The 40,988-nt window shown below is 58.7% G+C and carries 39 protein-coding genes and 4 tRNA genes (1 of these 43 cut by a window edge); 29 read left to right on the top strand and 14 right to left on the bottom strand.

Features of this window, described 5'->3' with window-relative positions; genetic code table 11:
- The 6 genes from SPH27_RS18075 to hycI form a co-directional block, all read left to right on the top strand.
- The coding region (locus SPH27_RS18075; RefSeq protein WP_322435755.1) for an NADH-quinone oxidoreductase subunit H at nucleotides 1-464 on the top strand (464 nt) is incomplete at its 5' end.
- Between the two features lie 15 nt (nucleotides 465-479).
- Complete coding sequence (locus SPH27_RS18070; RefSeq protein WP_322435754.1) at nucleotides 480-2,270, top strand: hydrogenase large subunit; 1,791 nt, start codon at nucleotides 480-482, stop codon at nucleotides 2,268-2,270.
- A 9-nt stretch (nucleotides 2,271-2,279) separates the two neighbouring features.
- Nucleotides 2,280-2,822, top strand: coding sequence for a formate hydrogenlyase complex iron-sulfur subunit (locus SPH27_RS18065; protein WP_182071570.1), 543 nt, complete (start codon nucleotides 2,280-2,282; stop codon nucleotides 2,820-2,822).
- Nucleotides 2,822-3,589 carry an NADH-quinone oxidoreductase subunit B family protein gene (locus SPH27_RS18060; protein ID WP_033146382.1) on the top strand — a complete coding sequence of 256 codons (768 nt, stop codon included), beginning with the start codon at nucleotides 2,822-2,824 and terminating at the stop codon, nucleotides 3,587-3,589. The genes SPH27_RS18065 and SPH27_RS18060 overlap by 1 nt, the downstream gene beginning before the upstream one ends.
- The gene (locus tag SPH27_RS18055; protein ID WP_039263385.1) at nucleotides 3,586-3,996 is read left to right on the top strand and encodes a formate hydrogenlyase maturation HycH family protein; all 411 of its coding nucleotides are present in this window, start codon (nucleotides 3,586-3,588) and stop codon (nucleotides 3,994-3,996) included. The genes SPH27_RS18060 and SPH27_RS18055 overlap by 4 nt, the downstream gene beginning before the upstream one ends.
- Nucleotides 3,989-4,474 carry a hydrogenase maturation peptidase HycI gene (hycI, locus tag SPH27_RS18050; protein ID WP_182071571.1) on the top strand — a complete coding sequence of 162 codons (486 nt, stop codon included), beginning with the start codon at nucleotides 3,989-3,991 and terminating at the stop codon, nucleotides 4,472-4,474. The genes SPH27_RS18055 and hycI overlap by 8 nt, the downstream gene beginning before the upstream one ends.
- Before the next feature lie 108 nt (nucleotides 4,475-4,582).
- On the opposite strand, the gene SPH27_RS18045 is transcribed toward hycI, so the two are convergent.
- Both SPH27_RS18045 and ascF read right to left on the bottom strand, forming a co-directional pair.
- On the bottom strand, nucleotides 4,583-6,007 hold the full coding sequence (locus tag SPH27_RS18045; protein ID WP_182071572.1) for a 6-phospho-beta-glucosidase: 1,425 nt from the start codon (nucleotides 6,005-6,007) through the stop codon (nucleotides 4,583-4,585).
- An 18-nt stretch (nucleotides 6,008-6,025) separates the two neighbouring features.
- The gene (ascF, locus tag SPH27_RS18040; RefSeq protein ID WP_032660344.1) at nucleotides 6,026-7,477 is read right to left on the bottom strand and encodes a PTS cellobiose/arbutin/salicin transporter subunit IIBC; all 1,452 of its coding nucleotides are present in this window, start codon (nucleotides 7,475-7,477) and stop codon (nucleotides 6,026-6,028) included.
- Between the two features lie 214 nt (nucleotides 7,478-7,691).
- Here ascF and SPH27_RS18035 point away from each other — a divergent pair, with 214 nt between their 5' ends.
- The 4 genes from SPH27_RS18035 to SPH27_RS18020 all read left to right on the top strand — a co-directional run bounded on the left by SPH27_RS18035 (nucleotide 7,692) and on the right by SPH27_RS18020 (nucleotide 12,631).
- On the top strand, nucleotides 7,692-8,705 hold the full coding sequence (locus SPH27_RS18035; RefSeq protein WP_182071573.1) for a LacI family DNA-binding transcriptional regulator: 1,014 nt from the start codon (nucleotides 7,692-7,694) through the stop codon (nucleotides 8,703-8,705).
- Between the two features lie 134 nt (nucleotides 8,706-8,839).
- Nucleotides 8,840-9,385, top strand: a complete 546-nt coding sequence (hydN, locus tag SPH27_RS18030) for an electron transport protein HydN (protein WP_039263391.1) — start codon at nucleotides 8,840-8,842, stop codon at nucleotides 9,383-9,385.
- Between the two features lie 5 nt (nucleotides 9,386-9,390).
- Nucleotides 9,391-11,607, top strand: coding sequence for a carbamoyltransferase HypF (gene hypF, locus SPH27_RS18025; protein ID WP_182071574.1), 2,217 nt, complete (start codon nucleotides 9,391-9,393; stop codon nucleotides 11,605-11,607).
- A gap of 1 nt (nucleotide 11,608) precedes the next feature.
- A complete protein-coding gene (locus tag SPH27_RS18020) occupies nucleotides 11,609-12,631 on the top strand; it encodes a HoxN/HupN/NixA family nickel/cobalt transporter (RefSeq protein ID WP_182071575.1) in 1,023 nt (340 codons plus the stop codon).
- A 450-nt stretch (nucleotides 12,632-13,081) separates the two neighbouring features.
- On the opposite strand, the gene norW is transcribed toward SPH27_RS18020, so the two are convergent.
- Entirely contained in the window at nucleotides 13,082-14,215 is a 1,134-nt protein-coding gene (norW, locus tag SPH27_RS18015) for an NADH:flavorubredoxin reductase NorW (RefSeq protein ID WP_182071576.1), read from the bottom strand.
- Nucleotides 14,212-15,657, bottom strand: coding sequence for an anaerobic nitric oxide reductase flavorubredoxin (norV, locus tag SPH27_RS18010; RefSeq protein ID WP_182071577.1), 1,446 nt, complete (start codon nucleotides 15,655-15,657; stop codon nucleotides 14,212-14,214). Before norV ends, norW begins: the two co-directional genes overlap by 4 nt.
- A 186-nt stretch (nucleotides 15,658-15,843) precedes the next feature.
- On the opposite strand from norV, the gene norR reads away from it, so the two are divergent.
- The gene (gene norR / locus SPH27_RS18005; RefSeq protein WP_087823288.1) at nucleotides 15,844-17,358 is read left to right on the top strand and encodes a nitric oxide reductase transcriptional regulator NorR; all 1,515 of its coding nucleotides are present in this window, start codon (nucleotides 15,844-15,846) and stop codon (nucleotides 17,356-17,358) included.
- Here norR and gutQ read toward each other — a convergent pair.
- The 7 genes from gutQ to srlA form a co-directional block, all read right to left on the bottom strand.
- Complete coding sequence (gutQ, locus tag SPH27_RS18000; protein ID WP_033146372.1) at nucleotides 17,355-18,320, bottom strand: arabinose-5-phosphate isomerase GutQ; 966 nt, start codon at nucleotides 18,318-18,320, stop codon at nucleotides 17,355-17,357. The two genes, norR and gutQ, sit on opposite strands and share 4 nt — an antisense overlap.
- Nucleotides 18,313-19,086 (bottom strand): glucitol operon DNA-binding transcriptional repressor SrlR, encoded by a 774-nt coding sequence (srlR, locus tag SPH27_RS17995; RefSeq protein ID WP_021241949.1) that lies wholly within the window; start codon nucleotides 19,084-19,086, stop codon nucleotides 18,313-18,315. The genes gutQ and srlR overlap by 8 nt, the downstream gene beginning before the upstream one ends.
- Nucleotides 19,087-19,149: 63 nt before the next feature.
- Nucleotides 19,150-19,509 (bottom strand): transcriptional regulator GutM, encoded by a 360-nt coding sequence (gene gutM / locus SPH27_RS17990; RefSeq protein ID WP_096151472.1) that lies wholly within the window; start codon nucleotides 19,507-19,509, stop codon nucleotides 19,150-19,152.
- 67 nt (nucleotides 19,510-19,576) lie between these two features.
- Nucleotides 19,577-20,356 carry a sorbitol-6-phosphate dehydrogenase gene (gene srlD / locus SPH27_RS17985; RefSeq protein ID WP_023294411.1) on the bottom strand — a complete coding sequence of 260 codons (780 nt, stop codon included), beginning with the start codon at nucleotides 20,354-20,356 and terminating at the stop codon, nucleotides 19,577-19,579.
- A gap of 15 nt (nucleotides 20,357-20,371) precedes the next feature.
- The gene (srlB, locus tag SPH27_RS17980) at nucleotides 20,372-20,734 is read right to left on the bottom strand and encodes a PTS glucitol/sorbitol transporter subunit IIA (protein WP_322435753.1); all 363 of its coding nucleotides are present in this window, start codon (nucleotides 20,732-20,734) and stop codon (nucleotides 20,372-20,374) included.
- A 12-nt stretch (nucleotides 20,735-20,746) separates the two neighbouring features.
- Entirely contained in the window at nucleotides 20,747-21,706 is a 960-nt protein-coding gene (locus tag SPH27_RS17975; RefSeq protein WP_023308950.1) for a PTS glucitol/sorbitol transporter subunit IIB, read from the bottom strand.
- Nucleotides 21,703-22,266 (bottom strand): PTS glucitol/sorbitol transporter subunit IIC, encoded by a 564-nt coding sequence (gene srlA / locus SPH27_RS17970; protein WP_023333189.1) that lies wholly within the window; start codon nucleotides 22,264-22,266, stop codon nucleotides 21,703-21,705. Before srlA ends, SPH27_RS17975 begins: the two co-directional genes overlap by 4 nt.
- Nucleotides 22,267-22,518: 252 nt before the next feature.
- Between srlA and mltB the strand changes: the two genes are divergently transcribed.
- From mltB to SPH27_RS17880, 18 genes are all read left to right on the top strand, one after another.
- Nucleotides 22,519-23,619: a lytic murein transglycosylase B gene (gene mltB, locus SPH27_RS17965; protein WP_170864504.1), complete on the top strand. Its 1,101-nt coding sequence runs from the start codon at nucleotides 22,519-22,521 to the stop codon at nucleotides 23,617-23,619.
- A 269-nt stretch (nucleotides 23,620-23,888) separates the two neighbouring features.
- Nucleotides 23,889-24,542 (top strand): metal ABC transporter ATP-binding protein, encoded by a 654-nt coding sequence (locus tag SPH27_RS17960; RefSeq protein ID WP_182071580.1) that lies wholly within the window; start codon nucleotides 23,889-23,891, stop codon nucleotides 24,540-24,542.
- Nucleotides 24,539-25,399, top strand: a complete 861-nt coding sequence (locus SPH27_RS17955; protein WP_039263400.1) for a metal ABC transporter permease — start codon at nucleotides 24,539-24,541, stop codon at nucleotides 25,397-25,399. The genes SPH27_RS17960 and SPH27_RS17955 overlap by 4 nt, the downstream gene beginning before the upstream one ends.
- A 14-nt stretch (nucleotides 25,400-25,413) precedes the next feature.
- Nucleotides 25,414-26,292 carry a metal ABC transporter substrate-binding protein gene (locus SPH27_RS17950; RefSeq protein WP_182071581.1) on the top strand — a complete coding sequence of 293 codons (879 nt, stop codon included), beginning with the start codon at nucleotides 25,414-25,416 and terminating at the stop codon, nucleotides 26,290-26,292.
- A gap of 129 nt (nucleotides 26,293-26,421) precedes the next feature.
- Entirely contained in the window at nucleotides 26,422-26,919 is a 498-nt protein-coding gene (gene pncC / locus SPH27_RS17945; protein ID WP_023308944.1) for a nicotinamide-nucleotide amidase, read from the top strand.
- 89 nt (nucleotides 26,920-27,008) lie between these two features.
- Nucleotides 27,009-28,067, top strand: coding sequence for a recombinase RecA (gene recA / locus SPH27_RS17940; RefSeq protein WP_023308943.1), 1,059 nt, complete (start codon nucleotides 27,009-27,011; stop codon nucleotides 28,065-28,067).
- 68 nt (nucleotides 28,068-28,135) lie between these two features.
- Nucleotides 28,136-28,636, top strand: a complete 501-nt coding sequence (recX, locus tag SPH27_RS17935; RefSeq protein WP_033146366.1) for a recombination regulator RecX — start codon at nucleotides 28,136-28,138, stop codon at nucleotides 28,634-28,636.
- 131 nt (nucleotides 28,637-28,767) lie between these two features.
- Entirely contained in the window at nucleotides 28,768-31,395 is a 2,628-nt protein-coding gene (gene alaS, locus SPH27_RS17930) for an alanine--tRNA ligase (protein WP_045888112.1), read from the top strand.
- A 241-nt stretch (nucleotides 31,396-31,636) separates the two neighbouring features.
- Entirely contained in the window at nucleotides 31,637-31,822 is a 186-nt protein-coding gene (csrA, locus tag SPH27_RS17925) for a carbon storage regulator CsrA (protein ID WP_000906486.1), read from the top strand.
- A 342-nt stretch (nucleotides 31,823-32,164) separates the two neighbouring features.
- Nucleotides 32,165-32,257, top strand: a tRNA-Ser gene (locus SPH27_RS17920).
- Nucleotides 32,258-32,261: 4 nt separating this feature from the next.
- Nucleotides 32,262-32,338 (top strand) — tRNA-Arg (locus tag SPH27_RS17915).
- A 64-nt stretch (nucleotides 32,339-32,402) separates the two neighbouring features.
- Nucleotides 32,403-32,479: transfer RNA gene (locus SPH27_RS17910), tRNA-Arg, on the top strand.
- 160 nt (nucleotides 32,480-32,639) lie between these two features.
- A tRNA-Arg gene (locus tag SPH27_RS17905) sits at nucleotides 32,640-32,716 on the top strand.
- Nucleotides 32,717-32,973: 257 nt separating this feature from the next.
- On the top strand, nucleotides 32,974-33,540 hold the full coding sequence (yqaB, locus tag SPH27_RS17900) for a fructose-1-phosphate/6-phosphogluconate phosphatase (RefSeq protein ID WP_032648006.1): 567 nt from the start codon (nucleotides 32,974-32,976) through the stop codon (nucleotides 33,538-33,540).
- A complete protein-coding gene (locus tag SPH27_RS17895; RefSeq protein WP_008499541.1) occupies nucleotides 33,537-33,965 on the top strand; it encodes a YqaA family protein in 429 nt (142 codons plus the stop codon). The genes yqaB and SPH27_RS17895 overlap by 4 nt, the downstream gene beginning before the upstream one ends.
- Before the next feature lie 83 nt (nucleotides 33,966-34,048).
- Nucleotides 34,049-35,593 carry a glutamate--cysteine ligase gene (gene gshA / locus SPH27_RS17890; RefSeq protein WP_182072791.1) on the top strand — a complete coding sequence of 515 codons (1,545 nt, stop codon included), beginning with the start codon at nucleotides 34,049-34,051 and terminating at the stop codon, nucleotides 35,591-35,593.
- Nucleotides 35,594-35,747: 154 nt separating this feature from the next.
- Nucleotides 35,748-36,263: an S-ribosylhomocysteine lyase gene (gene luxS, locus SPH27_RS17885; RefSeq protein WP_014884972.1), complete on the top strand. Its 516-nt coding sequence runs from the start codon at nucleotides 35,748-35,750 to the stop codon at nucleotides 36,261-36,263.
- Between the two features lie 54 nt (nucleotides 36,264-36,317).
- On the top strand, nucleotides 36,318-37,082 hold the full coding sequence (locus SPH27_RS17880) for an AraC family transcriptional regulator (RefSeq protein WP_207167829.1): 765 nt from the start codon (nucleotides 36,318-36,320) through the stop codon (nucleotides 37,080-37,082).
- Here SPH27_RS17880 and leuA read toward each other — a convergent pair.
- From leuA to emrA, 3 genes are all read right to left on the bottom strand, one after another.
- Nucleotides 37,069-38,724, bottom strand: coding sequence for a 2-isopropylmalate synthase (gene leuA, locus SPH27_RS17875; RefSeq protein ID WP_182072787.1), 1,656 nt, complete (start codon nucleotides 38,722-38,724; stop codon nucleotides 37,069-37,071). The genes SPH27_RS17880 and leuA overlap by 14 nt on opposite strands.
- 183 nt (nucleotides 38,725-38,907) lie before the next feature.
- Nucleotides 38,908-40,455: a multidrug efflux MFS transporter permease subunit EmrB gene (gene emrB / locus SPH27_RS17870; protein ID WP_032660391.1), complete on the bottom strand. Its 1,548-nt coding sequence runs from the start codon at nucleotides 40,453-40,455 to the stop codon at nucleotides 38,908-38,910.
- A gap of 16 nt (nucleotides 40,456-40,471) precedes the next feature.
- On the bottom strand, nucleotides 40,472-40,988 hold the 3' end of the coding sequence (emrA, locus tag SPH27_RS17865; RefSeq protein ID WP_182072785.1) for a multidrug efflux MFS transporter periplasmic adaptor subunit EmrA. The gene runs 656 nt beyond the window's last position; 517 of the gene's 1,173 nt are visible here — the last part of the coding sequence; the start codon falls outside the window, past its right edge; its stop codon occupies nucleotides 40,472-40,474.

Raw genomic sequence — 40,988 nt, 5'->3', positions numbered from 1 at the left:
CCACCCACATCAGCTTTATCACCCACACCGTTTACCACTGGCCGGTGGCGCGCTCGATCCCGCTGGTGCTGGCGTTGTGCGCCTGCGCGTTCGCCACGTTTATTGAGATGGGCAAACTGCCGTTTGACCTCGCGGAAGCCGAGCAGGAGCTGCAGGAGGGGCCGCTTACCGAATACAGCGGCTATGGATTCGCGGTGCTGAAGTGGGGCATCAGCCTCAAACAGCTGGTGGTGCTGCAGATGTTTGTCGGCGTCTTCTTCCCGTGGGGGCAGATGACGCACTTCTCCGCAGGCGGTCTGGTGCTGGCCGTCGTGGTTGCCGCCCTCAAGCTGCTGGTCGGCGTGCTGGTGATTGCCCTGTTTGAAAACAGCATGGCGCGCCTGCGTTTTGTGGAAACGTCGCGCATCACCTGGGCCGGTTTTGGTTTTGCATTTTTAGCGTTCGTCTCCTTGCTGGTGGCGTGATTAAAGAGAGTATTTATGTCTGAAGAAAAGAAAGGTCAGCAGTATCTCGCCGCGTTGCATCAGGCTTTCCCCGGCGTGGTGCTGGAGGAGTCCTGGCAAACCAAAGACCAGGTAACCGTCACCATTAAGGTGAACTATCTGCCGGAAGTGGTGGAGTTTCTGTACTACCAGCAGGGCGGCTGGCTGTCGGTGCTGTTCGGCAACGACGAGCGCCAGCTGTGCGGCAACTATGCGGTGTACTACGTGATGTCGATGGAGCAGGGCGAGAAGTGCTGGCTCACCGTGCGCGTCGAAGTCGACCCGGCTAAGCCGGAATACCCGTCCGTCACGCCGCGCGTGCCCGCCGCCGTCTGGGGCGAGCGCGAAGTGCGCGACATGTACGGCCTGGTGCCGGTCGGCCTGCCGGACGAGCGCCGCCTGGTTCTGCCGGACGACTGGCCGGACGAACTCTATCCGCTGCGCAAAGACAGCATGGACTACCGCCAGCGCCCGGCGCCGACCACCGACAGCGAAACCTACGAGTTTATCAACGAGCTGGGCAGCAAGAAAAACAACGTGGTGCCGATCGGCCCGCTGCACGTCACCTCCGACGAACCGGGCCACTTCCGCCTGTTTGTCGACGGCGAAAACATCATCGACGCCGACTACCGCCTGTTCTACGTCCACCGCGGCATGGAAAAGCTGGCGGAAACCCGCATGGGCTACAACGAAGTGACATTCCTCTCTGACCGCGTGTGCGGTATCTGCGGCTTCGCCCACAGCACCGCCTACACCACCTCGGTGGAGAACGGCATGGGGATCGTGGTGCCGGAGCGCGCGCAGATGATCCGCGCCATTCTGCTGGAGGTGGAGCGTCTGCACTCGCACCTGCTGAACCTCGGCCTGGCCTGCCACTTCGTCGGCTTTGACTCCGGGTTTATGCAGTTCTTCCGCGTGCGTGAAGCGTCAATGAAGATGGCGGAGATCCTCACCGGGGCGCGTAAAACCTATGGCCTGAACCTGATCGGCGGGATCCGCCGCGACCTGCTGAAAGACGACATGATCCAGACCCGCCAGCTGGCGCAGCAGATGCGCCGCGACGTGCAGGAGCTGGTGGACATGCTGCTCAGCACGCCAAACATCGAGCAGCGCACCGTCGGCATCGGCCGCCTTGACCCGGAAATCGCCCGCGACTTCAGCAACGTCGGTCCGATGGTGCGCGCCAGCGGCCACGCCCGCGACACGCGTGCCGATCACCCGTTCGTCGGCTACGGCCTGCTGCCGATGACCGTGCACAGCGAGCAGGGCTGCGACGTCATTTCGCGCCTCAAGGTGCGCATCAACGAGGTGTTTACCGCCCTGAACATGATCGACTTCGGCCTCGATAACCTGCCGGGCGGCCCGCTGATGGTGGAGGGCTTCACCTACATCCCGAACCGCTTTGCCCTCGGCTTTGCCGAAGCGCCGCGCGGGGACGACATCCACTGGAGCATGACCGGCGACAACCAGAAGCTCTACCGCTGGCGCTGCCGCGCGGCCACCTACGCCAACTGGCCAACCCTGCGCTATATGCTGCGCGGTAANAACCAGAAGCTCTACCGCTGGCGCTGCCGCGCGGCCACCTACGCCAACTGGCCAACCCTGCGCTATATGCTGCGCGGTAACACCGTATCCGACGCGCCGCTGATCATCGGCAGCCTCGACCCGTGCTACTCGTGCACCGACCGCATGACCGTGGTGGACGTGCGCAAGAAGAAAAGCCAGGTGGTGCCGTACAAAGAGCTTGAGCGCTACAGCATCGAGCGTAAAAACTCGCCGCTGAAATAAGGACTCGCCATGTTTACCTTTATCAAAAAAGTAATCAAAACGGGCACGCAGACCAGCCGCTATCCGCTGGAGCCGATGCCGGTGGATAAAAATTTTCGCGGCAAGCCGGAGCACAACCCGCAGCAGTGCATCGGCTGCGCGGCCTGCGTCAACGCCTGCCCGTCGAACGCCTTAACGGTAGAAACGGATCTCAAAACCGGCGAGCTGGCCTGGCAGTTTAACCTCGGGCGCTGCATCTTCTGCGGCCGCTGCGAGGAGGTCTGCCCGACGGTCGCCATTCGCCTGTCGCAGGAATTCGAGCTGGCGGTGTGGAAGAAGGAGGACTTCCTCCAGCAGTCGCGCTTTGACCTGTGCCGCTGCCGCGTCTGCCAGCGCCCGTTCGCCGTGCAAAAAGAGATCGACTACGCCATCGCGCTGCTGCAGCACAACGGTGACGCCCGCGCGGAGCATCACCGCGAAAGCTTTGAAACCTGCCCGGAGTGCAAGCGTCAGAAGTGCCTGCTGCCGTCCGACCGCATTGATATCACCCGCCATATGAGAGAGGCCAGCTGATGGAAAATTTACTCGGCCCGCGCGACGCTAACGGCATTCCGGTGCCGATGACGGTGGAGGAGTCCATCGCCAGCATGAAGGCGTCGCTGCTGAAAAAAATCAAACGCTCGGCCTACGTCTACCGCGTGGACTGCGGCGGCTGCAACGGCTGCGAGATTGAGATCTTCGCTACGCTGTCGCCGCTGTTTGACGCCGAGCGCTTCGGCATCAAAGTGGTGCCGTCCCCGCGTCATGCGGACATCCTGCTGTTTACCGGAGCCGTCACCCGCGCCATGCGCTCACCGGCGCTGCGCGCCTGGCAGTCCGCGCCGGACCCGAAAATCTGCATCTCGTACGGGGCCTGCGGCAACAGCGGCGGCATTTTCCACGATCTTTACTGCGTCTGGGGCGGTACCGACAAAATCGTGCCGGTGGACGTCTACATTCCGGGCTGCCCGCCAACGCCTGCCGCGACGCTGTACGGCTTCGCGATGGCGCTTGGCCTGCTGGAGCAGAAAATCCACGCCCGCGAGCCGGGCGAGCTGGACAACCGGCCTGCGGCCATTCTTCACCCGGACATGGTCCAGCCGCTGCGGGTGAAGATCGACCGCACGGCGCGCAGGCTGGCGGGCTATCGCTACGGACGTCAGATTGCCGATGATTATCTGCGCCTGCTGAGCCAGGGCGACCATCAGGTGGCGCGCTGGCTGGAGGCGGAAAACGATCCGCGTCTCAATGAGATCGTGGCAAACCTGAACAGCATCGTGGATGAGGCGCGTATTCGATGAGTGAAACGGTGGTGTTCAGCCAGCTGAGCCGTAAGTTTATTGATGAGAACGATGCCACGCCGGATGCGGCGCAGCAGGTGGTCTATTACAGCCTGGCGATTGGGCATCACCTCGGGGTGATTGACTGCCTGGAGGCAGCGCTGAGCTGCCCGTGGCCCGAATACCTGGCGTGGATCGCCACGCTGGAGGAGGGCAGCACGGCGCGGCGCAAGATGGAGGGCGTGCCAAAGTACGGCGAGATCGTCATCGACGCCAACCACATTGCAATGCTCGCCAACGCCTTTGACGCGGCGCTCGCCAGGCAAACTCCTGAGCAACAGGCGTGGAGCAAAACGCTGCTTAGCATGCTGCACGATATTCATCAGGAGAGCGCCATCTACCTGATGGTGAGGAGATTACGTGACTGACGTTTTACTGTGTGTGGGCAACAGCATGATGGGCGACGACGGCGCGGGCCCGCTGCTGGCAGAGATGTGCGCCGCGAATCCGAGGGGCAATTGGGTGGTGATTGACGGCGGCAGCGCGCCGGAAAACGACGTGGTCGCCGTCCGCGAACTGCGTCCGGAGAGGCTGTTAATCGTCGATGCCACCGATATGGGGCTCAACCCCGGCGAGATCCGCCTGATTGACCCGGACGACATCGCCGAGATGTTTATGATGACCACCCACAATATGCCGCTGAACTACCTGGTCGATCAGATTAAAGACGACGTGGGCGAGGTGCTGTTTTTGGGGATTCAGCCGGACATCGTTGGATTTTATTACCCGATGACGCCGCCGGTGAAGGAGGCGGTGGAACGGGTCTATTCACGGCTTGCGGAGTGGGTTGGGGATGGAGGGTTTGAACCCCTCACCCCGGCCCTCTCCCCAGAGGGGAGAGGGTGAAAACCGCGCCGAGCAGTCCTTTATTCCCGGAGTAAAGAGGGTGAAAACCGCACCAAACGGTTCCCTCTCCCCTATGGGGAGAGGGTTAGGGTGAGGGGTAAGGACAGGCTACTCGAGATCCGTCCCGTTACTCGCAATCACCTTCTTATACCACCAGAACGATTTCTTGCGCTTGCGGTCCAGCGTGCCGTTCCCGGCGTCGTCGCGGTCAACGTACACAAAACCGTAGCGCTTGCTCATCTCGCCCGTTGAGGCTGCCACCAGGTCGATACAGCCCCAGGTGGTGTAGCCCATCAGCGGCACGCCGTCCTCAATCGCGTCGCCCATCGCGCGAATGTGCTCGCGCAGGTAGCTGATGCGGTAGTCGTCGTTGATCTCGCCGTTTTCATCAATGACGTCCTTCGCCCCGAGGCCGTTTTCCACCAGGAACAGCGGCTTCTGGTAGCGGTCGTACATCATGTTCATGGTGATGCGCAGGCCGAGCGGGTCGATGCCCCAGCCCCATTCGCTCACCTGAATATGCGGGTTACGCAGGGACTTCACGATGTTCGCCGCGCTGGTGTTGCCCGCGTTCATATCCGCCGACGCGCAGCGCGAGGCGTAATAGCTGAACGAGACAAAGTCGACGGTGTTTTTTAACAGCTCGTCGTCGCCGGGATCTTTCACAATCACCACGCCTTTTTCGCGGAACACGCGGGCGGAGTAGGCCGGATAGCTGCCGCGCGCCTGCACGTCGATAAAGAACAGGTTCTCGCGGTCTTTCTCCAGCGCCATCCACACGTCTTCCGGCTTGCAGGAGTAGGGGTAGAAATTGCCGCCCGCCAGCATGCAGCCCACCTGGTTTTCCGGGTTTACCTCGTGGGCGATTTTGGTCGCCAGCGCGCTTGCCACCAGCTCGTGGTGCGCGGCCTGGTATTTCACCTGGTCTTCGTTTTCACCTTCTTCAAACACCAGCCCCGCGCCGGAGAACGGGCTGTGCAGCATGATGTTGATTTCGTTGAAGGTCAGCCAGTATTTCACCAGCCCGTTAAATTCTTCAAAGCAGGTGCGGGCGTAGCGGGCAAAGAAATCGACCATCTTACGGTTGCGCCAGGAGCCGTATTCCGTCACCAGGTGCATCGGCACGTCGAAGTGGCAGAGCGTCACCAGCGGCTCGATGTTGTACTTTTTGCACTCCTCGAATACCGCGCGATAGAAGGCAATGCCCTCTTGGTTCGGCAGCGGTTCGTCGCCGTTCGGGTAGAGGCGGCTCCAGGCGATGGAGGTGCGGAACACCGTAAAGCCCATCTCCGCCATCAGGGCAATGTCTTCTTTATAGCGATGGTAAAAATCAATCGCTTCGTGGCTCGGGTAGAACTCGTCGTCACGCAGCGAAACACGCTTTTCCTTACCGAGCTTCACCGCCAGGCGATTCGCGCCGTGGGGGATCATATCGACCGTCGTCAGTCCTTTGCCGCCTTCACGGTAAGCACCTTCACTCTGGTTGGCGGCAAGCGCGCCGCCCCATAAAAATCCTTGTGGAAAAACAGACATTCTTACCTCGCTTTCAATTTATGCTTTTGCTGCGTTGTTCTGTACCGGTGCGGTCTGCAGGGCGCGCGCTTTTTCAGCCTCATCTTCGACCGGGATATCCTCAAACCCTAAAAGCAGGGTCAGAACAAACGACAGCACCACTGCCAGCCCCATCACGCCGAACACCCAGACGATGGTCATCGGGTTCGCCGGGTCAAAGAACTGCACGCTGGTGAACAGCCCCGGTGCCGCCATCGAGTGGCTGGCAAGACCGGCCATGCCGGCGACCGCCCCACAGATAAAGCCGCTGATCAGGCTCGCAATCAGCGGACGTTTCAGACGCACCGCCACGCCGTACAGGGCCGGTTCAGAGATCCCCGCCATAATGGCGGAGGCTGCCGCCGCCAGCGCCGTCTGGCGCAGCTCCGGGTTTTTGGTTTTCCACGCCACTGCCAGCGACGAGCCGCCGAGCGACAGGTTGGCGCCGATTTCCGACGGCATCACCATCCCTTCCTTGCCCGTTTCGGCAATGGTCTGAATGATGGTCGGCGTAAACACGCGGTGCATCCCGGTCATCACCAGCAGCGGCCAGAGCGCGCCCATGATGGCGACGGAGAGCCAGCCCAGGTAGCCGTGAATGGTGTAGACCAGCGCGGAGATGGCGCTACCGATCCAGATCCCCAGCGGGCCAATCAGCACGATGGCGAGCGGGGCGGCAATCAGCACGATAAGCATCGGCTTAAGGAAGTTTTTCGTCACCGCCGGGGTAATGCGATCCACCCAGCGTTCGATGTATGACAGGCACCAGGTCATCACCAGCGCCGGGATGACGGTGTAGGTGTATTTCACCGCCGTCACCGGAATAAAGGCGAACTCAACGTGCTCGCCCTGCGCGGCTTTCGCCATCAGCTCGATAAAGCTCGGGTGCACCAGCACGCCCGCGATGGCGATGGCCAGTGACATGTTGGTTTTGAACTTCACCGCCGCCGAGGCCGCCACCATCAGCGGCAGGAAGAAGAAGGCGCCGTCGCCGATGACGGTCAGAATAGTGAGCGTCGGCGCGCCTTTTGGCAGCACGCCGGTCATCTCGAGGATCATCGCCAGCAGCTTGACCATCGAGCCGCCGATGATCGCCGGGATCAGCGGGGACATGGTGCCGATCAGCGCGTCGAGGATCCCGGCGCCAATGCGGCGTAAGGTCATCTTCTGCGGACCTTCCGGCACTGCGGGCTGCAGGTCCGTGGGCAGCAGGCTCACCACTTCGCGGTACGCCTGTGAAACCGTGTTGCCAATAATGACCTGGCACTGGTTGTCGTTGCGTACCACGCCGAGCACGCCGCTGATGCTTTTCAGGCGCGCAGCGTCGGTCAGGCTTTCGTCTTTCAGTACGAAACGCAGACGCGTCATGCAGTGGGTGACGGCGACGATGTTCTCTTTGCCGCCCAGCGCGCTGATAACGTCGTTCGCCAGCGCAGCGTAATTTTTGGCCATCGGATGTGATCCTGTTATTGTTGTGAGACATGTAGGAAACCGGTTCCACATAATCATCATGAGTTTCTGTGAATGAAACAAGATCGCTTTTTGACCATTTTTTCGTTTCGTGATGAAGATCGCAATGAGGTATCGAAAGCGTGATTTCACCGCTGCGACAATTTTTTTGCAGTGCAGTACACTGCGCTCCATCAGATTCAGACGGAATAACACTATGACCACGATGCTTGAAGTGGCGAAGCGGGCAGGCGTTTCGAAAGCCACGGTGTCCCGGGTGCTGTCGGGAAATGGCTACGTCAGCCAGGAGACCAAAGACCGGGTGTTTCAGGCCATTGAAGAGAGCGGCTATCGCCCGAATTTGCTGGCGCGAAACCTGGCAACCAAACGTACCCAGACGCTGGGGCTGGTGGTGACGAACACCCTCTATCACGGCGTCTACTTTAGCGAACTGCTGTTTCACGCCGCGCGCATGACGGAAGAAAAGGGGCGGCAGCTGATCCTCGCGGACGGCAAGCACAGCGCGGATGAAGAGCGCGAGGCGATCCAGTACCTGCTCGATATGCGCTGCGATGCGGTGATTATCTATCCGCGTTTCCTGAGCGTGGAAGAGATGGATGAGATCGTCGAGAAGTGCGAGCAGCCGATTATGGTGCTCAACCGCCGCCTGCGGAAAAACAGCAGCCACTGCGTCTGGTCAGATCATAAAGCCTCCAGCCAGGAGGCGGTGTCGCAGCTGATTGCGAAAGGGCACCGGGAGATCGCGTTTATCACCGGCTCGCTGGATTCTCCCACCGGGGTTGAGCGTCTCTCCGGCTACAAGGACGCGCTGGCGCAGCACGCTATTCCGCTGCGCGAAGGCCTTATTGCGCAGGGGAAGTGGAACCCCGCCAGCGGCGCGGCGGCGGTTGCCGAACTGCTTGCGCGCGGTGAACGGTTTACGGCGCTGGTGGCGAGTAATGACGACATGGCGATCGGCGCCATGAAGCAGCTCCACGACAGCGGCGTGGCCGCACCGGACGCGGTGTCGGTGATCGGTTTCGACGACGTGGCCATCGCGCCTTACATCGTGCCGTCGCTCTCCAGCGTGCGTATTCCGGTGACGGAAATGATCAAAGAGACCATCAGCCGCCTGATCTTCATGCTCGACGGCGGTGAGTTTAAGTATCAGCAAACCTTCTCCGGCGAGCTTGTCCTGCGCGACTCCGTTATTGACGGCCCGCACCGCTGATGTCGACAGCTGTCATCGTCATAAGTGACGATGACAGCACCATCGTGATTGTTAAATTCATCTAAAATCAACAGGTTAATTATTGGCACGGTTTATGAATATCTCCGCGCATAACTGTAATGCTGGAGAAGCAGATGAACCGTTTTATTATGGCCGATGCCAGTAAGTGTATTGGTTGCCGTACCTGTGAAGTGGCGTGCGTGGTTTCCCATCAGGCGGAGCAGGACTGCGCGTCGCTCACCCCTGACACCTTCCTGCCGCGCATCCACGTCATCAAAGGCGTGAATATTTCCACCGCCGCCATCTGTCGCCAGTGCGAAGACGCACCGTGCGCGAACGTTTGCCCGAACGGGGCGATTAAACGCGAGAAAGGCTTTGTGCACGTCATGCAGGAGCGCTGCATTGGCTGCAAAACCTGCGTGGTCGCCTGCCCGTACGGCGCGATGGAGGTGGTTGTTCGTCCGGTGGTACGCAACAGCGGCATGGGTCTGAGCGTACGTGCGGAGAAAGCCGAAGCCAACAAATGCGATCTTTGCTATCACCGCGACGCCGGTCCGGCCTGCATGGAAGCCTGCCCGACGCATGCGCTGGTCTGCGTGGATCGCGAGAAGCTTGAGCAGATGAGCGCCGAAAAGCGCCGTCGTGCGGCATTCGACACGTCGTCATCGCTGCTGTTCTGAACCGTATGTGCAGTAACGGTGTCCAGCTGCGCGTGCGCGGCAAGGTGCAGGGCGTGGGGTTTCGTCCCTTCGTCTGGCAGCTGGCGCAGGCGCTTCAGTTGACCGGTGACGTCTGCAATGATGGAGAGGGCGTGCTGGTGCGCCTCGCGGGTAATGGGGGGGCCTTTACCGCGAGGCTGCATCAGGACTGCCCACCGCTGGCACGCATTGACCACGTTGAAACGCAGCCGTTTACCTGGGCGCAGGTGCCGGAGGACTTTACCATCCGCCACAGCGCGGGCGGGGCGATGGACACCCAGATCGTCCCCGACGCCGCGACCTGTCCGGCGTGCCTGGCTGAAATGCGCGACCCTGCCGAGCGCCGCTATCGCTATCCGTTCATCAACTGCACGCACTGCGGGCCGCGGTTTACCATTATCCGCGCGATGCCCTATGACCGTCCGGCCACGTCAATGGCCGCATTTCCCCTCTGCCTGCCGTGTGAGACGGAATACCGTAACCCGGCTGACCGCCGCTTTCACGCCCAGCCGGTAGCCTGCCCGGACTGCGGGCCCGCGCTGGAATGGCGCGCGGGCAACATCACCGCAGCCCGCGAGGACGCGCTGAGCGCGGCGGTGGCGATGCTGAAAAGCGGAGGCATAGTCGCGGTTAAAGGGCTGGGCGGTTTTCATCTTGTCTGCGATGCGCGTAATCCGCAGGCGGTCGCGACGCTTCGGGCACGCAAGCAGCGTCCCGCGAAGCCGCTGGCGGTGATGATCCCGAATGCGGACGGCGTGCCGGAGGCGATCCAGACGCTGTTACGCTCCTCCGCAGCGCCGATTGTGCTGACCCCAAAAGCCTCGCTTCCCGGATTTCCCGAAGGGATTGCACCCGGGCTCGATTGTATTGGCATCATGCTTCCCGCTAACCCGCTGCAACACCTGCTGATGATGGACTGCCGGTGCCCGCTGGTGATGACTTCCGGCAACCTCAGCGGCAGACCGCCTGCCATGACCAACCAGCAGGCGCTGGATGAGCTCGGCGACGTCGCGGACGGCTTCCTGCTGCACAACCGCGATATCCTGCAGCGGATGGACGATTCGGTGATGGATCGCGACGGCGCGATGCTTCGCCGCGCGCGCGGTTTTGTGCCCGATGCCGTTACGCTGCCTGCGGGTTTTGAGAATATCCCCGCCATGCTATGCACCGGCGCGGAGATGAAAAACACCTTCTGCCTGGTGCGTGGCAGCCAGGCGGTGCTGAGCCAGCATTTTGGCGATCTCGGTGACGAGGGCGTCGAAGCGCAGTGGCGCGGTGCGCTATCGCTGATGCAGAAAATTTACGCCTTTCAGCCGGATCGCGTGGTGTGCGACGCTCATCCAGGCTATCACACACAACGGTGGGCGCAGGCGCAGGGGCTGCTGGTCGAAACCGTGCTGCACCATCACGCCCACGCGGCGGCGTGCCTGGTGGAGAACGGCTGGCCGCTCGACGGCGGAGACGCGATTGCCCTGACGCTGGACGGGATCGGCATGGGCGAGAACGGCGCGCTGTGGGGCGGGGAGTGCCTGCGGGTGAGCTATCTCGCGTGCGAGCGTCTGGGCGGGCTGCCTGCCGTTGCGCTGCCGGGGGGCGATCTGGCGGCGCGGCAGCCGTGGCGTAATTTACTCGCCCACTGCCTGGCGTTTGTCCCTGACTGGCAGCAGTACCCGGAAACGCGCGCGGTTCAGCGTGAAAACTGGCCGCTGCTGGCAACGGCGATCCGGCGCGGCATCAACGCGCCGCAGGCCTCGTCCTGTGGTCGTCTGTTTGATGCGGTCGCCTGCGCGCTGGGTATTGAAACCCAATCCTGGGAGGGTGAAGCGGCCTGCCGGCTGGAAGCGCTGGCGGCGCAGTGCGCGGGCGTCGACCATCCGGTGACGTTGTCTGTCGACAACCTTGCGCTTTTCTGGCAGCAGTGGCTGGCCTGGCAGGCGGAGCCCTGCGAGCGCGCGTGGGCGTTTCACGACGCGCTGGCAAAAGGGCTGGCGGAACTCGCCGCGCGCCATGCCCGACGCCTGTCGCTGTCGACAATCTGTCTCAGCGGCGGCGTGCTGCACAACCGTCTGCTGCGCGCGCGGCTTCGTCATTATCTTTCTGACTTTACGCTTCTTTTTCCTTCGCGCCTGCCCGCAGGTGACGGAGCGATCTCCTTCGGGCAGGCGGCGATCGCCGCTGCCCGGTCATGTTCACAAAGGACTTAAAATGTTACGACTCTTACGCAATGAACCTCGCGCCGCGCTTCTGCTGCTGGCTCTGGTAATGGCAAACCTGCTGGCCTGGGGATGGGCATGGCACGCTTTTAGCGGCAGCACGGCGCTGATGGCCGCCAGCCTGCTAGCATGGTGCTACGGGCTGCGTCACGCGGTGGACGCTGACCACATCGCGGCGATTGATACCGTGACGCGTAAGATGATGCAGCAGGGCAAACGTCCTTCCGGCGTGGGGGCGTGGTTCTCGCTGGGGCACTCCACCATCGTGGTGCTGGCCTCCATTGCTATCGCCGCTACCGCGACGGCGTTTCAGAAAAACATGGAATGGTTCCACGAAACCGGCAGCCTGATTGGCACCGCGGTTTCCGCCACCTTCCTGCTGGCGATGGCGCTGGTGAACATGGTGATCTTGCGCGGCGTCTGGCGCAGTTTTCAGGCGCTGAAACAGGGCAGGCCCGTGCAGGGCGACATCACGCTTCCTGCCCAGGGCGGCGTCATGAACTGGCTGTTTGGCAAAACCTTCCGCCTGGTGAATAAAAGCTGGCAGATGTACCTGGTCGGTTTCCTGTTTGGCCTCGGCTTTGACACGGCCACCGAGATTGGCGTGCTGGGGATCTCTGCCGCCAGCGCGTCAAGCGGGATGTCGGTGTGGTCAATCATGGTCTTCCCGGCGCTCTTCGCCAGCGGCATGGCGCTGGTGGATACTCTCGATAACCTGCTGATGGTCGGCGCCTACGGCTGGGCGTTCAACAAGCCGCAGCGCAAGCTCTACTACAACATGACCATCACCGGCACCTCCGTGGTGGTGGCGCTGTTTATCGGCGGGCTGGAAGCGCTGGGTCTGCTGATGGACAAATTTGCCCTCAGCGGCGGCGTGTGGGATCTGATTGGCACGGTAAACGACAATCTGGGCAACGCCGGGTTTGTGGTGGTTGGGCTGTTTGTCGCCTGCTGGCTGATCTCCATGATCAACTACCGCTGGCGCGGCTACGACGCGCTGGTGGTACGTTCCTGAACTGGCTCCTGCACGGCGCAATCTCCGCGACTTCCTCAATGGCTGGCGCATAGCGGCATACCGATAAAAAGATGCTGAAAATATAGGACTTTTGCGGAATTAAATATATTCCGCATTCTTCGCTTGTGTGAAATAACGAGAAAGATAATTGAGTTATTTATAAAAATTCGCCATGATTCGCCTCCTGCTGATGATGTCTTTTCAGACTGAGTCGGCTGCCAATAATAAAGCTGGATGATGTTTTTAATCTGTTTCAGATTAAAGTATTTACGAAAATAATAAATAAGGGATTGATAGCGATGATATATCTACTTTGCATTTATTTGATGAATAGAATACGTAAAAAAAAGCCCCGGAATATCGGGGCGGTGAATAATAAAATCCAAAGATTAAGACAGCGTAGACTTGCTGTTGGCCGGGTAAACGAAGCGCTACCCGGCAAAACGAGGGTTAAGCAGGTAACAGTTTCAGCAGAGCGAAAGCCTCCTTCATCCGGTCTTCACTAACCACAAAAGCGCGAATCTGACCCTCGTTATCCGCGCCGCGCGCGACCATTCCCTGCGGTTCGAGGGTAATTTGCCAGTTCAGATCCTGACGCTGTGTTTCACCGGCAAGATGCAGCGGTAATTCCGGCGTTTTGACTTTAATCAGCATGGCGGGTAATTTCAGCGGCGCGCTGCCGCCGAGCAGATTTTTCGCCAGATACATCGCACTTAATTGAATTGGCTGTAAAAATGGCAGCACATGACCGTTAATTTCAGCGCAGTCACCTAACGCGTAAATATCAGGTTGCGTGGTTTGCAGGTAGCTATTTACCTTCACGCCACGCTGTATTTCGGCGCCTGCGCGATGCGCCAGCGCGGTTTCCGGGCGCAGGCCCGTTGCAGCGATTACCACATCCACCTCAACGCTGCGGCTGCGGTCGAGCGTGGCACGAATGCCGCCTTCGGTTTTGCTCAGGCTTTGCAGCTGCGATTTCAACAGCAGATGCACCCCCATGTCGGTCAGGCGATGCTGTAAGCGACTGCTTACTTCTGCCGGCATCAGCGACGACAGAATGCTCGCCGCATGGTCGACCAGAGTCACGGATTTACCCGCCCGGCAGAAATCCATCGCCAGCTCGGTGCCTATCAGCCCGCCACCAACAATCATTACCCGCTGCGCGTCGCGAAGCGCCGTTTCGCTGGCCTGATACTCCTGCTGGCTGTTGAGGGTGATCGTCAGCTCGCGGCCTTCAACCGGCGGCACAAACGCAGAGGCACCCGTGGCCAGCACCAGTTTGTCGTACTGCCAGGTTTTCTCTTTTGCTTTTACCACGTGGGCGGCGGCGTCGATGTCGGTGACCCAGGTGTAGGGAAAAAGACGCAGGTTAAACTGTTCCGCGAACTCCCCCGCCGTCTGGCGGGTGAGGTCCTCGGCGCGCTGATTCTGGCTAATGACGTGGCTCAGATCGGGCTTGTTGTACTCGTCCATGCTGTCGGCGGCGATCACCGTCAGCGGCACGCTGGCGTCCTGCTTGCGGATATTTTTCACCAGCTGGCGGGCGGCAAAGCCCGAGCCGATGATGACGATCCCGTTGCTCATTTTGCCTCCGTACCCAGTTCGTCAAAGACGTCTTTCCCGAGGGAACATTCCGGGCAGAGGAAATTGTCCGGCACGTCACTCCAGGGTGTCCCTGGCGCAACGTCCTGCAGCGGCTCGCCCAGCGCCGGGTCGTAAATCCACTGGCAGACGCTGCACTGCATGCGCGGTCCGGGATCGGCGGCTGCCGCGGCGGCGCAGGCGCAGGTTTCCTGCTGTGCGGTCGGTTCGGCAGCTTGCGGAAGCGGTGCGAGCGCCCACTGGCGGGCAATGTCGCGGCCGTGCTGGCGGCAGATCTCCAGGGCGTCGATATCCGGACGCCATTTCGCCTTCAGGCTGAGGGACATTTCAAAGCCCGCATCCTGTAAACGGGTGGAGAGACGGTCTACCGCGCCGCCGCTCCACCCGTGGGAGCCAAAGGCGCTGGCGCGCTTGTTGCGAAAACGCAGGCCGGTCATCTCTTCTACCAGACCGGCAATTTTCGGCATCATCACGTTGTTCATGGTGGAGGTACCCACCAGCACGCCCTTAGAGCGGAAGACGTTGGTCAATACCTCGTTCTTATCGCTGCGCGCCACGTTGAAGATTTTCACCGCCACGTTGGGGTCCACTTCGTTGATGCCCTGGGCAATGGCGTCCGCCATCATGCGGGTGTTGTTGGACATGGTGTCGTAGAAAATAGTGATGCGGTCTTCCTGATAGTCCGCCGCCCATTTCAGGTACAGCTCCACAATCTGGGTGGGATTTTCACGCCACACCACGCCGTGGGAGGTGGCAATCATCTCCACCGGCAGGTTAAAGCCGAGGATCTCGGTGATTTTTGGCGTCACCAGGCGGCTGAACGGCGTCAGGATGTTGGCGTAGTAGCGCTGGCACTGCTCGAACAGCTCGGTCTGGTCCACTTCGTCGTTGAACAGGCGCTCGTCGCAGTAGTGCTGGCCGAAGGCGTCATTGCTGAACAGCACCGCGTCGCCGGTCATGTAGGTCATCATGCTGTCCGGCCAGTGCAGCATCGGGGTTTCCACGAAGATCAGCTGCTTGCCGTTGCCGATATCCAGCGCGTCGCCGGTTTTCACGGTGTGGAAGTTCCACTCCGGATGGTGGTGGTGGCCGTTGATTGAGTCGATGGCGTTAGTGGTGCAGTAGATCGGCGTGTTCGGAATGTAGGACATCAGCTCGGTCAGCGCGCCGGCGTGGTCCTCTTCCGCGTGGTTGATGATGATGTAGTCGATGTCGTCCAGGTCGATTTCACTGCGCAGGTTCTGCACGAACTCGCGGCTGAACTTGTGATCGACGGTATCGATCAGCACGTTTTTACCTTCACGAATGAGATAGCTGTTGTAGCTGCTGCCGCGCAGCGTTTTGTATTCCGTCCCGTGAAAATCACGCACTTCCCAGTCACGTTGACCCACCCAATGAATGTTATTTTTAACCAGAATAGACATAGCAACCTCTACGTAATACAGCATTTTCAAATAAGATGGTTTTCCTATATCAAGTTGCGTGCCAGTTTTTAATTTATTGATTTTACTTAATTAATATTTTTATGATCCGTAATGGGTAGTCATTATGACTATCAAAATTAGTGTCAATATGACAACATGCATTGTCAAAATGACAGCGAGGTCACTATGAGCTTTTCCGTAGACGTGCTGGCGAAGATCGCCATTGAGCTGCAGACCGGTATCGGCCATCAGGACCGCTTTCAGCGGCTGATCTCCACGCTGCGCCACGTGCTTGAGTGCGATGCGTCCGCGCTGCTGCGCTACGAGGGGCGGCAGTTTATTCCGCTGGCTATCGACGGGCTGGCGAAGGACGTGCTCGGGCGGCGTTTTACCCTTGAGGGCCATCCGCGTCTGGAAACTATCGCCCGCGCGGGTGACGTGGTGCGTTTCCCGGCGGACAGCGACTTGCCCGACCCGTACGACGGGCTTATTCCCGGACAGGAGAGCCTGAAGGTGCACGCCTGTATCGGCCTGCCGCTGTTTGCCGGACAAAACCTGATCGGCGCACTGACCCTCGACGGCCTGTCGCCGGACCAGTTTGACACCTTTAGCGACGAAGAGCTGCGTCTGATTGCCGCCCTGGCCGCCGGGGCGCTGAACAATGCCCTGCTGATTGAACAGCTGGAGAGCCAGAACATTCTTCCCGGTAGCCCGGCGGCGTTTGAGCAGGTGACGCACACGGAGATGATCGGCCTCTCTCCGGGCATGGCGCAGCTCAAAAAAGAGATTGAGATTGTCGCCGCCTCAGATTTGAACGTGCTGATCTTCGGGGAAACCGGCACCGGCAAGGAGCTGGTGGCGAAGTCCATTCACGAAGCGTCGCCGCGCGCGGTGAACCCGCTGGTGTACCTCAACTGCGCCGCGCTGCCGGAAAGCGTGGCGGAAAGCGAGCTGTTTGGTCACGTAAAAGGGGCGTTTACCGGAGCCATCAGCAACCGCAGCGGCAAGTTCGAAATGGCCGATAACGGCACGCTGTTTCTGGATGAAATCGGCGAGCTCTCCCTGTCGCTGCAGGCCAAGCTGCTGCGCGTGCTGCAGTACGGCGACATCCAGCGCGTGGGGGATGACCGCAGCCACAGAGTGGACGTTCGCGTGCTGGCGGCCACCAACCGTGACCTGCGTGAAGCGGTGCTGGCAGGGCAGTTCCGCGCCGACCTGTTCCATCGCCTGAGCGTGTTCCCGCTTACCGTGCCGCCGCTGCGCGAGCGCGGGGACGACGTGGTGCTGCTGGCGGGCTTTTTCTGCGAGCAGTGCCGTCTCAGGATGGGGCTTTCCCGCGTGGTGCTGAGCCCGGGTGCGAGGTCGCATCTGCTGAGCTACGGCTGGCCGGGCAACGTGCGCGAGCTGGAGCATGCGATCCACCGCGCGGTGGTGCTGGCGCGGGCGACGCGTTCGGGTAATGAAGTGGTGCTCCACGCGCGGCATTTTGCGCTGCAGGATGAAACCGCACCGGCTGTCGCCCAGGCAGTACCCGAGATAGCGAATGAAAATCTGCGTGAAGCCACGGAGACATTTCAGCGTCAGATGATTACCCGCGCGCTGGAGCAGAATAACCGCAGCTGGGCGGCGTGCGCGCGGGCGTTGGAGATGGACGTCGCCAACCTGCACAGGCTGGCGAAGCGTCTGGGACTGAAGGGTTAGATAATCCCGGCCTGATAGAAATCCTGCAGGTTGATGGCGCCGCACAGCCTGCCGGCGTCATCCACCACCGGTGCGGCGGTAATTTTGCGCTTCATCAGCACCTCTTTGGCTTCAATGGCGCGGCTCTCGGCGTTCAGCGTCAGCCCGCCTTTGGTCATGGCGTCCGACACTTTGGTTTCCAGCCTGCCGCCGCCCACCAGCCAGCGGCGCAGGTCGCCGTCGGTGAACACGCCCTTAACGCTCCCGCCGTCATCGCACACCGCAACCAGCCCAAGGCCGGTGCGGCTGAGCTCCAGCATCGCGTCCATGACGCTGGTATCGAGCTTGACCTGCGGAATGGCATCGTCGGTGCGCATCAGGTGGTGAACCTTGTTGAGCAGGCGTGCGCCGAGCGCGCCCGCCGGATGCGAACGGGCGAAATCTTCTTCGTTAAAGCCGCGCGCCTGCATTACCGCCATTGCCAGCGCGTCGCCCATCATCAGGGTGTTAACGGTGCTGGAGGTCGGGGCGAGGTGCATCGGACAGGCTTCACGCTCAACGGAAATATCCAGCGTCGCCTTGGCGGCCAGCGCCAGCGGCGAGCGGGATTTTCCGGTCATCGCCAGCAGGGCGACCGATTTTTCCTGCAGGCGCGGAATAATCAGATCCAGCTCTTTGGCCGAACCGGAGTAGGAGATAAACAGCATCACGTCGCGGCTTTCAATCATCCCCAGATCGCCGTGCAGCGCCTCTGCCGGATGCACGAAGAACGCTGGGGTGCCGGTGCTGGCGAGCGTCGCGGCAATCTTTTTGCCGATATGGCCGGATTTACCGATGCCCGCCACGATCACTTTGCCTTCGCAGTGGATAATGGTGTTGGCCGCGCGGACGAAATCCTCGCCCAGACGTTCCGGCAGGCGGCTGGCTTCCTGCAGTTCCAGCATCAGCGTCTGGCGGCCCGTTTCTAACAGAAAATCACTCATCTCTCTCTCCGGTTACGATCACGTCGATTCCTTTCTCTTCCAGCGCTTTCCTGAACGCCGGGTCGATACCCGCGTCGGTAATCAGCTTATCGACGCTTTCAAGGCTACAGACAATGTTGGGGCTTTTGCGGCCAAATTTCGACGAGTCTGCCATCAAAATCACTTCCCGCGCGGCGTTGCACATGGCTTTACTGACGCTGAACACCTCGTTGAACGTCGTAACGCCGGCGTTCAGGTCGATGCCGTCGGTGCCCATAAAGAGTTTATCAAAGCTGAAGTGGTCGAAGGCATTCTCCGCCAGCTGGCCGTGAAACGACGCCGATTTTTTGCGGAAGGTGCCGCCGGGCATCAGGATGGTCTGCTCGCTGTCGAACTCCGACAGGGCGTTGACGATGTGCAGGCTGTTGGTCATCACCGTGATGTTGTTAAAGCGGCTGAGCAGCGGGATCATCTGCAGGACGGTGCTGCCTGCATCCAGAATGATGGAATCGCCATCGTGGATAAATTTGACGGCGGCTTCGGCAATCAGCGCTTTCTGGTGGGTATTGATCAGCGTTTTGTGGTCGATAGGCGGGTCCGCTTCGTCCTTATTGAGCACCACGCCGCCGTAGGTTCGAATGACGGCGCCAGAGTTTTCGAGCAATACCAGGTCCTTGCGTATTGTCGTGCCGGTGGTGTCAAAGTAGTGGGCCAGATCCTCTACCGAGCATTTTCCCTGCTTTTGCAGATGCTCGAGAATGGCCGCCTGCCGCTGACGAGGTTTCATAGGCGCTTCGTTCCTTAGGTTGCGAAATGATAATTTCGCAAGTCTATAGCTTTCACAACGAAATTATCCATGTTTCAGATTAAGCGCTAATGATAGTGCATTCTGACAGAGTGGATCATGGGGAAAGATCACATCAGGCCGTAATTCCTGCAGCGAAATGCCGTTGATTGCCTGGATTTTCACCGGTCGGGCAAAGACGGTCATGCCGCGCATGATGAGGGAATCGCAGACGTGATTGTTTTCATCCAGCGCAACGGCGACGACGACTCGCGGTTTGAAGCGTCCGCCGGAACGCCCGACCCCGACGCGACCTTTCTGACACAGCGCGTCAAACGCGCGGTTAAACTGGTGGATCTGCCAGCCGCCAAACGCCATCTGGCACATCCAGGCGAGGGCGGCGAGGGTGATGAGTGCGGTGACCATATCGGCTCCTTGTTTTGTTCCCTCTCCCGGTGGGAGAGGGTAAGGGTGAGGGCATCAGGCCGCTCGATCAGAACATCACCTGCCCGCCGGTGACGTTAATCGACTGCCCGGTGCAGTACGAGGCTTTCGGGCTGGCGTAAAACAGCAGCATGTTCAGCACGTCCTGATAATCGCACCCGCGCTTCAGCGGCACTTTATCGATGTAGTACTGCTCCACTTCCTCAGCCTTGATGCCGAGCTTGGTGGCGTACTGCGGCAGCAGGGACTGGAACATCGGCGATTTCAGCAGGTTGCCCAGCATCAGCGAGTGCACGGTAATGCCGTACTCGGCCAGATCCAGCGCCAGAGACTGCGTCAGCCCCACGCCGCCAAACTTCGCCGCGCTGTAGCCGGAGTTATGCTTGCTGCCCACTTTCCCCGATTTGGAGTTGATCTGAATGATGCGCCCCTGAATGCCGTCGCGGATCATCAGACGGGAAAACTCGCGGGCGCAGAGGAAATAGCCCACCAGATTCACCTGCAGCGAGCGGTCAAAATCCCCCAGTTCGAAATCGCTGATAAAGGCCGCTTTCGCAATCCCCGCGCTGTAGACCAGCAGGTCGGTACGCCCAAAAATCTCGTCCACGCCGCGGGCCAGCGCCATCACGCTCTGTTCGCTGGTGGCGTCGGCGCCAAACCCGTACGCCATCCCTTCACCAAACTCGGTGTTAATGGTGTCCGCCACGCGGGCGGCTTTTTCACTCTGAATGTCCACTACCGCCACGCGGTAGCCCTCTGCGGCAAGCCCACGGCAGAGGAACTCGCCTAAGGTTTGTCCTCCACCAATGACAACGGCAACCTGACTCATGTGTTTCTCCTTAAATTACGCAACAAATTTTAACGTGCAGCCTGGGATGACAGCCTGCGGAACCGGGCCCGCCACGTGAACAGTGCCGGGATATTCGGCCTGCGGCTGGCCGTCGAAACGCAGGGTGATGTGGCCCAGCTCGCGCAGGTTTTGCTCGGCGACGTCGCCGACGGCGGTGCCGGCATAGCGCGCCTCGCCCAGCTCCAGCTGGCTCCCGGCCTTCAGCTTGCCCTTCAGCTCGCCGTGACAGTGGATAAAGCAAAACTCTTCGATATCCGCCGGGGCTCCTTCGCGGAAGGTGATCAGCATCTGGTCGCTCAGCGCGTCAGCCGCGCTCTGGCCGATGCGGGTAATGGTGGTCTGGTAAATCACGGTCATCGCAGGAACCTCTTATTGATAAATAAAGCCGGAGACAAACCAGGCAATCAGCACCGTCGGCGCGCCCGTCAGGAAGCGGCTCACCAGCACGGACGGCACGCCCACGCGCACGGTGTCCTGGCGTGCTTCCGCCAGCGACAGCCCTACGGGGATGAAATCGCACGCCGCCTGGGCGTTAATGGCGAACAGGGCGGGCAGGGCGAGGTGCGGGGGAATGTTCCCCAGACCAATCTGCACGCCAATCAGCACGCCGATGACCTGGGCAATCACCGCGCCCGGGCCGAGGAACGGCGACAGCAGCGGGAAGGAGCAGATCAGCGCCAGCGTCACCAGCCCGAGCGGGTGGCTGGCGAGCGGGGCGAGGCCGTGGGCAATCCAGTCGCCCAGGCCGGACGCCATGATGATGCCGATCAGCGCCGAAACGAATGCCATAAACGGCAGGATGGTTTTCAGCACCGTGTCGATGGTGTCGCGCCCTGACTGGAACAGCACCGCTACGGCGGACCCCATGCCCATCCCGACCTTCGCCAGCAGGCCGTCGCTCTGCTCGGTGATTTTCTTGCTGGTGTCGTACTCGCGCGGGGCCGCTTTTTGCGGCGCGGCAGTGCCATTCACCAGAGTGATGTTGTCCTCCTTCACGCCTGAGACATAAATGTCCTCAAGGATGTACTGCGCCAGCGGGCCGGATTTTCCGGTGGAGTGAATATTCACTGTCGGAATGCGGCGCTTCGGATAGATACCGCAGCGCAGCGTGCCGCCGCAGTCGATCACCGCCACGCCGATTTCCGCTTCCGGCGGCTCGCCCTCCTTGAAGCCGTCGACCGCTTCCCAGCCGGTCAGCTCGCGCAGCCTGTCGACGATCGCCGGGCGCGTGCCTGCGGTGATGTAGACGATCTTTTTGCCTTCGGTGGCGTCGAATTCCAGCGGGCCGCCCCAGCCGCCCGTGCCTTTCTCAATGCGGATCCGGTTCATGCTGTGGCTCCTGAAAGATGAACTTTCTGTTCAAGCTGGATGCCCATTTTTTTCTCAAAAATGGCGGTGGTGAGGTCGGTCACCCAGCCGCGGAAGAAGTTGGTGACCAGGCCGACCAGCAGATAGCTCACCGCCAGCGGGCCGAGCGGCAGGCCAAGCGTGGTAAGACCGCTGGCGATCCCGAGATAGACAAACAGCTCGCCGGGGTTAATGTGCGGGAACAGGCCGTTCATGGAATGGCAGCTGTAGGAGGCGGCGGCGTAGTAGCTCGGCTTGTACTTTTCCGGCATGAAGCGGCCGAGGCTTAAGGTCATCGGGTTGCAGAACACGAAGGTGCCGATGAACGGCAGTACCAGGTAGCGGGACAGCGGATTACCGGCACAGCGCTGGGCGAAGCGTTCGATGCGCTGCTGGCCGATAAAGTTAATCAGCGCGTTCATGATCACCAGCAGGCTGATCAGCAGGGGCAGGATCCCGGTCACCATGCCGGTGAACACTTCTCCGCCCTTCTGAAACAGCCCGATGAACCACTCGGCGCCGTGGGTGATGGTTTCTATCATTCTTCTCTCCTGTGAGGCTTTTTTGTTTTTGTGTTGCGGGGCTAATAATAATCACTTTGAAAGGTTTTAAAGTGTTAGTTAGATCTCACAATGAAAGAAAAATGGATTATTTTGAAAGTTTATTGATGGGGTCAATGATTTTCGGTGGAAAAAAGGGCGGATTTGCGTGGGGGAGGCGTGTACCGCTTCCTTGAGGTGTTGCGGATGCTTTACCATACTGGGTTCTTATCGAACCCGTTAAATGGATGTCTCATGTTCAAGCGTCGTTATGCAGCGCTGTTGCCTGCGCTTATTCTGCTGTCTGCCTGTAGTAGCAAACCTAAGACCGAAGCCGTTCAGCAAACGGCGGGCGCGCCTTCCGGAGGATTCCTGCTGGAGCCGCAGCACAATATGATGCAGATGGGCGGCGACTTCGCGAATAACCCGGCGGCCGAGCAGTTCATCGATAAAATGGTGAGCAAGCACGGCTTTGACAGACAGCAGCTGCACGAAATTTTGTCTCAGGCCAAGCGACTGGACTACGTGCTGCGCCTGATGGACAGGCAGGCTCCAACCGCCCAGGTGCCGAGCGGGCCGAACGGCGCGTGGCTGCGCTACCGCAAACAGTTTATTACCCCGGACAACGTGCAAAACGGCGTGGTGTTCTGGAATCAGTATGAAGATGCGCTCAACCGCGCGTGGCAGGTGTACGGCGTACCGCCGGAAATCATCGTCGGGATTATCGGCGTGGAAACCCGCTGGGGCCGCGTGATGGGTAAAACCCGCATCCTGGATGCGCTGGCGACGCTCTCCTTTAACTATCCGCGCCGCGCGGAGTATTTCTCTTCCGAGCTGGAAACCTTCCTGCTGATGGCGCGCAGCGAGCAGGACGATCCGCTCGATCTGAAAGGGTCGTTTGCCGGCGCGATGGGCTACGGCCAGTTTATGCCGTCCTCCTATAAGCAATATGCCGTCGACTTTAACGGGGATGGTCATATCAACCTGTGGGATCCGGTAGATGCCATCGGCAGCGTGGCGAACTACTTCAAAGCGCACGGCTGGACGCCGGGCGGCCAGGTGGCGGTGCAGGCGAACGGTCAGGCACCGGGGCTGGAAAACGGCTTCAAAACCAAATACAGCGTTGCGCAGCTGACGGCGGCGGGCTTAACACCGACCCAGCCGTTGGGCAATGTCGATCAGGTAAGTCTGTTGCGTCTGGATGTCGGGACGGGCTATCAGTACTGGTACGGCATGCCGAACTTCTACACCATCACCCGTTATAACCACAGTACCCACTATGCGATGGCCGTATGGCAGCTGGGGCTGGCGGTATCGCAGGCCCGCGTGCCGGCAGCGTCTCCGTTTAGTCAGTAAGTCATCTTATTCCCCCTCTCCCTGTGGGAGAGGGCTGGGGTGAGGGCACCCGCGCGCACCTATTTCCTGCAGAAACATTTCGGCACACTCCCTTTTCGAACCCGCCATTTACATCTTCACCGTCTTTCATTATTGTTATGTTATAACATTTAATGTGGTGTCAGAATGTCAACGTCCCTTTTTTCTCTGTCTGCTCTGGTTCGGCTTTTGCTGGCGCTGGTGCTTGTTGCCTTTATCGGGCTGGCCGTGCGCTGGGCGGTGGCATTGCCATGATTATGATGAATGAACTGGTCGCGGGATATGAACGTCAGCCCGTTACGCGGCCCCTTTCGGGCACGATTGAGCGCGGCAGCATGACCGCCATTATCGGCGCTAACGGCTGCGGGAAATCCACGCTGCTGAAAACGCTGGCGGGATTTATTCCTCCCGTCAGCGGCGGCTTCCGCTGGCAGGGTAAGCGGCCGGTAATCGGCTGGCTGGCACAGCGTCACGCGCTGGAGGCGCAGTTTCCGCTGACCGTACAGGACGTGGTAAGCATGGGCTGCTGGCCGGGCATGTCGCTTTTTTCCGGGTTTCGTCGCGAAACGCGGTTGCGCATTGCCAGCGCGCTTGAGCGCGTTGGGCTTGAGTCCATGGTGTTATCCACCATCGATGAACTCTCCGGCGGTCAGTTTCAGCGCATGCTGTTTGCCCGCGTCCTGGTGCAGCAGGCGCCGCTGGTGATGCTGGATGAACCCTTTACCGGAGTCGATGAAGCTACCTGCAACGTGCTGATGGATCTGATGCTGGAGATGTATATGCAGGGGCAAACGCTGCTCGCGGTACTGCACGACAGCGAGCGCGTGTCGCGCCATTTTCCGCAGACGCTGCGGCTGGATGCTGACGTTCCCCAGTGGAAAACCGAGCGGGTGAGGGTGGCATGATCTGGCATCTCTTTTTTCAGCCGTTCATTGAGTACGGCTTTATGCGTCGCGCGCTGGTGGTTTGCCTGGCGCTCTCGGTCAGCACCACCGCGCTCGGCGTGTTTCTTCAGCTGCGTCGGATGAGCCTGATGGGCGACGCCCTTTCTCACGCCATTTTGCCGGGTGTCGCCGTGGGGTATTTGCTCAGCGGTATGTCGCTGCTGGCGATGAGTATTGGCGGTTTTATCGCGGGAATTACCGTGGCGCTGCTGGCCGGTCTGGTCAGTCGACGCACGCCCCTGAAAGAAGATGCCAGCTTTGCCGGGTTTTATCTTGGCTCGCTGGCGCTGGGGGTCACGCTGGTGTCGCTGCGCGGGTCGAATGTCGATCTGCTGCATCTGCTGTTTGGCTCCATCCTCGCCGTGGACAACGACGCCGCGCTGTTTGTTACGGGCGTTTGTATGTTCACCCTTATCACGCTGGCGCTGTTTTATCGCGGGCTGGTCACGGAAGCGTTTGATACCGCCTGGCTGCAGGTGAACGCCCGCTGGCTGCCTGGCCTGCTGCACGGACTGTTTCTGGCGTTGCTGGTGCTTAACCTGGTGGCCGGTTTTCAGGTGCTCGGCACGCTGATGGCCGTCGGGCTGATGATGCTTCCGGCCGTGGCGGCACGCTGCTGGGTGCGCACGTTACCAGCGTTACTTCTGATGGCGGGTATCAGCGGTATCTTCTGCGCATGGCTGGGGCTGAGCCTCTCCTGGGCGATGAGCCTCCCGGCCGGGCCGTCCATCGTGCTCACCGCCAGCGCGCTGTTCTTTATTTCCATTTTACTGGGCACGCGAAGCAGGCTCGCTGGCAGCCTGCGGGCGTATTTTTAACGCAAGGGGAAACGATGAAACGTACAGGATTTGTAGTGGCGCTCGCGCTGGGGATGATGTCGCACGGCGTGATGGCGAAAACGCTGAATGTGGTGACCAGCTTTTCGATACTGGGTGATATTACGCAGGAGGTAGGCGGTGACCATGTGAACGTGACGACGCTGGTCGGGCCGGACGGCGATCCGCATACCTTTGAACCGTCGCCGAAAGACAGCGCGGCCCTGAGTAAGGCTGATGTGGTGGTGGTGAACGGCCTGGGGCTGGAAGGCTGGCTTGATCGTCTGGTGAAAGCCTCCGGGTTCAAAGGGCAACTGGTTGTCGCCTCAACAGGAGTGAAAACCCACACGCTTGAGGAAGATGGAAAGACTGTGACCGATCCCCATGCGTGGAACAGCGCGGCGAACGGGGCGCTCTATGCGCAAAACATTCTGAACGGGCTGGTGAAAGCCGATCCTGAGGACAAAGCCGCGCTGGAAGCCTCTGGCAAAACGTATATCGCGCAGCTTAGCCAGCTGGATAACTGGGCCAAAACGCGCTTTAGCCAGATTCAGCCGGCGAAGCGTAAAGTGCTGACCAGCCATGACGCGTTCGGCTATTTCAGCCGCGCTTACGGCGTGACGTTTATGGCGCCGCAGGGGCTGTCGTCTGAGAGCGAAGCCAGCGCGGCGCAGGTCGCTGAGATTATCAATCAGATCAAAGCCGACGGCGTGAAAACCTGGTTTATGGAAAATCAGCTCGATCCGCGTCTGGTGAAACAGATTGCGTCGGCGACGGGCGCACAGCCCGGGGGCGAGCTTTACCCCGAAGCGCTGTCGGCAAAAGGTGGGGTGGCTGACACCTACGTTAAGGCGTTTCGCCACAATGTGAACACTCTCGCCGACAGCATGAAATAACCTTTCCACCGCCGGTGCGTCCGTACCGGCTTTTTTCTGAAGCCCCCTCGTAAAACCTGAAGTCCATCCCCACATCTGACGAGAAAATGCTATCTTGTGCAGCACGTTTTTCTGATGCCTGGAGCGAGAATGACTGACCATGAATTGATGCAGCTTAGCGAGATCGTTGGCCTTGCGCTGAAGCAGCGTGGCGCGACAATCACCACCGCGGAATCCTGCACCGGCGGCTGGGTGGCGAAAGCGATTACCGATATTGCCGGCAGTTCCGCCTGGTTTGAACGCGGTTTTGTGACCTACAGTAACGAAGCTAAAGCTCAGATGATTGGCGTGCGTGAATCCACGCTTGAACAGCATGGCGCGGTCAGCGAACCGGTGGTGATCGAGATGGCCATTGGCGCGCTCAAAGAGGCGCGGGCAGACTACGCGATTTCCATTAGCGGCATTGCGGGCCCGGACGGCGGCAGCGACGTGAAGCCTGTCGGCACCGTCTGGTTTGGGTTCGCCACCTCCAAAGGGGAAGGGATCACCCGCCGGGAGTGCTTCAGCGGCGATCGCGAAAGCGTGCGTCGTCAGGCAACCGTTTATGCGTTAAAAACGCTCTGGCAACAATTTCTACAAAACACTTGATACTGTATGACCATACAGTATAATTGCACCAACAGAACAGAAATCCACGGTGAAGCACAGTCGCTTCTCCCGGCATGACAGGAGTAATAATGGCTATCGACGAAAACAAACAGAAAGCGTTGGCGGCAGCACTGGGCCAGATCGAAAAGCAATTCGGTAAAGGCTCCATCATGCGCCTGGGTGAAGACCGTTCCATGGATGTGGAAACCATCTCCACCGGTTCGCTTTCTCTGGATATCGCGCTGGGCGCTGGCGGTCTGCCTATGGGCCGTATCGTAGAAATCTACGGGCCAGAGTCCTCCGGTAAAACCACCCTGACGCTGCAGGTGATTGCCGCGGCACAGCGCGAAGGTAAAACCTGTGCGTTTATCGATGCCGAGCACGCGCTGGACCCTGTTTATGCCCGCAAGCTGGGCGTGGATATCGACAACCTGCTGTGTTCTCAGCCGGACACCGGTGAGCAGGCGCTGGAAATTTGTGACGCGCTGGCGCGTTCTGGTGCCGTTGACGTTATCGTGGTCGACTCCGTTGCCGCACTGACGCCAAAAGCCGAAATCGAAGGTGAAATCGGTGACTCTCATATGGGCCTCGCGGCACGTATGATGAGCCAGGCGATGCGTAAGCTGGCGGGTAACCTGAAGCAGTCCAACACGCTGCTGATCTTCATCAACCAGATTCGTATGAAAATTGGTGTGATGTTCGGTAACCCGGAAACCACTACCGGTGGTAACGCACTGAAATTCTACGCCTCTGTCCGTCTGGATATCCGTCGTATCGGCGCGGTGAAAGAGGGCGAAAACGTAGTCGGTAGCGAAACCCGCGTGAAGGTTGTGAAGAACAAAATTGCTGCGCCGTTCAAACAGGCTGAGTTCCAGATCCTCTACGGCGAAGGGATCAACTTCCTCGGCGAGCTGGTTGACCTGGGCGTGAAAGAGAAGCTGATTGAAAAAGCGGGCGCCTGGTACAGCTACAACGGTGACAAGATTGGTCAGGGTAAAGCGAACGCGATCTCCTGGCTGAAAGAGAACCCGGCTGCGGCGAAAGAGATTGAGAAGAAGGTGCGTGAGCTTCTGCTGAACAACCAGGACTCCAAACCTGATTTCGTGGTCGATGCCGCGGATGCTGAAGAAACTAACGAAGACTTTTAATTGTTTCGTTTAAAAATGAAGGGCTGCTGATGCGGCCCTTTTTGCATTTCTGAATCAGCAGGTTTTTTATGAGTGAACCGACAACACGTCGACCCGCGTATGCACGCTTACTGGACCGCGCGGTGCGCATCCTGGCCGTTCGTGACCACAGTGAACAGGAGCTGCGGCGAAAACTGTCGGCTCCGGTGATGAGTAAAAACGGGCCGGAAGAGATTGATGCCACCGCGGAAGATTATGACCGCGTGATTGCCTGGTGCTATGAGCATCGTTATCTTGATGACGAGCGTTTTGCCTCACGGTTTCTCGCCAGCCGCGGCCGTAAAGGATATGGGCCCGCGCGCATCCGGCAGGAGCTGAACCAGAAAGGGGTGGCCAGGGAGTCCATCGAAAAAGCGATGCGCGAATGCGATACTGACTGGTGCGAGCTGGCCAGAGAACAGGCGATTCGTAAATACGGCGAACCGCTGCCGCGTGAGTTTTCAGAAAAAGTTAAAATCCAGCGCTTTTTGCTCTACCGCGGCTTTTTGATGGAAGATATTCAGGATATCTGGCGTAATTTTGCCGATTGAACGCATGCGGGATTTTACTTCCCACTAAAGAAAACTTATCTTATTCCCACTTTTTCCAGTAGCTGGTCTGTCCAACGGTTTACCGATACAGGCTGGCTACGACATTTCGTTAGCTTGATTTCAGGATAATTATGAGCAAGAGCACCGCTGAGATCCGTCAGGCGTTTCTCGATTTTTTCCATAGTAAGGGACACCAGGTTGTTGCCAGCAGCTCCCTGGTACCGAACAACGATCCGACTCTGCTGTTTACCAACGCCGGGATGAACCAGTTCAAGGATGTGTTCCTTGGTCTCGACAAGCGTAATTATTCCCGCGCCACAACCTCACAGCGTTGCGTGCGTGCGGGCGGTAAACACAACGACCTGGAAAACGTCGGTTACACCGCGCGTCACCATACGTTCTTCGAAATGCTGGGTAACTTCAGCTTCGGCGACTACTTCAAACACGATGCTATTCAATATGCGTGGGAACTGCTGACCGGTGAAAACTGGTTCAACCTGCCAAAAGAGCGTCTGTGGGTTACCGTCTATGAAACCGATGACGAAGCCTACGAAATCTGGGAAAAAGAAGTCGGGATCCCGCGCGAGCGTATTATTCGCATCGGTGATAACAAAGGCGCGCCATACGCGTCTGACAACTTCTGGCAGATGGGTGATACCGGCCCTTGCGGTCCGTGCACCGAGATCTTCTACGATCACGGCGACCACATCTGGGGTGGGCCTCCGGGCAGCCCGGAAGAAGACGGCGATCGCTACATTGAGATCTGGAACATCGTGTTCATGCAGTTCAACCGTCAGGCCGACGGTACGATGGAGCCGCTGCCGAAGCCTTCCGTCGATACCGGTATGGGTCTGGAGCGTATTGCCGCGGTTCTGCAGCACGTTAACTCCAACTACGAAATTGATCTGTTCAGCACCCTGATCAAAGCCGTTGCGAACGTTACCGGCGCGACCGATCTGAACAACAAATCGCTGCGCGTTATCGCGGACCACATTCGTTCCTGTGCGTTCCTGATTGCCGACGGCGTTATCCCGTCGAATGAAAACCGTGGCTACGTGCTGCGTCGTATCATTCGTCGTGCCATCCGTCACGGCAACATGCTGGGCGCGAAGGACACCTTCTTCTATAAACTCGTTGGGCCACTGATTGGCGTGATGGGTGCTGCCGGTGATGAGCTGAAACGCCAGCAGGCGCAGGTAGAGCAGGTTCTGAAAACCGAAGAAGAGCAGTTTGCGCGTACGCTTGAGCGCGGCCTGGCGCTGCTGGACGAAGAGCTGGCGAAACTTAAGGGCGACACGCTGGATGGCGAAACCGCTTTCCGCCTGTACGACACCTACGGCTTCCCGGTTGACCTGACGGCGGACGTTTGCCGCGAGCGCAACATCAAAGTTGACGAAGCGGGCTTCGAAGCCGCGATGGAAGAGCAGCGTCGTCGTGCGCGTGAGTCCAGCGGTTTCGGTGCGGACTACAACGCGATGATTCGCGTTGATAGTGCATCGGAATTCAAAGGTTATGACGCGCTGGAACTGACCGGCAAAGTCACCGCCCTGTTTGTTGACGGTAAAGCCGTGGACAGCATCAGCGCGGGCCAGGATGCGGTTGTCATTCTGGACAAAACGCCGTTCTACGCGGAGTCCGGCGGTCAGGTTGGCGATAAGGGCGAACTGAAAGGCAACGGCTTTAGCTTTAGCGTCAGCGACACCCAGAAATACGGTCAGGCGATTGGTCACCAGGGCAAACTGGTTTCCGGTTCTCTGAAAGTGGGCGAGGGCGTACAGGCTAACGTGGATGAAGCTCGCCGCGCGCGCATTCGTCTGAACCACTCTGCAACCCACCTGATGCACGCTGCCCTGCGCGACGTGCTCGGTACCCACGTTGCACAGAAAGGTTCTCTGGTTAACGACAAAGTGCTGCGTTTCGACTTCTCGCATTTTGAAGCGATGAAACCGTCTGAGATCCGCGCGGTGGAAGATCTGGTGAACGCGCAGATCCGTCGTAACCTGCCAATCGAAACCCACATCATGGAGCTCGAGGACGCGAAGAAAAAAGGTGCGATGGCGCTGTTTGGTGAGAAATATGACGACCGCGTTCGCGTGCTGAGCATGGGCGACTTCTCTACCGAGCTGTGCGGCGGTACGCACGCATCGCGCACCGGTGACATCGGCCTGTTCCGCATTGTTTCCGAGTCGGGTACGGCGGCAGGCGTGCGTCGTATTGAAGCGGTGACCGGTGAAGGTGCTATTGCCAGCCTGCATGCGCAGAGCGATCAGCTGCACGACATCGCGCAGCTGCTGAAAGGCGATAGCCAGAACCTGGGCGAGAAAGTGCGCGTTGCGCTGGATCGCACGCGTCAGCTGGAAAAAGAGCTGCAGCAGCTGAAAGAGCAGGCTGCGGCGCAGGAGAGTGCAAACCTCTCCAGCAAGGCTGTAGACATTAAGGGCGTCAAACTGCTGGTCAGCGATCTGGCGGGCGTTGAGCCTAAGATGCTGCGTACTATGGTCGACGATCTCAAGAACCAGCTTGGTTCTACCGTTATCGTGCTGGCGACAGTGGCAGAAGGTAAGGTTTCTCTGATTGCGGGCGTCTCTAAGGATGTGACCGACCGCGTTAAAGCAGGGGAACTGATTGGTATGGTCGCTCAGCAGGTGGGCGGCAAGGGGGGCGGTCGTCCGGACATGGCGCAAGCCGGTGGTACGGATGCAGCGGCACTTCCGCAAGCTTTGGCCAGCGTTGAAAGCTGGGTAAGCGCGAAACTGTAATAACTACAAAGCACAAGCAGACGCCATAGCGGTAACGTTATGGCGTCTTGTTCACTGTGCTATCGATAACGATAAAGTCAGGTTGAGTTTGTGTATATCGGCTAAACTTACGTTTAACAGAATGTGATGCCGTGACTGCTTACACTTTACGTGTTTGTCATCGCTTACTTTTTGGCGTTATATGATGGATAATGCCGGGATACAAGAGACCCGACTCTTTTAATCTTTCAAGGAGCAAAGAATGCTGATTCTGACTCGTCGAGTTGGTGAGACCCTCATGATTGGGGATGAGGTCACCGTGACAGTTTTAGGGGTAAAGGGTAACCAGGTACGTATTGGTGTTAACGCTCCTAAAGAAGTATCTGTCCACCGTGAAGAGATCTACCAGCGTATCCAGGCTGAAAAATCCCAGCAGTCCAGTTACTGATATTGTCGCGTCTCGCTGTCGGGCGAGACGCAACCCTCCTGTCATTTTTCCTGCTCAACGTTACCGTTTAATTTCAAACGCTCTCTTTTTAACCACTCCGTTACCCTAAACTCGCCCTTACGCCGCTATTTCTGCAAAGGTTTTCTGTGAAGATGCCTGCAAAATCCGCTTATAAAACACCCTCTTTGCGGCTTTTACATGCGAATTGCGTGTGATTTGTGCAAACGATAAAAGCTTTTGGAAAATTGTTTGACTTATAAGTCCCAGAAAGTAATATATGCGCCACGCAGCGACGAGAAGCTCTTAACGAGTAACTCGAAGCACTCGAAAGAGGCGTTGTGTGGTGAGGTGGCCGAGAGGCTGAAGGCGCTCCCCTGCTAAGGGAGTATGCGGTCAAAAGCTGCATCCGGGGTTCGAATCCCCGCCTCACCGCCATTTTGCATCCGTAGCTCAGCTGGATAGAGTACTCGGCTACGAACCGAGCGGTCGGAGGTTCGAATCCTCCCGGATGCACCATCTATTACTTCATATTGCTTTAGAAGTGATATGAATATCGAGCAGTACAATAGTAAATCCCGATGCATCCGTAGCTCAGCTGGATAGAGTACTCGGCTACGAACCGAGCGGTCGGAGGTTCGAATCCTCCCGGATGCACCATATTATCCGAGATAATAGCCACGCTGTTGTTTCAAGGTCTGCGAGTTAATCGCGAGCACCAGGGAGGATAACGTTGCTTCAGCAACGGCCCGCAGGGCGAGGCGCAGCCGAGTAATCCTCCCGGATGCACCATTTACTGTTTCTAAAAGCATTTCCCGATGCATCCGTAGCTCAGCTGGATAGAGTACTCGGCTACGAACCGAGCGGTCGGAGGTTCGAATCCTCCCGGATGCACCATATTCTCCGAGATAATAGCCACGCTGTTGTTTCAAGGTCTGCGAGTTAATCGCAAGCACCAGGGAGGATAACGTTGCTTAAGCAACGGCCCGTAGGGCGAGGCGCAGCCGAGTAATCCTCCCGGATGCACCATCTCTTCTGTTATTCCCTTCGCTGTTTATTTCTTAATCACTCTCGTAGTTATGACTTCTCAGTCAGCGACAAAAATCACCATTTACGATAAAGTAATGCTTTGTTAATCGTTTAGCGAGAGCACGATGTACGCACAGTATGACGGTTTGATCTTCGATATGGACGGCACTCTCCTGGATACCGAACCCACGCATCGTCAAGCCTGGACTGACGTCCTGGGCCGCTACGGCATGCGTTTCGATCTTCAGGCGATGATTGCCCTCAACGGATCTCCCACCTGGCGTATTGCGCAGGCCGTGATTGAACTGAATCAGGCCGATCTCGACCCGCACCTGCTCGCGCGCGAAAAAACCGATGCGGTAAAAGCCATGCTTTTAGATACCGTACGCCCTCTGCCGCTGATTGATGTGGTAAAAGAGTGGCACGGGCGCCGCCCGATGTCTGTAGGAACCGGGAGCGAAAGCGCGATTGCAGAAGCTTTGCTCAACCATCTTGGCCTGCGCCACTATTTTTCTGCCGTGGTCGCCGCCGATCATGTTAAACATCACAAGCCCGCACCGGACACCTTCCTGCTTTGCGCAGAATTAATGGGCGTCCCGGCGGCAAAATGTGTCGTGTTTGAAGACGCCGATTTCGGCATTCAGGCCGCGCGTGATGCCGGAATGGATGCGGTGGATGTGCGCTTACTGTGAGTGACGCGCTGTCACTTGCCTCATTATTCGCCAGCAGTTTTTTAAGCGCCACGCTGTTACCGGGAAATTCGGAAGTGGTGCTGGTGGCGATGCTGTTGTCCGGCGTGAGTCAGCCCTGGCTGCTTGTATTAATAGCAACAATGGGTAATAGCCTTGGAGGGCTGACTAACGTTATTCTTGGGCGTTTCTTTCCGCTGCGCGAAAAATCGCGCTGGCAGGAAAAGGCAGTCGGCTGGCTAAAACGCTATGGCGCTGCCACGCTGTTATTAAGCTGGATGCCTGTAATAGGCGATTTACTGTGTCTGCTGGCGGGATGGATGCGCATCTCCTGGGGACCGGTGCTCTTTTTTTTGTGCCTTGGCAAGGCGTTGCGCTATGTTCTCGTGGCGTGGGCAACACTACAGGGTATGACGTGGTGGCACTAATTGGTGGAATGAATACGCGACCTTCAATCGTCAACCATTACAATTATGCTGAGTAACATTACTTTGACAGGCGGGAGGTCAATTTGATCCCGGACGTATCTCAGGCGCTGGCCTGGCTGGAAAACCACCCTCAGGCATTGAAGGGTATTCAGCGTGGTCTTGAGCGTGAAACGCTGCGCGTTAACGCGGACGGTAGCTTAGCGACGACGGGTCACCCGAAGGCGTTAGGCTCGGCGCTGACACATAAATGGATCACAACCGATTTCGCTGAGGCACTGCTGGAGTTCATCACGCCAGTAGAGGGTGATATTGATCATATGCTGACGATCATGCGCGATATCCATCGCTACACCGCGCGCAACATGGGCGACGAACGTATGTGGCCCCTCAGCATGCCGTGCTATATCGAGCAGGGCCAGGAGATTGAGCTGGCGCAGTACGGCACGTCAAATATCGGCCGGCTGAAAACGCTCTATCGCGAAGGGCTGAAAAACCGCTACGGCGCGTTGATGCAGACGATCTCGGGCGTGCATTACAACTTCTCGCTGCCAATGGCGTTCTGGCAGGCGAAATGCGGTGAAACGGATAAAGACGCGATCTCTGAAGGCTACTTCCGCCTGATCCGCAACTATTACCGTTTCGGCTGGGTGATTCCGTATCTGTTTGGTGCCTCCCCGGCGATCTGTTCTTCGTTCCTGCAGGGGAAACCGACCACGCTGCCTTTCGAGAAGACCGAGTGCGGAATGTACTATCTCCCGTACGCCACCTCTCTGCGCCTGAGCGATCTCGGTTATACCAATAAATCGCAAAGCAATCTCGGTATTACGTTTAACGAATTGCACGAATATGTGGCAGGATTGAAGCGGGCGATCAAAACCCCGTCGGAAGAGTACGAGAAAATCGGCCTCGAAAAAGACGGCAAGCGCCTGCAAATCAACAGCAATGTGCTGCAGATTGAAAACGAGCTGTATGCGCCTATTCGTCCTAAGCGCGTAACGCGCAGCGGTGAAACCCCGTCGGATGCGCTGCAGCGCGGCGGGATCGAATACATTGAAGTGCGTTCGCTGGATATCAACCCGTTCTCACCGATTGGCGTTGATGAGCAGCAGATTCGCTTCCTGGATCTGTTTATGGTCTGGTGCGTGCTGGCGGATGCGCCGGAAATGAGTTCAGACGAACTGCTCTGTACCCGTACAAACTGGAATCGCGTGATTCTGGAAGGGCGTAAGCCGGGCCTGACGCTGGGTATTGGCTGCGAAACGGCACAGTTCCCGCTGACCAAAGTCGGCAAAGATCTGTTCCGCGACCTGAAGCGTGTTGCACGCACAATGGACAGCATCGACGGCGGCGACGCGTATCAACAGATCTGCAACCAGCTGGTGGAATGTTTTGATAATCCGGAACTGACGTTCTCTGCGCGTATTCTGCGTTCTATGATCGATCGGGGCATTGGCGGCACCGGGCGTTCACTCTCAGCGGAGTACCGCGAGATGCTGATGCAGGAGCCGTTAGAAGTGCTGAGCGAAGCGGATTTTGTCGCGGAACGCGATGCGTCCGTGGTGCGTCAGAAAGAGGTTGAAGCGGCGGATACCGAGTCGTTTGAGGCGTTTCTGGCGAAGCAGGCTTAAGCAGAAAAGAAAAAGGCCACATCGCTGTGGCCAAAATATACATCTCTGAATTCAGGGATGATGATAACAAATGCGCGTCTTTCATATACTCAGACGTGCATTCTGTAGAAGAGTTCAGTTTATTTTAAAAAAAAATCACTATCGGAGGTGACGTATGCCGTTATTAGATAGCTTTACTGTCGACCATACCCGTATGGAAGCACCTGCAGTACGCGTGGCGAAGACCATGCACACCCCGCACGGCGACACGATCACCGTCTTCGATCTGCGTTTCTGCGTGCCAAATAAAGAAGTGATGCCAGAGAAAGGCATTCATACCCTGGAACACCTGTTCGCCGGTTTCATGCGTGACCATCTGAACGGCAACGGCGTTGAGATCATCGACATCTCTCCGATGGGCTGCCGTACCGGTTTCTACATGAGCCTGATTGGCCAGCCGGAAGAGAAACGCGTCGCTGATGCGTGGAAAGCGGCGATGGAAGACGTGCTGAAGGTGAAAGAGCAGAACCAGATCCCTGAGCTGAACGTTTACCAGTGCGGTACTTACCAGATGCACTCTCTGGAAGAAGCGCAGGACATCGCGCGTCACATCATCGAGCGTGATGTTCGCGTGAACAGCAACGAAGAGCTGGCCCTGCCAAAAGAAAAACTGCAGGAACTGCACATCTAGTGCACCTTTTCCCTCTCCCTCCGGGAGAGGGTAGGGTGAGGGTGGTTTAACCCCATGACCACAACCTCAACGTTCTCCTTTACCCATCGTCCACTCGTTCCGTTCGCCCATGATTACGTTCATGGTGACAGCGAGCCGTGGCATGAGCACGACTGCGCACAGCTGTTGCACACCCTGAGCGGCGTGGTTCGGGTCGATACGGCTTCGGGCTGTTGGGTTGTTCCTCCCGGTCGCGGCGTCTGGCTACCGGCGGGGACCCGCCACTCGCTTCGCATCACCGGCAACGTGGCGGCGCGAACGCTGTTTATCGATCCGCTGGCGCGGGCCGATCTCCCGGCCACCTGTCAGATCGTGCAGATCGCGCCGCTGTTGCGCGAGCTGATCCTCGTCTCTCTTGCTTTACCTGAATCGTACTCGCCCGGCAGCCGGGATGAACGCGTCTATGAACTCATTCTTGATGAAATCCGCACTATGCCTGTGCTGCCGTTTCATCTGCCGGAGCCGGAAAGCGAGGCATTACGTCACCTGTGTCTGCAAATCCGGCAAAACGCGGGGGAAAGCTGGAGCGGCGCGCAGGCCGCGAGCCTGATGAACATGAGCGAGCGCACCCTGAACCGCCATTTTCAGCAGCAGACGGGATTAAGCTACGGCGAGTGGTTGAGAAGGGCGCGCCTGCTGGAAGCCTTAGTGCGGCTGGCGCAGGGCCAGCCGGTACTACGCGTGGCGCTGGAACTGGGTTACGGCAGCCACAGCGCCTTTACGGCGATGTTTCGCCGGGTGATGGGCGTCTCACCCAGCGATTACTTTAAGAACGACTGACGGCATTTAAGAGCGCCTGAAGCGACGCGCGCGCCACGTCGCTGTCGATGCCCACGCCCCAGCGGCTGCTCCCGTCCTGGAACAGGCAGCGGATGTAGGCCACCGAGCGGCTGTCGCTGCGTTCGCCTAACGTATGCTCGTGATAATCCTTAATCACGAACGGGGCGCTGATCCAGCGGCTTAAGCCGTGAGCGGCGGCGGAGAGCAGACCGTTACCCTGACCTTCCAGCTGACGCGTTCCCCCCTGCGTAGCGATGCTTGCCGTCAAACGCAGCTGGCCGTCCTGCTGGCTGTCGCTGCGGTAGGATTGCAGCGCAAACTGCGGCGAAGCTACCAGTCCGTAGCGGGTGCGGAACAGCTGCCACAGCGCATTCTGCGTCATCTCTTTTCCGTGGCGATCGGTTTCCTGCTGCACGTGCTGGCTGAAATCCTGCTGCAGGGCGCGGGGTAATTTCAGACCATGATTCTGTTCGATGAGCCACGCGCTGCCGCTTTTCCCTGACTGGCTGTTTACGCGGATCACCGCTTCGTAGGTGCAGCCGATGTCCTGCGGATCGACGGGCAGATACGGCATCTCCCAGCGATCGCCAGGCCTGCGGGCATCAAAGCCTTTTTTGATCGCGTCCTGGTGCGAGCCGGAGAAGGCGGTATAGGCCAGCCGGCCTGCCCACGGGTGGCGCGGATGCACCGGCAGCTGGTTGCAGGCTTCCACCACTTCCACGACCCGGTTCATATCGCTAAAGTCGAGATTCGGGCTGACGCCCTGGCTGTAGAGGTTCATCGCCAGCGTCACCAGGCAGACGTTGCCCGTGCGTTCCCCGTTACCAAACAGACAGCCCTCCACGCGATCTGCGCCCGCCATCACGGCCAGCTCGGCGCTGGCGACGCCGGTACCGCGGTCGTTATGCGGATGTACGCTGATGCAGACATCCCGGCGGCGGCTGAAGTGGCGACAGAAATACTCGATCTGATCGGCATAGACGTTCGGCGTGCTCACTTCGACGGTTGCGGGTAAGTTGATCACCATGGGCCGTTCGTCGCACGGCTGCCAGATCTCCGCCACGGCTTCACAGATCTCCAGCGCAAACTCCGGCTCGGTAAAGCAGAAGGTCTCCGGGGAATACTCATATTGCCAGCGGGTGTCCGGGTTCTCTTCACACAGCTGACGAATAAGCCGCGTGGAGCGCGTCGCCAGCTCGACGATTTGCGCTTTCTCCATGCCGAATACCAGGCGGCGGAACAGCGGGGCGGTGGCGTTATACAGATGGACGGTGGCCTGTTTCGCACCGCGCAGGGATTCGAAAGTGCGATGGATGAGATCTTCCCGCGCCTGGGTTAATACCTGAATCGTGACGTCATCCGGGATGCGGTTCTCTTCAATCAGCTGGCGAACGAAGTTGAAGTCGGTCTGCGAGGCTGATGGGAAAGCCACCTCAATTTCTTTAAAGCCGCAGCCCAGCAGCAGATCCCAGAACTGCAGCTTGCGGGTGCTGTCCATGGGCTCGGCAAGGGCCTGGTTGCCGTCGCGCAGGTCGGTTGAGAGCCAGCGCGGCGCGCGGGTGATACGTTGCTCCGGCCAGCGGCGGTCGGGCAGGGAAAGGGTCGGATAGGGTTGGTACTTGTCGGCGGGTGTGTTCAGCATGATGCGCTCCTGTTGTCTTTTCACTATCGTGAATGGATTTCAGGCGCGCCGCTTTATCGGAACTGACAATGGCTATCGCGTTCTGGACACGGTGCGGTTTTTTTGCCGGATGGCGGCTACGCCTTATCCGGCCTACGTTCGTAGGCCCGGTAAGCGCAGCGCCACCGGGCAACTGTCACAGGACTAGTGCGCACCGCCGCCGCCGCTACCGGCGCCAAACGGCGGTTTAGCAAACCACACCAGCCCCAGCAGGACGATAAAGATCCCCGCCGATATCCAGAAAATCTCGTTGGCGGAGATAATCAGACCCTGGTTGGTGATCTGTTGGGCAATCCACCCTGACGCCTGCTGCTCCGTCATGCCCATTCCCTGCAGCTGGTTGTACATCTGCTGAGAGTTCGGGTTGAACGGGTTCACCGCTTCGGTCAGCTGGGCATGGTGCATCGATTCACGGTTCGTCCACAGGGTGGTGGTGATCGACGTACCTATCGAGCCCGCCAGCGTTCGCGTAAAGTTCGACAGGCTCGATGCGGCCGCCATGCGCTCAGGCGGTAAACCGGAAAGCGTGATGGTGGTCAGTGGCATAAAGAAACACGCCACGGCAAAGCCCTGAATAAACTGCGGCCACGCGGACGCGCCAAAGTCCATTCCCGGTTCGAACGTATACGCGCGCCAGTAGAAGCACACGGCGTACATGATAAAGCTGAACGTCACCAGCCGGCGCATGTCGAGCTTGTGGGCGAAGCGGCCAATAATCGGCGACAGCAGAACCGGAATCAATCCAACCGGCGCCGAGGCTAAACCTGCCCAGGTTGCGGTGTAGCCGTATACCTCCTGCAACAGCTGCGGCAGCAGTACAATCGCGCCGAAGTAGAGCATGTAGGCGAGGCTGATACACAGACAGCCTATGGTGAAGTTTCGCGACTTAAACAGCGACAGGTCGACTATCGGGTTATCGTCCGTCAGCTCCCAGACAATCAGGAAGCTCAGCGACACCACCGCGACAATCGTCAGGATGATGATCTCCCGGGAGTTGAACCAGTCCAGCTCTTTGCCCTGGTCGAGCATGACCTGCAGGCTACCGATGCCGACAACCAGCAGTGCCAGACCAATGGCGTCGATACGCCGCTGTTCCGTCCGGGTTTCTCTGCCGCGCAGCGACTGGAGCGTCAGCATTACCACGAGGGCGCCAATCGGTACGTTGATGAAGAAGATCCAGCCCCAGTGATAGTTGTCGCTGATATAGCCGCCTAAGATAGGCCCGCAAATCGGCGCGACAATCACGGTCATTGACCACAGCGCCAGCGCAATCGAGCGTTTGGCTGGCGGGTAGTTGTTCAGCAGTAAGCTCTGCGACAGCGGGATCAGCGGCCCGGCGACAATCCCCTGAATGACGCGGAAGAAAATCAGCATCGTCAGGCTGCTGGACATGCCGCACGCCCAGGAGGCAAGAACGAACAATACCGTTGACCAGAGGAACAGCTTCACTTCACCGACGCGCTTTGCCAGCCAGCCGGTAATCGGAATGGAGATGGCGTTTGCCACCCCAAACGAGGTAATGACCCAGGTCCCCTGGCTCAGCGACGAGCCAAGGTTACCGGCGATGGTCGGGATCGCCACGTTTGCGATGGTGGAGTCCAGCACCTGCATGAATGTCGCCAGCGACAGCGCGATGGTCATAATGACCAGCTGCGCGCCTTCCAGCGGTTTTTGCGGCTTTTGCTGTTGCATAACGCTCACCTTCGGATTAACCGGCGTTTGCCTTCACGATGTCATCGATCAGCTTGTTGACCGGATCGAGGCTAATTTCACGGGCGTTACTTTCATAAGCCGGGCTGCTGCGCACCTGGCTTGCCAGGATCTGACCGTCGCGGTTGGCGGTGTCGACCGTCACCAGCGTTGAGAGGCCGATACGCAGCGGGTGATCCGCCAGCTGTTTGGCATCCAGCTCAATACGCACGGGCAGACGCTGAACCACTTTGATCCAGTTACCGGTGGCGTTTTGCGCAGGCAGCAGGGAGAAAGCGCTGCCGGTCCCCATGTCCAGGCCGACCACTTTACCGGTGTACTTCACGTCATCGCCATAGATGTCGCTGACAACCGTCGCGCTCTGGCCGATACGCATATGGGCAAGCTGCGTCTCTTTAAAGTTGGCGTCTACCCACAGATTGTCTGCCGGCACGACCGCCATCAGCGGCGTGGTTGGGCTAATCTGCGCCCCTGGCTGGACGGAACGACGGGAGACATAGCCGGTCATCGGGCTG

The sequence above is a fragment of the Enterobacter sp. A103 genome, assembly GCF_034427535.1.
Taxonomy (GTDB): Bacteria; Pseudomonadota; Gammaproteobacteria; order Enterobacterales; family Enterobacteriaceae; genus Enterobacter; species Enterobacter asburiae_B.
The sequence above is the reverse complement of the archived record's forward strand: the minus strand, read 5'-3'. Positions and strand labels throughout refer to the sequence as shown.

Bases quoted from the DNA above. Each gene is read 5' to 3' on its own strand.
- norW (WP_182071576.1), bottom strand. From the start codon at position 14,215: ATGAGCAACGGGATCGTCATCATCGGCTCGGGCTTTGCCGCCCGCCAG.
- hydN (WP_039263391.1), top strand. From the start codon at position 8,840: ATGAACCGTTTTATTATGGCCGATGCCAGTAAGTGTATTGGTTGCCGT.
- hypF (WP_182071574.1), top strand. From the start codon at position 9,391: ATGTGCAGTAACGGTGTCCAGCTGCGCGTGCGCGGCAAGGTGCAGGGC.
- mltB (WP_170864504.1), top strand. From the start codon at position 22,519: ATGTTCAAGCGTCGTTATGCAGCGCTGTTGCCTGCGCTTATTCTGCTG.
- SPH27_RS18035 (WP_182071573.1), top strand. From the start codon at position 7,692: ATGACCACGATGCTTGAAGTGGCGAAGCGGGCAGGCGTTTCGAAAGCC.
- srlD (WP_023294411.1), bottom strand. From the start codon at position 20,356: ATGAGTCAGGTTGCCGTTGTCATTGGTGGAGGACAAACCTTAGGCGAG.
- SPH27_RS17975 (WP_023308950.1), bottom strand. From the start codon at position 21,706: ATGAACCGGATCCGCATTGAGAAAGGCACGGGCGGCTGGGGCGGCCCG.
- emrB (WP_032660391.1), bottom strand. From the start codon at position 40,455: ATGCAACAGCAAAAGCCGCAAAAACCGCTGGAAGGCGCGCAGCTGGTC.
- alaS (WP_045888112.1), top strand. From the start codon at position 28,768: ATGAGCAAGAGCACCGCTGAGATCCGTCAGGCGTTTCTCGATTTTTTC.
- SPH27_RS17950 (WP_182071581.1), top strand. From the start codon at position 25,414: ATGAAACGTACAGGATTTGTAGTGGCGCTCGCGCTGGGGATGATGTCG.
- pncC (WP_023308944.1), top strand. From the start codon at position 26,422: ATGACTGACCATGAATTGATGCAGCTTAGCGAGATCGTTGGCCTTGCG.
- ascF (WP_032660344.1), bottom strand. From the start codon at position 7,477: ATGGCCAAAAATTACGCTGCGCTGGCGAACGACGTTATCAGCGCGCTG.
- SPH27_RS18060 (WP_033146382.1), top strand. From the start codon at position 2,822: ATGGAAAATTTACTCGGCCCGCGCGACGCTAACGGCATTCCGGTGCCG.
- luxS (WP_014884972.1), top strand. From the start codon at position 35,748: ATGCCGTTATTAGATAGCTTTACTGTCGACCATACCCGTATGGAAGCA.
- SPH27_RS18045 (WP_182071572.1), bottom strand. From the start codon at position 6,007: ATGTCTGTTTTTCCACAAGGATTTTTATGGGGCGGCGCGCTTGCCGCC.
- srlR (WP_021241949.1), bottom strand. From the start codon at position 19,086: ATGAAACCTCGTCAGCGGCAGGCGGCCATTCTCGAGCATCTGCAAAAG.
- norV (WP_182071577.1), bottom strand. From the start codon at position 15,657: ATGTCTATTCTGGTTAAAAATAACATTCATTGGGTGGGTCAACGTGAC.
- SPH27_RS17880 (WP_207167829.1), top strand. From the start codon at position 36,318: ATGACCACAACCTCAACGTTCTCCTTTACCCATCGTCCACTCGTTCCG.
- gutM (WP_096151472.1), bottom strand. From the start codon at position 19,509: ATGGTCACCGCACTCATCACCCTCGCCGCCCTCGCCTGGATGTGCCAG.
- srlB (WP_322435753.1), bottom strand. From the start codon at position 20,734: ATGACCGTGATTTACCAGACCACCATTACCCGCATCGGCCAGAGCGCG.
- yqaB (WP_032648006.1), top strand. From the start codon at position 32,974: ATGTACGCACAGTATGACGGTTTGATCTTCGATATGGACGGCACTCTC.
- recX (WP_033146366.1), top strand. From the start codon at position 28,136: ATGAGTGAACCGACAACACGTCGACCCGCGTATGCACGCTTACTGGAC.
- SPH27_RS18055 (WP_039263385.1), top strand. From the start codon at position 3,586: ATGAGTGAAACGGTGGTGTTCAGCCAGCTGAGCCGTAAGTTTATTGAT.
- SPH27_RS17955 (WP_039263400.1), top strand. From the start codon at position 24,539: ATGATCTGGCATCTCTTTTTTCAGCCGTTCATTGAGTACGGCTTTATG.
- SPH27_RS18065 (WP_182071570.1), top strand. From the start codon at position 2,280: ATGTTTACCTTTATCAAAAAAGTAATCAAAACGGGCACGCAGACCAGC.
- leuA (WP_182072787.1), bottom strand. From the start codon at position 38,724: ATGCTGAACACACCCGCCGACAAGTACCAACCCTATCCGACCCTTTCC.
- norR (WP_087823288.1), top strand. From the start codon at position 15,844: ATGAGCTTTTCCGTAGACGTGCTGGCGAAGATCGCCATTGAGCTGCAG.
- csrA (WP_000906486.1), top strand. From the start codon at position 31,637: ATGCTGATTCTGACTCGTCGAGTTGGTGAGACCCTCATGATTGGGGAT.
- gutQ (WP_033146372.1), bottom strand. From the start codon at position 18,320: ATGAGTGATTTTCTGTTAGAAACGGGCCGCCAGACGCTGATGCTGGAA.
- SPH27_RS17960 (WP_182071580.1), top strand. From the start codon at position 23,889: ATGATTATGATGAATGAACTGGTCGCGGGATATGAACGTCAGCCCGTT.
- recA (WP_023308943.1), top strand. From the start codon at position 27,009: ATGGCTATCGACGAAAACAAACAGAAAGCGTTGGCGGCAGCACTGGGC.
- SPH27_RS18020 (WP_182071575.1), top strand. From the start codon at position 11,609: ATGTTACGACTCTTACGCAATGAACCTCGCGCCGCGCTTCTGCTGCTG.
- srlA (WP_023333189.1), bottom strand. From the start codon at position 22,266: ATGATAGAAACCATCACCCACGGCGCCGAGTGGTTCATCGGGCTGTTT.